The organism is Coprococcus sp. AF102-57, assembly GCF_027686195.1.
Lineage (GTDB): Bacteria > Bacillota > Clostridia > Lachnospirales > Lachnospiraceae > Allocoprococcus > Allocoprococcus comes.
In genome coordinates, this window is sequence record NZ_JAQCSY010000017.1 from 1 (window position 1) to 57,671 (window position 57,671).

Here is a 57,671-nt window from a genome sequence, read left to right on the forward strand (position 1 = left end):
TTTTGCGCAATTCAGAATATTCTGACATTAGTTCAGCCATCCATATAGTCAGACGGATTTCATGCTCGCATGAAAAGACGGCTGATTATACGGATGAGATGAGCGCCACTCTATGAGCAAAATAGCTGCGCAGCAGCGACAAGTGCCGCAGGCACGCTTTTGCGAATGGCGCGGCTGAACGTCCCTTATTCCATTTCAGAATATAGCCTCAGCAATCGTTCTCCAACTTTTCCAAGACTTTTATTACAAGCAATTTTCCGTTCTTCCTTTTTCATCAAACGAACATCCTGACTGAAAATCGCAGTTATCTTTTCCTGAAACTCTTTTATTGTCTCTGCTTTATATACCTGTTTTTCATCTTCAAGCCATCCTTCATACACAGGAATGTTTCTTACTATTGTCGGAATTTCACAGGCAAGAGCTTCTAAAACAACGATTCCTTCCGTTTCCTCATAACTCATAAACGAAAATACGTCTGCCCCACAATATGCATCACGCAGTTCATCAGACTTTACGAATCCTGCAAACAATACATTATCTGGTTTCTTTGATATCGCCTCTTTGATTTCTGCTGTCACCAGGCTTTCATTACCGCCTCCAAACCAGATAAACTGTACTTTCGGCATCATTCTGGCCAGTTCAAGAAAATCCAGAATTCCTTTTCTTCCAATCAAATGTCCCACAGATATCACAACCTTCTGCTCTTCCGTTAGCTGATATTTTGCACGGAAGCGTATTCTCCCCTCTGGATCAGGTTTGAAAAATTCTGTATCCACACCATTAGTAATCGAATAAATTTTTCGTTTCAGTCCATACCCTTCCAACAGTTTTCTGGAATACTCGGTTGGCGTCACAACAACATCCCCCAAATTATAACAAAAGCAGATCCATTTTTTAAAAATCGGCGCTGCAAGATTAGAACCAATAAAGGAATTTTTAAAATCTTCCATTGTAGAATGCCCATAATAAATCACTTTTTTCTTCTGCATTTTTGCTATAAAGGCCGCAATCACCGAATCTGGAAAAACTGTATTCATATGAACCACGGTTGCTTCTTTCCACCTGGCTGCACGCGGTGCCTCTACTGCATTCAGCATTTTCTCCTGATGCTCGATTGCTTTTCCGACACCACTTTTTTCTACAATCGGAAACCCACCTCTGTATATATATGTTTTCATAATCTTTACCCTATTCCTTTTATAATGAAAATAACATCTTAAATGCTGTCGTAAGTCCCAGACTGTAAAGTGCAATAGAAAATGGTTTTCCAAGTACAATAACTGCTGTAAACTGTTTCCACGTCATTTTTGTAGTTCCCGCAAGATAACACAAGAAATCATCCGGTGCCACCGGGAAAAAGATTGCCAGCGCAAATAATTTCAAAAACTTACCGTCCTTCTGGGTCCATCCATCATATTTTTCTATCATTTTTTCAGAAAACATTTTGTATAAAACCGGCCTTCCTATTGTCTTTGAAATTCCAAACACTGCAATTGATCCTATACAGATACCAATATAATTATAAAGAAATCCTAGCCACGGCCCAAAAAAGATCACACCACCCAAGCAACTGACTCCACCCGGTAGGATTGGAATAATAACCTGCACAACCTGGATCAGAATAAAAACGAGCATTCCAGTATAACCGAATTTCCAGATAAATGTCTGCAAAGAATCTACCGAATTTAAAATGCCGTTTTTATATGCCCAGATTGCAAGAAGCGTACATCCGGCTAGTCCGGCTATCGAAAGCAGATTGAAAAATCCAGTCAGATTTCTCTGTTTCTTAGGCTGCATTTTCATATCGGTATTTTCGTATTTGCTGTTCATAGATTTTTTCCACTCTTTCGGCAAAATTTTCGGAAGAAAATTTTTCTGCTGAAATAGCAGCCTTGTTTTGCATCCTGCCTCTTGCATTTTCACTCATCCCCTTCCATTCTTGGATTCTCATAAGATAATCTTCTTTTTTATCATACTGCCATCCATTTTCCCCATCTGTCACAACTTGTTCCAGACATCCGTCTCTTCTGCAAAGGAGCGGAATACCACTTGCAAGCGCTTCTGCATAAGTCATTCCCTGTGTCTCGCTGGTAGAAGCACTGACAAAGAGATCTCCTGCCTGATAATAGTGTCCCACTTCTTCCGGTATGATCATTCCCGTAAAAATCACATTTTTAGCAAGCTTTAGCTCTTCGACCTTTTTTTTCATCTCCGGAAGATATGGTCCATCCCCTACAAGGACTAAAATCACCCCGGATTTTCCTGCATCTTGCTGATATTCCAGAAGCTCTTCAATGTTTTTTTCCTTTGCCATTCTGCCTACATATACCAACACCAGTGCATCCTGTGATATACCAAGCTGCATACGGATTTTTTTACGCCAGTCTTCTTTTTTACATAGCTGATATTTTTCCAGATGGATTCCAGATGGAATAACTTCCACCGGACAAGACACCTGGTATCCTTCCAATATCTTACGGATCTTATCGCTGGGTGCAATTAGGGTTTCTACCGCATTTGCAAGTTTCTTTGTCATCAACTGCACAATATTTCTTCCCCATACTTTCTGCGGTGAAAAATAATGGGTATAGTCCTCGTAAACTGTATGGTACGTATGTACAATCGGAACATGAAGTTCAGATGCGATCCTTTTCGCTAAGAAAAATGTGGAAAATTCACACTGTGAATGCACAATATCCGGTTTCCACTCAAGCAACATTTCCATATAGTCACCTGCTGCCTTTGGAATTTTTAATCTTGCCTGCGGATAAATGCATCCAAGTCCAATTGATCCTGCATAAACCACATCGCCTTCTATATAAGAATGAAATGTTCTTGATAATGTAAGAATTTTTACTTCATGTCCTCTTTCTCTTAGCTGTCTGGAAAGATTCATAACTGAAGTAACAACACCGTTTATAACCGGTTCGTACCAGTCTGTTGTAATCAATACTCTCATTTATTAATTCCTCCCGTTATCTTTTTATGAGCATAGTTTAACAGGAGATTGTTAAGATATGGAAAGGGCATTTCTAAAGAATTTTTAAACAAATGCGAAATATTCATTCAAGACAATATTTCAAAAAAAGTGTATCACTTTTTAGAACTCTCTAAAAAATGATACACTTTCTATTTACTCACTTAATACATCCAATGCACTCATTGCCAAGAGCTGAACAGAAGCATGCAGATTTCTTTTTCCTTCTTCTCCGCCTGCTGCTACTGCAAACTCTTTTGTATGTGTCCCTACATGCTCTTTCAATTTCACATAAAACTGAATTGCCGGTATTTCATGGGTTACATTTCCAACATCAGTCGAACCGATTCCCTGAGTCAGGTCACGCTCTATATACTCTTCACCAATAAAGTCCATGTTCTTACGAACATACTGAACCAGTTTCTTATCATTACGCACATCTTTGATAACTTCATCCAACTGTCTTTCTTCAACTTCTGTCCTGGTTGCAATTGCCGCTCCTTTCGCACAATCACGAATAGCATCAACCATTTCCATCATATAATCATATTCCAGTGAACGAATATTAAATACTGCTTTCGCTTCATCTGTTATAGTATTATGAGCTACTCCGCCTTCTGTAATAATTCCGTGTACTCTGCTGTAATCTTTAAAATGTAAACGCATCATATCAACCGCATGGAACATTAACTGAACTCCACTTAGTGCATTTGCTCCCTTCCATGGGCAAGCTGCCGCATGAGCCGGTTTTCCTTTGAAGGTGAATTCCAATGTAATTGCTGCAAAAGAAATATCATCTGGCATAGATTCATCACACGGATGCATCAGAAGTGCAGCATCAATTCCTTCAAATACTCCATGGCGAACCATAATCGCTTTGCCACTGCCCTTTTCTTCGGCCGGAGTACCTAATACTTTTAACACGCCACCTATCTCATGCTTTTCCATAACTTCCTTTAATACAATTCCTGCACCGGCTGCTGATGTTCCGATCAGATTATGTCCACAACCATGTCCGATTTCTGGAAGACAATCATATTCTCCCATAAGTGCTACTGTTTTCCCTGGTTTTCCAGAATCAAAAACTGCTTCAAAAGACGTCGGCATTTCTGCAATTCCTCGTTTAACAACAAAGCCATGGCTTTCCAACAGTTTGCAAAGTGCTTCCTGTGATTTATATTCTTTAAATGCCAGTTCAGGGTTTGCAAAAATATAATCACTTACTTTTTCAAATTCTTCCTTTTTCTCTTTTGCAAGATTACTGATTTCCTGTTTCATTAATTCTAAATTATCCATATTCTTCACCTCTCATTTTATCTGTATGGTTTTAGATCATTCCTTTTAAAGATAAGATAATATTTGAAATTGCTGCTGATCCAAAATAAGTAGATGCCATAACCACAAAGGATACAATTACAATTTTCCAGCTGAGTTTTTTGAAAACCTCAAGCTGGTCTCCTACAGCAATTCCAGCAAAAGCAAGTAGCGGAAGTCCTACAAGTCCAAAACTATATGCACTCATTGCATTTACGATAAAATCTGCAATCGGAGATATCGGCAATGTCAAAACAAAGGATACCAGTGTAGCCCACGCAAATCCTGGAAGATTAGGTTTTTTCACAACATTTTTCAAGGTAATCGCAATCACTACCATTACAAAGCTTACCACTGTCGACTTTGCCAAATCCGGAAGTTTGCTTCCAATAGAAACCATATGTATAATTATGACAATTCCATAAATCACCAATACTATTTTAATTTGTTCTAAAATATTACTTAATGTCGATTTTTCTTGTGGAGTTTGTTTTGTATTTTCCATCTTATGCCTCCTCAGATGCTTTTTTAAATAATTTAGCCCTTAATTTTTCAATACCTGGATTAACACGATTATAATACCAGTTCGCTAATGGCAATGCCAAAAACATTTCCACATACACACCTGTTACTGCAGTTAAAAGTCCACTGGTTGCAGAATATGCAAGAATTTGTTCTGAATACATAGGTGCCGCTGCATTTGTCAACGCTGCAGTAGCCGCATTCATCATAGATGCACTTCCCATACCTGATGCCATCGCAAGTGCATAAGGATGAAATCCGATTGCTAACCCGATCGGTGCCAGGAAAGAATAGAAGAGAGTACCAAATACACTTCCGCTAATATAAGTTCCAAGTGTTCCCATTCCTTCTCTGGATTCCAGACCATATTTATCTCCGATAATACCAAGTGCCGTATCTCTGCAAAGAGAGAACGTTCCACCCACAGCACTTCTTCCTAATCCAAGGAGTAAGCCAAGTGGTAATGCAATCAGCATCGTCATCATATTTCCCGCTTCCTGAAACAGTAAAGCAGGACCTGCCTGTAAAACAATTCCAACCTTTGGACCTGCATTGATACCAAACATAATTCCAAGCGGATATAATGTAAGAGACAACAAAAACGGTGCCCGTTTAATTTCTGCGTTACTAATAAATTTCTTCAGTGGGGGAATCACTTTTCCTAATAATGTTGGAGATAAAAGAATTCCCATGATGATAACCCAAATCATCGTCAATATCTTCACGTCAATCCCCATCACCTTAAATTGAAGTGGACCAATCAGCTCCGCAATAATGCAAATAATAATAGTTGCGATCATGCAATTTACAGTCCCTGTTCTTTCTTTCACATTTCCTTCCTCCGTTTCTTCCGAATTCTTATTTGACTACAGTATAACATTGACTTCTTAAAGTGTCGACACTCTCCATGCACCATAATGTCCCTGTTTTTTATGCACTTTGCACATTTATTATTCTTTCAAAAATATAGCATGTGCATTTCGCCCAACTATTTTCTTTCTTTTTAGGCACGCACAATATCGACTTTCCTATTTAGTAATGCTAAACTTTGCTTGTCAATTAAAAAACTATTTTAGTTAGAAAGAGAGGATTTAAGATGTTATTCAAACAATTAATAGAAGCTTTCGACATTATAGACAGTAAGAACGTAAACGGCAACTCTGTCGCATCTTATTTAAAATCCATAAAACAAGATGCGGATATTCAGGTTTATCCTTTAGTTGGACCAAAAGGTTCTACAGATATGTTAAAAATTCGCATCCCGGGTCTTCACGGAAAGACTTCCGGAGGCGATGCTCCGACAATTGGACTTCTTGGGAGATTAGGCGGACTTGGTGCTCGTCCTGAGCGAATCGGGTATGTATCTGACGGTGATGGTGCCCTCGTTGCAATTGCTCTTGCTGCCAAATTATTAGATATGCAGAATAAAGGGGATTTTTTAGAAGGTGACGTATTCATTTCTACACATATTTGTCCGGATGCACCGACCGCGCCACATGTTCCGGTTCCATTTATGGGATCACCTGTAGAAATGGCACAGGTAAATGCAGAAGAGCTCACACCGGAACTTGACGCAGTTCTCTCTGTAGATACTACTAAAGGAAATCGCGTGATCAATCACAATGGATTTGCAATCTCACCTACAGTAAAAGAAGGCTACATCCTTCGTACTTCCGAAGATCTTCTTGATTTAATGCAGATTACTACGGGAAAACTTCCAAAAGTATTTCCATTAACACAGCAGGATATCACTCCTTATGGCAATGATCTTCATCATCTAAACAGTATTCTGCAACCGGCAACTGCTACTAATGCACCTGTAGTCGGGATTGCCATCACAACAGAAACAACTGTTCCCGGTTGTGCAACCGGAGCCAGTCATATGACTGATCTTGATGAAGCTGCACGCTTTATGTTAGAAGTTGCCAAATCCTTTGGCCGTCGTTCTCTTAAATTATACGACGAAGAAGAATTCAAAAAATTACAAAGTTTATACGGTTCAATGAATCATTTCCAAAAACTGAATCCTTTCTCGTAATAGATACATACTGTTTTGAAATAAAAGATGCCCTGAAAAGGCATCTTTTATTTCAAAAATTTCTTTATTCGAAGCGCAAGCGCTATCTCAAGAATACTATTCGGATCTGACAAATCATATCCTGTCTGATTTTCAATTTTTTTAATTCTGTATATCAAAGTATTTCGATGCAAATGAAGTGCATTTGCTGTTATATTTCTTGCCCCTAAATTATTCACGAGAACTTCCAGCGTTTCTAAAAGTTCACTTTCATTTTTTTGATCATATTCAATAAATGCATTCAACTTGTCCTCCATAAACTCCTGACACAGCTCATGCTTACTGATTTCTTTCATGATTCTCCAAAAGCCTGCATCTTCTATACAAAGTACTTTTGAATTGAATTCCTGGCACACTGCAATTTCTACTGTATCCCTTGCATCCTGATAAGCCTTTCCGAAACGTTGGTAGGAATTTTCTACTCTCGAAACACCTATCGCTGCAGTATATCCTGTCTTTTCCGAAATATTTTTCTGAATCTTCTCGAAATACTCTTTCGTTATAGTTTTCTCTTTTGTCCGTTTTAATATGCATTGAAAATTATCATTATTCGACAAAACAATTACTTTTTCCCCACCAAAAGATTCTTTTATCATATTTTCGATTTTCTCAATTTTTTCATGAACAATCTCTTCCTGTAGTTCATGTAATTTTTGTTTAATTCCATCAATTTCAATATAAACGATCTGGTACGGAGGTGATGGCCATTTTTGTTCTTTAATCCGATAGTTTCCTTCTTCATTACATGTGATATTTCCTGTCAAAAGATCAATAAACAATCTTTTATCCATTTCCCGACGGTTATATTTTTCAATTCGAGAATGAATGGTATCCATCAAATTGTTCTGTGATTTTATCAATGCCTCCATCACAAGATAATTCATTTCTATGAAAGGCAAATCTTCCGGCCACAAAATGATTGGGAACTGTAATTCATTAGCCAGTTTGATCGCATCATCCAAAAAACAACCAATATATCTATATTTTGTCGCGAGCGCAGCTGCCTTTGCTTCATACAAATTTCTTATCAGATTCATTATTTCTTCTTTTGTGTCACTATATGCATATCCAGTTGTAATATACAAAACATTTGGGCGCATCCATACTTTCATATCTGGTATTTCCATACAATCCACAAAGCGAACAATCCTATCAATTCCACCTTCTCCGGCTGCTAATGTACATCCTTTCGACTGTGCCAGCTCTAATACCTCTTTTACTTTTATTGACACTTTCTATTCCATCCCTTTTTATTTGTATTATAGATAAATATAGAATATCATAAAACACTGTTTTTTCAAATATCATCTTACGCTTAACTTTATCCAGATTGCGTTTCTGACCGAACGTCATTTTTTCTCATGGATTTTTTCCACACTTTTTGCTATACTATTCTCAATACTGGCACTATTAACGACATTACACAGGAGGTTCACATGAAGAAAGTGCTTCAAATATTTCAGAGAGATTTAAAGAGACTCTTACGTAGCCCTGCTGCTGCTCTCGTCATGGTGGGAGTCTGCATTCTCCCTTCTCTCTATGCATGGTTCAACATTGCCGCCAACATGGATCCCTACGGCAATACAAAAAATGTAAAAGTGGCAATTGCAAATTGTGACACCGGTGGACACACCGGTTCGATGGATCTGAATGCCGGAGGCACCATCGTACAAAATCTGAAAAAAAATCACCAGCTTGGCTGGACCTTTGTTGATGAAAAGAAAGCCAAAAGCGGTGTCCGTTCCGGCAAATACTACGCTGCCATTGTAATCCCGGAGGATTTCAGCGAGTCTCTCCTCAGCATCCTTTCCGGGGATTTAAAACAGCCGCAGCTCGACTATTATATTAATGAAAAGAAAAACGCGATCGCTCCGAAGATCACCGCCACCGGCGCAAGCACGATCCAGCAGCAGATCAATGACACCTTTTCGTCCGTTGCCGCTGACTCCATTGCGAAGATCGTGCAGAAATCGGCCGGTACACTGACCGGCAAGCTTGACGGAACAAATTCTACGCTGATGCAGGCGCTTACCGATACCCGTAAGAATCTTGCTGACTATCAGAACGCCCTGAAGGATTTCCAGGCTACGGTAAAAGATTCCGGTTCTTTGATCGATGACACTCTGAAAACACTGGACTCTGTAAATGCTGTTGCCTCTTCCGGTTCTGCTGCCCTTGCAGATACATCAGATCTGCTTGCCACCAGCCGGACAGCAATCGGAACCTTTTCCACAGAATTTTCTACCAGCCTGTCAGATGGCGAGACGCTTTTAACCAATGTCTACACCTCCGCAGCCTTAAAGCTCGGAACTTTTGAGACAAAAGCCACACAGGTCAACACTGCGATTGGAGACAGTATTTCTTCTGCCAGCTCTTTAAATAAGAAAAATGCAGAAATTCTGGAAAAGCTTGCCGCCCTTCAGCAGCAGATCGGAAGTGATTCTTCCCTGTCCGGTATCGTCAGCGAAAAAATTGCAGAACTCCAGGTACAGAATGATTCTCTTCAGGAACTCATTGATTCTCTTGGGAACAGCAATTCCAGCATAGGAAATGCACTGACTACAGCAAGTAATACCAGAAGTTCTCTTGAGACACTCACTGCCCAGAACCGACAGTCTCTGCAGAATTACAGAAGCAGTCTGAACCAGTCGCTTCTGCCACAGCTGAACCAGTCACTTGACAGGCTTGCCACATTGAGCGGAAGCCTTTCTTCTACTTTAACCGGGGTAAATCCGACGATCACACAGTTAAAGGTGATCCTTACCCAGTTAAAGAGCAGTTTAAACGAAAGTGCAGACGCACTTGGTCAGACCGGAGGAACTCTTGAAAGCGTAGATACTGCTCTGAAAAATATTACCGCTGACCTAAAAGCTCTGCAGAGCTCCGAAACCTACCAGCATCTAATCTCACTGGAAGGCATCGACTCAGATTCCATTTCTGATTTTATGTCCTCACCGGTTTCGATCAATTCAAAGGTACTTTATGATGTGGAAAATTACGGTTCCGGAATGACTCCGTTCTACACTAATCTGGCACTCTGGGTTGGTGGACTGATCCTGGTATCCATCCTGAAACAGGAAGTAGACAAAGACGAAACCATTTCCCGTTTTACTCCGACAACTGCTTATTTCGGACGTTGGATGCTCTTTGTCGTGGTCGGACTGATCCAGGGATTCATTGTGTGCGTAGGAGATTTGCTGCTTCTGAAAGTACAGTGTGTCCACCCGGTTGCATTTGTGTGCGCTGGTATGCTCTGCTCCTTTGTGTATGTCAATCTGATTTATGCAATGGCGCTGACCTTCAAGCACATTGGAAAAGCACTTGCCGTTGTCCTGGTCATCCTGCAGATCCCTGGTTCTTCCGGAACCTATCCGATCGAGATGACACCGGTCTTTTTCCAGAAACTGCATCCGCTTCTTCCGTTCTCTTACGGAATTGGCGCTATGCGTGAGTGTATTGCCGGATTTTACAAAAATAACTACGCAAAGAATCTGCTGACCCTGCTGCTTTTCCTTCTCCTTGCATTCTTCATCGGACTGCTACTGAGACCACTTCTGATGAATCTGAACCATCTGTTCGACAAACGTCTTGCCGAGACAGATCTGATGCTGGGAGAGACTGCAACCGGTGAGCTCTCTCGCCCACAGCTTACACTGATGATGAAAACCATGATGCAGGATGAAGACGGACGAGCTGATTTTATCCGACGTGCCAACCGCTTCGAAAAACGGTATCCAAAACTAATCCGTACCGGTTTTATCCTGATCCTTGTAATTCCACTGATCTTTCTTCTTCTGATGTTCAGTCTGGAATCCAAGATCATATACCTGACACTGTGGATCATTTCCCTGATCGTACTCGCCGTCTATCTGATCTGTGTGGAATATATTCACGACAAGACCTCCAGACAGCTTTCCTATATCCATCTGTCTGAGGAAGAATTTTTTAAAAAAGTAAAGGAGGGAAAAGACAAATGAGAAATATATGGACCATCTTCACAAGAGATATCCGGAAAATAAGAACAAATGTCATTGCACTGATCGTCGTTCTTGGCGTCACAGTGGTTCCCTGCCTTTATGCATGGTACAACATTGCGGCAAGCTGGGATCCCTATGGGAATACCGGGAATCTGAAGGTTGCCGTGGCAAGCGTAGATGAAGGCTATATCGGAAACCTGATCCCGCTCCAGCTGAATCTTGGCGATCAGGTATTGTCTGCTCTTCGGGAGAATACACAGCTCAACTGGGTATTTACAACCAAAAGTAAAGCAATGAAGGGTGTAAAATCCGGAGAATATTACGCAGCGATCGTAATCCCGGAAGATTTCAGTACGAACCTGATGAGTGTATTTTCCAGTGATATTAAGAAACCAGAAATTACCTATTACTCCAATGCAAAAGAAAATGCCATTGCACCGAAGGTAACAGACAAAGGAGCAACCGCAGTCCAGACACAGGTCAACGAAGTATTTATCGAAACCATTTCCGATACGGTGCTGACTGCACTTCAGACTGTTGCAAATACCGCAGACTCCAGGGATTCGGATGAGCTTGCAGGTACACTGATCACAAACCTGAATAAAATCGGTTCTGATCTGTCTGCTTCTTCGACGACTCTGCATTCCTTCTCACAGATGACCGATTCTGCGCAGCAGCTTCTGGACACAACTGCCGGGTTCTTAAAAGTAACGAAAGAACAGGCTTCTGCAAATGCAGATACTCTTTCCGGTACACAGCAGTCCTTCTCCGGGATTCAGGAGACTCTGGACGGAGCTACAGACGGAATCAATACTGCGCTGACCTCTACCAAAAGCTTTTACGAGCAGATGTCACAGACGATCGATCAGGCATTCCAGTCGCAGTCACAGGATGCTTCTTCTGTTGCCAGCACCCTTGACCTTCTTAGCGACCGTGTCAATGCGATCGTACAGTCTTACCAGGGAATCCGTGACAGCATTGCACAGATTGCAGATGCACACCCGGAGCTGTCTGATCTTACCGCACCAATCCTTGCAAAGTTGGATGACTCCATAGCTGTTCAGGGAGAACTTCGTGATAAACTCACAAACGCAGCATCTTCTCTTCGCGATACAGCCGGCAGCGTAACGACCTCCAAAAAAGAGCTGGATGATCTGATCAGTTCCAGCATTTCAGGAATTACTGCTGTCAAATCTGACTATGAAACCAATGTATCCGGTTCTCTAAAACAGCTGTCTGGCTCCCTTGGTTCTACCAAAAATGATCTGTCCGATCTGCTCTCCCAGCTTGGTGCAAGTGCAGATGGAATTTATACCCTTGCCTCCTCCGCAGGTTCTGATCTGTCACAAATCCAGAAGGCTCTGGAGACCTCTTCTGATCTGTTGGAGACAGCATCCAAAAAGATTACCGATACAACTTCCAGGTTAAGCCAGATGGAGGCAACCGGAGACTTTTCCGAACTGAAAGACCTGATTTCCGGCGATAAGAACAGCATCAGCTCCTTCCTCGCTGCACCGGTAGAGCTGAAAACCAACAAAGTGTACCCGATTGAAAATTACGGTTCTTCCATGGCCCCATTCTACTCTACACTTTCCATCTGGATCGGCGGAATTGTCCTGGTTGCCATGCTCAAGGTCACTGTATCCGAAAACGGCACCACCGGGCTTAAACATCTGAAGCTCCATCAGATTTATCTTGGAAGATACCTTATCTTCCTGATTCTCGGGTTTTTGCAGAGCACCCTGATCTGCCTCGGTGATCTGTTCTACCTTGGCATCCAGTGCAAGCACCCGTTCCTCTTCCTCCTTGCCGGATGGATATCCAGCATCGTATATGTCAACATCATTTACACGCTGACTGTCTCCTTCGGAGATATCGGAAAAGCGGTCAGTGTCGTACTTCTGATTATGCAGGTAGCCGGAACCGGCGGAACTTTCCCGATCGAAGTCGCACCGAGATTCTTCAAAGCGGTGTATTCACTGTTTCCATTTACCCACAGTATGGCAGCACTGCGCGAAGCAGTCGGTGGACTGTATGCTATGGATTACTGGATCGATCTTGGAAAGCTTTGTATCTTCCTTGTTGTATTCCTGATCATGGGACTGGTGCTTAGGAAGCCGATCATTAAGGTGAATGAGGCGTTCTCAGAGAAGCTGGAAGAGACGAAGATTATGTAAATATAGAAGTACTTGTCTTTTACATTTACATTAAAAAACTCTCTTATGAATGATTTAACGATCTTTCATAAGAGAGTTTTATTACCTATATGGTTCAAATATTTTACTCATAAAAATAGCATTGTTATCATCATATACTTCTATATCCTTTATACGATCTTTTTCAGACACCGTATCCTTTCCACCACAGGAAATAGTTCCTGCTACGATCAAAACAATCCAAAAAAATATAGCATATTTTTTATATTCCAAATCCACTCAGCAATACATAATATCCTGTCAAGATCACTACAAACACCACAATAACCGGGATTGTCTTCTTCATCAGCTGCCCCCAGGATACCCGGAAATATTCCGTAATGATTGCAAGACAGATATGTGTCGGTGAAATCTGCATTGCCGCATAAGAAAGTGCCATCAGGTACACCAGAAGTCCGGCTCCTGCATGCGGTATGCTTGCAAATGCCAGCGGAATCAATAGCACAATCATAGAATTTGCTCCACTGATAATCGTTCCGAGAAACATAATGATTCCAAATGCCGCAAACTGTGGAATTGCAGATCCTGCAAACAAATCCGGAAGTTTTCCGATTGCCCCTGTATAGGTAAGAATGTTCTTGAACATCATCAGAATGATCGTATTGAAGATGATTCTCCACTCTACCGATGTCTTTGCAAAATCCAGCACTTCCTTCAGACTTAACCGATATACAATAATCGAAAGCACAATAATAAACGGCAGTACCTTGATCACAGAAAGATTCAGTGCGATCACAAGCACAATACAAAGCACCAGTGGCCAGAAACAGTACAGAAGCTGTTTGAATTCTTCTTTTTTGTCTATCATTTCATCCTCACTTGCTTCATATCCTTTCGAAAGCTTCCGCAGATAAAATACATATCCCAGTACCAGAAGCACCACAACCATCGGCGCCATAAAAAGTACAAATTGCCCGGTTGATACCGCTGTAATGGAAAGTGCCAGCAGAATTGCATTATAAGTCGGCGAAAAGCTTTCTGAAATATGGCGGTAGTAACTGGTCACAAACGTCTTTTCTTCCACATCCAGATCTTTTCCTGTCGCCTTATCTACGATCGCCCCACAGATATTGACAGCTCCTGCAGACGGAAGGAATCCAATGATCACCGGCGCAATTACACACACCATACGCCTGTCTCCGCTAAGCCTCTGCAGTGCCATCTCCGCTCTTTCCAGAAGTTTCCGGTTCTCCATAATCCGCTGCAAAAAGGTTACAAGAATAAAGCTTCCGACCACCAGCAGCGTATCTTTTTCATAAACCGACTGTATCATCAATTTTGCTGCATCCCCAAGCGGAATTCCAAACAGGATCACAGTCAGCAAAATGGCAGCGATCATCGCATCACGCAGTTTTAATTTTGCCAGGACCATCACCATAATGACAATAAAAATCACTGCAAGCTTTATAAATTCGGTCTGCATCTCTTTACTCCAATTCTCTTTTTTCTAATTTCCCTTTTTTCATCCACAGACACCGATCCGCATAATTTGCAAATTCTCTGTCGTGGGTACTGACCAGGATTGTCGTTCCTTCTTTTGCCATTTTTTGAAAATATTTCATAATGATCTCTGAATTTTCCATATCCAGACTGCTTGTCGGTTCATCTGCAACTACCAGTTTCGGGTTCTGCGCAAATGTCCTTGCGATCGCCACACGTCTTTGCTCTCCGCCGGACAGATTTGCCGGATATTCGGAAAGCATATTCTGGATTCCAAGAAGCTCCGTCAGATACGTGATCCTTTCTTTATCCGGTTTCCGGTTTTTCCCCAGCGAAAGTGGCAGCAGGATATTTTCCATGACCGTCAGATTCTGGAGAAGATTTTGTCCCTGCATGATATACCCAAGGTCGCCTCCCCGCAGAACCGATAACTGTCTGTCATTCATTTTTTCAATCTCATGATCCAGTACTGTGATCTTTCCTTCTGTCGGTTTCAGGATCCCGGTCAGCATATGGAAGAGGGTGGATTTTCCACTTCCCGACTGTCCCATGATCGCAACCAGTTCTTTTTCTTCCACTTCCAGATTCACGTGGTCTACTGCGTAAAACTGATTCTTTCCACGTACAAATTCCCGACTCAGATTTTCTGTCTTTACAATCATGATTCCACCTCCTGAATCAGTTTATATAGTTCCATACGATTCGCTCTGACTGCCGCATATAAGGTGGCAAGAAGGCTGACACCAACCGCAAGCCCCAGGCTCTGCAATGCAAGAATCACATATTGGGAAACATTTACATTCAGATACGGCATATTCATACTTTCCATGATCACGTCTTTAAATAACAGGATTCCGCCTCCGGAGAACACCACTCCAAGAAATCCTCCAAGCACACCGATCATTCCTGCTTCCAGAAGAAGCATCTGGAAAATCTGGCTTTTTCGTGCACCAATAGAAAGTAGTACCCCAAACTCCTTCAAACGTTCATTCACAGTAATGTTAAAAATGCAGATCAGTGCCAGGACTGCCATTAAAAACAACAGTCCGATCAGAAGCGCGCTGTAAGACCGCATCTGTTCCAGTGTATCTGAAACTTTTCCGGACATTGCTTTTGCCGTATAAGCTTTCAGACCGGAATCTCTCATCTTTGTGTTGATCGTGTTCGCCACTTCTTTCGGATCTGCTCCGTCTTTCGTCCGGATCGTCAGAAGGGAAACATATTTCTGCGGTTCTGTAAGATCCGTCACATACTTGATCTGAAAACTGTCAAATAATGTATATGCCGTCTCAAAATTCATGAATGCGCAGTTATCATAACTGGTTCCTGTTTCTTCGAGTTTTCCTGCAACCTCGTATTCCTGTCCAAAGAAAGAAATTTTATCTCCCGCTTTTGCCGTAATCTTGCTTCCAACAACAGTCTGACCCTTTTTCAATTCACTCACATTGCTTCCAGACATCCACGGCTGTACAATAAAATCACTTTCCGGTTCAAAAGCAACAATCTGTACCGGAACTGAACAGCATGCCGCATCCAGTGATGCAATGTAGAGCTGCGGAGAAATTTTGTCAATTCCATCCGTCTTTTTCACCTGATCCACCAAAGACTTTTCAAAATAGAAACTGCACAACCCTCCCGAAAACAGAGAATCGCTTAAATCTGATTCATATTCTCCCGGTGCTACGATCACATCCGCCCCAATCCGATCTACTGTCTTATCAATACAAGTTTTCATACTTTCTGTCAATACTCTACTGGTAAACAGCGCTGCCGATAAAATCAGCACCAGTGCTGCCAGAAACATCGTCCTGACTCTTCGATGCCGCAGATTTCTGACTGCAAGTCCAGGTACAGTCAACATTTTCTGTTCCATTTTTCTTTCCTTCCTTTTTTAACATTTTGTTCGGAAAACCCCCGTAATTTTCCAATTAAAATAAGGAATGTGCCTTGGCACTTTCCTAATATATAAGACAAAAGAGGAGCTTCCACTCATCCCAGAGTTCAAAGCTCCTCCACCTCATTCATTTATGTGTCTGATTATTTTGTGCTTACTTTTTCAGCAAGTGGCTGCCATGCTGTCTCTACGACTTTATCTACAGTCCAGTCAGAGGTAATGATTCCTGCCTCAATGTAGTCCTTTGCAACAGCTTTAATTGTTTCCTTTGTATCTGCATTGGATACTGCCCAGTTCTGCTGATCAAGCATGTATTTTGTAAGCTCGATGTCACCAGATACCATACCCTCATCAAGCATGATCTGTGCAGCTTCGTCTTTGTTTTCTGCAATGTACATATATGCATCCATTACACATTTTGTAAGTACCTGAGAGATTACCGGATTTTCTTTTACGAATTTTCCGCTCATAGCCATTACGCAGCATGTTTCATCTTTGAAATCATCATCCCATGTGATAGAACGAAGAACTTTTAATGTTCCGTCATCTACGAATTTCTTTGCAAAACGGTCACTCAGAAGGCAAGCTTTGATGTCACCTGACTGAAGAGACTGGATTGCTGCACTTGATTCAACCTGTACACATGTTGCTGCATCCTGTTTCAATCCATCTGCAAGGAAGAAACGGATGATCATGTTGTGTGAAGATCCACCGATCGGGCTATCCATACCAACAGTTGTGCCTTCCAGGTCTTTTGTTGATTCGATTCCTGAATCAGCAAGTACATATAATGATTTGCATCCTGTCTGCGCACTTCCTGTAAATACGATGTCCATTCCGTTTGTGATCGGAACTAACATATGTGCAATATGGTGTACTCCAAACTGAGCTTTTCCAGTTCCAAGTGCTTCTGTGATTTCAGTACCAGCTGCGATCTGAACATCTAATCCCCAATTATCATAGTATCCGAGTGCTTTTGCCATGCTAGGTCCTGATGTACAGTCACCACCATCATATTCGGCTGTGATGGTTGTTCCCCATGCCGGCTCTTTTTTCATTGCTTCTTTAATTTCATCATCTGACATTTTTGTGATATCAGTCACTTCTTTCTCTGTAGAAGCTTCCTGTTTTTTGGAATCACTTGTGTCTTCCTTCTTTTCTGATGAGCTTGATGAACCGCCACATGCAACCAGTGATACGGTCATTGCGCATGCAAGTAACGTTGCAAACAATCTTTTTTTCATAATTCTTTTCTCCTCTTCGTGTTTTTACTTTGTTGCTTTTATATTTATCTTTCAATAAATATCCATTTAATGATCTGTATGATGCTTCAGATCAAGCATCTTCAGAATCCTGTTCCGATATGCCTGGAACTCTTCGCTGTCTCTCTGCTTTGGTTCAGCCAGTTCAATCGGTATATCTGCCTTTACACGTCCCGGTCTTGGCTCCATAACCAGCACTCTTGTTCCCATATAAATTGCTTCTTCTACATCATGTGTAACCATGACGACCGTCTGTTTCTGTTCTCTCCAAATATTCAGGATCTCATCCTGCATATTCATTCTGGTAAATGCGTCCAGCGCGCCAAGAGGCTCGTCCAGAAGCAGAATATCCGGATGATTGATCAGCGATCTTACCAGCGCCACTCTCTGCGCCATACCTCCGGAGAGCTGATGCGGATAGTCTTTTCGGAAATCTTCAAGTCCTACCATTTTCAGCATATGCTCTACCAGTTCTTTATCCTGCTTTTTCTGCATACGCAAGCTGAAGGATACATTCTTCTCTACCGTAAGCCACGGAAACAATGTTGCTTTCTGGAATACCATTCCACGATCCGGTCCGGCTCCAACAATCGGTTTTCCGCCAAGTCTGATCTCACCGGTAGTCGGTCTGATCAGTCCTGCGATCAATCGCAAAATTGTTGATTTTCCACATCCACTTGTTCCAACAATACTGACAAACTCACCCGGCTGGATCGTCAGATTCACCTCTGCCAACGCATGTGTGATCTCGTTACTGTCTGTCTTTGCAAAACTCTTTGTTACTTTGTCAAACTCCAGGACACGCCCGTGTCCCTGCTTCTCATCCACTGATGCCATCTTATTTCACAACTCCTTCCTGCCAGCGAAGCACTATTCTCTTGATCACATTCAGTATAAAGGTAACTGCTGTGAAAATAAGACAAATTAAAACGATAGCTGCATACATTTTAGAATAGATCGCCCATGATTTCTGCCACTGGATATACCATCCAAGACCTGCCTCGGCTCCCATCATCTCAGCAACCAGAAGTGCTGTACAGGCAGAACTCATTCCCTGTGTCATCCCCTGAAGAATGTTTGGCATTGCATGTGGGATTGCCACCCGGAATACCAGCTGGTGACCTTTGGCACCTAATGTTCTGGCCGCTTCCAGATATGCCTTGTCTACATTCTGGATACCGGTTGACGATGCGATCGTAAGTGCAAACCATACACCAAGAGCGATGATAAATACACTTCCTTTAAACAGTGAGGATACCAGAACCATGATGATCGGGATCCATGTTGTGGAAGGGATCGGTCCAAGCATCTTAATAATCGGTGAAACCCAGTAGTTAATCCTTTTGCTGTATCCACAGGCAACACCTGTGATCAGTCCAAGGATCGCTCCAATAAAATATCCCGTGAATAATAATCGCAGTGAGTACAATGTACTTTTCAATAACAGTGCCCGGTCATCAATGATCGCACACAAAATCGTATTCACACATGGGAAGAACGGCTGTTTTAAAATACCTGTCTTAACCGTCAGAAAATCATACAGCATAATTACCAGTATGATCACAGAATAAAGCGGTGCTTTATGACGTACTTTTGCAAAATAGCTTTTATTCAGTAATCCTCTCACTACCATGATCAGATATAATGCCAAAAAAAAGCAGACGACAATAGTAAACACATGCGGATTAAAATTCTGAACGGCATCCGGCATCAGATAATATACTAAAAACATAATTATCGCTGCAAAATACGGACAAAAACAAATTACCACATCCAACATATGTTGCATCTTCGTCTTCGGAGCACTTTCCATTTCTAGCAACTCTTCTCTCGTAAGCTGTCTTTTACTCTCCATTTTTCATTTGACTCCTTTGTAAATTTTTACCATTTCCTTTAAATGCTTTTTAACTATATCAGCATTTTGCACAAATGTAAAATTGTTATTTCTTATATACAATTTGATTTATTACAATTTTCTATAGTTTTTATCTGGTAAAAGTAAACTTATTAACCATAAGTATGTTATACTAAATACAATAAATTTTTAAAGGAGATATGAATTATGAATTCACAAAAATTATCCGGAGCAGTTTCCTGTCTTGCAGCAATTCTTATTCTTGCAGCAGATAAGATCTTTGCCCCGGTATGCAAAGGAACCATGGAACTTACAAACGGAGGAGAATGCATGATGCGGTGTCATTATTATGGAATTGCACTGTTTCTTTTCGGTCTGCTCCTGCTTGCAGAATCCGTTCTTCTTTTCTTCGGAACACACGATTTTAAATTACCGGTTGTCATCATTATCACTGCTGTTCTGATCCTGCTTCTTAGCAATACTTCAATTGGCATTGGTATTTGTGCCAAGGCAGGTATGATGTGCCACAAAACTGCTCTTTGGGGAAGAATTGGTGCTGTTCTGGCAATCATCGGTGCCGGAATCAATCTCTTTGTACATAAATCACAGATGCCACAGGCGAATTAGGATTCACGCAACAACATTTCAAACAGAATATCTGATTACCTTTCCTGTAATCTATAATCAGGAGTCAAAACTTTATGTGTACGCAAAGAAGCCGGAGTCTGACCGATAACACAACTGCCTATATTCAGGCTTTTCTGTTATCAGCCAGATCCCAGCTTCTTTTTTCGCTCTTTAAAGTGTTTCTGCCACTTTCATATTTGCAATCAGTCCCCGCAGCTGAATCAATGAAGAATATCCATCAGTACAGTCATCAATCTTTCCATTTGCCGCAGGATGGAAATAGCGTCCTTCCTTCTCCGCTCTCTTTCCCTCGGCAATTACTTCTCTCAAAATCTCCCTGTCTTCTATCCGCCTTTCTTCCGGGATTTCATTGATGATGAGCATTGGTGGCTTTACCGTTTCTGTACCGTTTTCTGCCTTTCCCTGCAGTTCAACTTTTTCTCCACAAAATACATAGCCGGTACAGTAATTTCTTTCTGTTCCGATCACCTTCACTCCGTGCGATATCAGCCAATCGATCGTTGCTTTCCGGTCCAGCATATCTTTTGGTCCTGCCGAGATCAGGATCACCGGAATCTGCTGAAGAGCCGGAAGATCCGGGCAGAGTTCTTCTCCTTTGATGTCCCCGATTCCACCCATTCCACAGGTAATTGCAACCGGAATTCCCATTTTCACACAGACCGCCATTGTCCCGGAAGCGGTAAGTGCGCCTGATTGCTTTTCCACTAATGCCTTTTCCAGCAGATCACAGTCAATTCTTGGATAAGCGGATGCCCGGCTTCTAAATTCAAGAAACTCATCGATATCCCCGATCCTAATTTCCCCATGATCAATCCAGGTGATCTTTTTTCCCGGATCTTGCCATTCTTTTTTTATTGTTTCATTTGATACCGATTTTAATCCATGTGTCAATAATGCTGATTCTACTAAATATTCCATCTGTTGTTATTCCACCTTTCTCCTTCTGGATATCAATCCCGTACTTTTTCTCATCATATCATACTTTTACAGCTCAAATTAAAAAACCGGATAAAAATTTGCATTTCTACCCGGTTCCTGTATTATTTCAACAATTGCATCAGCTCTTCAAAAAAGCTTTTTGAGGTTTCTTCTGAAATCGTATAATCTGACGTTATCTCTTTAATGATCTTTTTCAACCATTCGTCCCATTTCATAGTCCACCTTCTTTTCCGCCAAAGGCTTCTATTTTGTATTGTCTACCGCATCCTCCACCAAAGAGTAATCGGCATTATCGCCCACAACATCTGCGTACAGATCATCCAGTGTCGGGTATCCATAATATTTCCATACCATGCTGGAAATACCGTCTGTCTTTGCATCAGTCTTGATCTTAAAGAAATTGCCAGGTGTTCCATAGTCAGACAGGTCAATATCTGTATTTCCTTCCCCGTCTGCAAGAATCGTTCCATAATGCATATACCAGTAAACATCATTCACCTTGTCATAAGATCCATCATCATTACTGTACTGATCCCGTACTTTTACATGATAAATAAGATACAGTTCATTTCCATTGCCCACAACAGGCTCCAGCAGATAATCTCCCATATAAGTAAGGCTCTCCAGAGATTCGGAATCTACCCAGCTGCTCTCCACATGATCATTGTATTCCTGTTCCGCCCGGTCCTTCATTTGCTGCATTGTATCATCATCGATGTCACTGGCTGATGTGACATAATACCACAGTCCTTTTACGGTATATTCTTTTTCCCATTTTTCCGGCAGCTTTCCTATGTTGGCGGCATAGCTGTCTGCCATAGATTTATCCAGATATACTTTAATCTTGTCTCCGTTTGCCAATGTTCCATTTGATGCATCTGTCTGAAAATCGGCAGATGTAAGATCAGATTCTGTATAATCAAATGAAACGGCTCCTCCCGGACTTATTCCGTTAAATGATACCTGCAGGTCTTTGAATGCATCAAATGTCTTAACCTCTTCCAGCCCTTTGACTTTATAGGTTTTATTTTTATATTTCAGGTTGCATTTCACATATTTTGCATAATCTTTATTGACATTCCAGTTGTATTTGACTTTATCTTTGTTGGAAAGATTGCTGTCCGATTTCATTTCCACACTAACATAGGACTGCAGTACCGCTACCGGTGATATGGAATCTGTATTTTTTCCATACTGTTCTTCAAATTCTTTTGTAAACTTCAGTCTGGAATCATATTTTTTCTGAATCTTCTCCCAGTCGATCTGCGGATATACATTTCCATATCCGTTATATCCTGTTGTTTCAAAGGTGACATACTTGTTCAGATCGATTGTTCTTCTTGCACGCGATATCAAAAACCCTGCTGCGATCACTACAACGACAACCGCACATGCCAGACCGATCAGGAACTTGTTCAGTCCTCTTGATTTTTTATGTGTGAGTGATTTTGTTTCTGCTGTACTTGTTAGCGTCTCTTCTGTATTCCGGGCGACCTCTTCTTTCTGCTCTTCTGCATTCTGGACAGCCTCTTCTTTCTGTTCTGCTACATTTTTAGCAGGTTCTTCCTGTTCCAGTGGTTTTCCGCATGTTGCACAGAATCTTGAACCATCTGGATTCTCAGTTCCACAATTTTTGCACCTCATATCTCTTTTACATCCTTTCTGTATGCTATATTTTTCTCGTTTATATGATACCAGGGTCAAAAGGTCAGAAAGCCGATGCAAGCTTGCTTGCAAGAGGATTTTTGACCTTTTAACCACAACATCTTTATATTATTAAGACGAGTCAAAATCCGGTTTGGTTTTAAAAAAAAGAAAAAATTTTTATTTTTTTAATAATGACTGATCTGGTTGATGATCTCATGGTATGAAACAGCTTCATTGCCCAGTGCTTCTGGCTTTCTGTTTCCAAACAATTTCTTTAATTTCTTTTCATATTTCTTTTTTGTGACTTCTTTTTCAGCCAGTCTTTACATTTGTTTGCCACAATGCAGTTGAACCAGCTTTTCAACCGCTTTGGATCCTCAATCTGCTTCAGATTTCGGAATGCAGAAATATAGGTATCCTGCATTACATCCATTGCATCCTGCTCATTTTTCACCATCTGGAGTGCGATCGCAAACCCCTGCACATAAGTCAGATTGTAAATTTTCTCCAGAGCGTTCTCTTCTCCGGCGGCAGCTTTTTCTATCATTTCTTTCAGATCATTTTTTTCTTTATAATTGACATTCTTCGCTCCACAGTTTCCGCAGAACTTCTGGTCACTCCTGATTTCTTTCCCACATCTGGTGCAATACATGTTTTTCTGTCCTCCAACGCATCAACCGGTCGTTCCTGTATAAGCACAAATCTTTGACTGGCTTGTCATATACATAAAAGACCGGATAGAATAACTCCTATCCGGCTTTTTGCATATACTCTTTCATTTTTTCATATTCTGACCTGCATTTCATCACTCGATGCTTTGCCTTCTAGTTTTCCTCAGTTGCCTTATCATCTTCTATTTTTGTTCCACAGTTTGTACAGAATACAGCCCCCTCTTCCAGCGGCTTTCCACAGGACTTGCACACTTTCACTTCTGCCTTTTCCTCCGGTTGTTCTGTCGGTGCTTCCAGTGCCGCTCCACAGTAAATACAGAATTTACTTCCAGGGTTCACTTTCTTTCCACACTGCGGGCAGATTTCTTCTGTCGATAATTTTTCAATTATCTCTTTGTTGGCCGCGATCTCATCCTGCAGGGATTTGATCTGTGCGGCAAGCTCCGGCATCTTTTCCACGCATTCGTTCCGGTAATTGGCATAATATGTACTGCCTATCTGATAAATGACTTTTTCAATTTCTTTTTCTTTTGTCTTATTTAAATTTGTCAGGCGGAAAATCTCTGTCGCATCCTTTGCCTTCTGTGATAAATCCTGACCGGTTTCTGTCAGGCTGCTTTTCAGATTATCAAAAAATCCCATTTGTCTCATTCCTTTCTGTAAATTTTATCTTACCACTTTTCTTGCATTTATCAATAAGCAATTTATATAATTTACAGCTTCTTTACATTCTTTCAAAATCATGATTCAAAAAAAACAAACACTTTCTTCCAGTATTTTTCCGCAATCGTATTTTCCGCATTGAATATCTCATGCTTGGATTCCGGGAACTTCACAAGCTCGGCACTTTCCGGTCTGTTCTTGTTTAGTTTTCGCACAAAACGTTCCTGCGCTGCATTCGACACCAGATTATCCTTGCCTGCTGAAAAGAGCATGACAGGTGCTTCGATCTTCTTCCATCCGGTCTTTTCCAGATACCGGTTCAGACGCATTGCATTTCCGAGCCATCCATAAGACGGTGCGTTCAGATGATAATGGGCTTCCTTCGTCCTTTTTTCTTCATAATACTCAAATCTCGGACGGGAAAGGGAGCAGCTCTCTTCAAATTTTCCTGGCTCCTTGTATGGCTTCTGACCGACTACATATTTTTTGTTCCTTCCCACCTTGCAGGATGTCTTTGCGATCGCCTTTGCCACATGCCACGGCACCCCTCCGGTCAGTGGGCGGATCATCGGTGACGACAGAATTACCTTCTCAAACATTTCCGGTGCTCTTGCCGCAACTGCTGCCGCAATTCCACCTCCCATAGAATGTCCGTACAGATAAATCTTCATCCCCGGATTGTCCTCTTTTGCCTTCTTGGTTACAAAGATAAAGTCCTCTACATAACGTTCAAATCTGTCCAGATGCACCAGGGATTCATCTTCTGTCAGACGATAGCTGAAGCCATGTCCGCAGTGCTCCGGAAGATATACGCTAAAACCTTCTTTTGCAAAATAATAGGCGATCTCCTTATATTTTTCCGCGTTTTCAATAAATCCATGTGACAACATCACAACCGCATGTGGGTTCTCCGGAACATAATGCATACAGTGGATCTTCTGCCCTGCATGTCTTTCCAGATAGAATTCCGTTCCGATAGATACAAGATACGGTTCTACGATGGTCTGCATTTCTTCTTTGTAGTTACTTTCCTGTAAAATAGGTGTCTGCATGTGTGATAACCTCCCCGATAGATTTTGGTTCGTACTTTTTATTTTCTGATATGATTATAGCAGAGAGGGGAACTCTCTGCTATAGGATTTCTGTATACAGTTCTTTAAAGTTGTTTAAAATTATAAAGTTGCGCTTTTTCCACTTACATAATTCAGCAGTATGATCCAGAAAATGATTATTTCCTACAAGAAAGTAGTTATAAATCACTCCCGTTGTCTGATCATCCCATGTAGCATCCAGCCAGTAATACTTTCCGTCATCCATAACTGCATGACTTTCGAATATCCTTCACATACCGCTTTCTTTGTAGATGTCATTGCTCCCGCAATGGAATGTGCCGGTCCGATTTCATTCATATGATCATAATCGTAATCAATATCCTGTGCTAACGCATCATGAATTTTTTTACGATCGTATAAGTGTCATCTGTATCCAGAATTTTGGACAAATAGACATCTTCCCCTGTCTTCATAATCTCTTCCAATGTCTGAAACCTTTTACTCCAGGACACATATTCTTCCAATCCATTAAGCACAGTAACAATACTGCATTCCCGTTTTCCAGTTATTCTCCTGCTTTTTACATTATAATATCATGCTTTTCAACACTCATTGTCATTTTCTTATCGCTGAAAAAATAAATATCTTTCGCATTCAGAGGCGTACAGATTGCAGTGGTCGCCGTCTGCTGTCCATCATTAATAAAAAGTTCGATCGAATGATAATCCAGGATAAACCGCATCTTTTTAAGCCCTGCCGGATCCTCAATTCTGAATTTTCGTACACATACCACATCTTTTGTAACACCGCAGTATGTACGGTCGATTTCCAGAAGTCTAGTTTCCTTATTATAGGTATAACTCGTTTCATACTCACTATCTGCTGCCAGTTTGATAGAAAAGATTGTATTTTCTCCATCTTCCAGTGTCACCGTAAGATCAATTGTGCGTCCCTCTACTCCTGCAAGCACTGTCTCGCCTTCGATTTCTGCGTGTTCATAGCAACATGGATTCTGATGATAATTTTCCAGTTCTTTCACCGGATTCTGCCAGATACGGTTTTCTTTTATCTCCAATTCTCTCGGAAATGTCATCATTCCCTGCCAGTCCTGCGAATTCGGTATCACACAGGCATCCCATGATTTCATCCATGCGATCATGATCCGTCTGCCATCCGGAAGTTCTGTTGTCTGTGGAGCATAGAAGTCCATACCATAGTCAAGTGTATGCGGCTGTTCTTTGCTGAATCTGCATCTGTTTGCATCGTAGTCTCCCAAAAAATACACCGAATTATGTCCATTGTGAAACTCATATTTCCGCGCCTTCATATCCTGTGGCGAACAGATCAGCACATGTCTGTCTTTTAAAGCAAAGAAATCCGGGCATTCCCACATCGTTCCTATATCACCATTTTCATTTGATGCCAGAATTGTCTCAAATTTCCAGTCTGTCAGATTTTTGCTCGAACAAAGCACAACTTGCCCAACCTGATTATCATTCTTATTTCCAACGATCAGATAATAGGTATCGTTTTCTTTCCAGATCTTCGGGTCACGGAAATCAATCCGGCTGCATCCTTCTGGAAGCATCTCACCTGTCACAACCGGATTCTTTTCATACTTTACATAATCTTTTCCATCACCAAATGCGATACACTGATTCTGCCGTTCCTGCTCACTTCCATCTGCCTGCTTTACTCTGGTAACTCCGGTATATACAAGTACATGCTTTCCATCTGCTTCGATCGCACTTCCGGAAAAACATCCTGCCTTATCATATTCCTGATCCGGTGCAATCGCTGCCGGAAGCTGCTCCCAGCGGACCATATCATCAGTCACACTATGTCCCCAATGCATTGGTCCCCACTCTCTCTGATATGGATTGTACTGATAGAACAAATGTATTTTCCCATCATATACGGAAAAACCATTCGGATCATTGATCCATCCGGTCGGTGCCGTAACATGGAACAGTGGTTTGGTCGTTTTCTTTACATACACTTGTTTTTCTGTCTCATAATTTCTTGCTTTTTCTAACATCTCACTCATGCATTTTCTCCTGCTACTTATTCTCTTCTGAAAGCGATTTCTGGTACTGATCGAAATACTTCTGTTTAATAGCCAGATAATCGGAAAGTCCGTACTTTTCCATTTTATCAAGGTAAGAATCCCACTCTTTTTCGATTCCACCATTTAAGATCCAGTCGGCTTTCTTCTGCTCTGCATATTTTTTGATGTCGGTATCATACTGTGACACTTTATTGGTATCTTCGATACTCATGAATACATTTGGATATACATATTTGCTGTTCATATCTTTCAGAAAAGTGCATGTAGCCGTCAGGCCACATGCACTTTTGCATTTTCCTATCTTCTATTCCGCCAGCACTTCTTCCGCAATATTTCTGGCATGGTCGGAAATTCTTTCCAGGCATACCAGAGAATCAAGGAATACCACTCCGGCTTCTGTGTTACACTGCTGGTTGGTAAGACGCTTGATATGCTTTGCGCGGAGGGAAATCTCCAGCCCGTCTGCCTCTGTTTCTTTCTCGATGGTCTTTAACGCACTTTCGCGGTCATTGGACTCAAAGGCTTCCAACGCATACAGATAACTTGCAATGCAGACATCCAGCATCTTGTTCAGATGTTCCACTCCAACCTCAGAGAAATCCACCTGCTTTTCCAGCAGTGATTCCGCGAACTCAGAAATGTTTTCACAGTAATCACTGATACGTTCCATATCTGACACGATCTGGAGCATATGCGCCACCTCTTCATGCTCACGTTCATTGATCTGCAGAGTCGACAGCTTGATCGCATAAGATGTGATACCGGCACTTAACCGGTCTACCTTGCTTTCTTCTTCCTTCAGGAACGCAATCTGTTCTTCTTTTCGTTCGAACATAACTTTTCTTGCAACCTCCAGAGAATCCGCAACCACATGTCCCATTCGGACAAGCTCAGAAACGGTTGACTGAATCGCGATACCAGGGGTCTCCAGCATACGGTCATCCAGAAGGACTACACTTTCATCCTGTACCTCTTCTTCCACATGTCCGATCTTCTTGGCAAGCTTGATGATCCAGTCAGAAACCGGGAACAGCAGAACGGTTGTCACAATATTGAATACCGTATGCACCATACTGATCTGTGTCTGGGTGATATTTCCATGCGCCCATGCCGGATTCACAATACTCAGATATGCGATCGCAATAATACTGAAAATGATCGTTCCGATGATATTAAAGATCAGATGCATCAGCGCTGCGGTTTTCGCATTTTTCTTTGCACCCACACTGGACAGGATTGCAGTTACGCAGGTACCGATATTCTGTCCCATGATAATATAGATTGCTGCGCCAAACGGTACAAGACCTGCTGCTGCAAGGCTCTGCAGGATTCCGACCGATGCAGATGAGCTCTGGATGATCGCCGTAACTGCTGCACCCGCCACAATTCCAAGCAACGGATTGTGTCCCAGTGATACGAAAATATTGCAGAATGCTGCATTATCTTTCAGTGGTTCCACCGCTGAGGACATGGATGAAATCCCGACAAATAAAAGTCCGAAACCAACCACAATACTTGCGATATCTTTTGTCGAACGCCTCTTTCCGGTCAGCATAATGATCACACCGATCATGATCGCAACCGGTGCCAGATTGGACGGACTTAAAAATTTGGCCCATTCCACACTGGATACCAGCCATCCGGTAACTGTTGTACCGATGTTCGCACCCATGATAACTCCCATCGCCTGCTGAAGGTTCATGATACCGGCATTTACAAAACCAACTACCATGACGGTCGTCGCAGATGAGCTCTGGATCACTGCGGTAATGAACGCTCCAAGCAATACGCCGAAGAACTTATTCTTTGTAAGTGCTTCAAGCAATGACTTCATCCGGTTGCCGGCAGCATTCTCCAGCCCCTGTGCCATGATCTGCATTCCATAAATGAACATACCAAGGCCTCCGACAAACGGAATAATGATACTTGTGTACTTCATAGTCGTGTTATCTCCTCTTATGTACTTTTTCTTTTTCACTCTGATTCTTATTTTACAGGCCATTTACACAGCCACGATTTCATCTTAACATCATTTTTCTCTCTGTACAATAAATTTTCTTTCGTAGTTCTGACGAAAATTATTCTCATTACTCCTTCATCTTTGGTTCAAATATCCATGATGCAATGTAACCAAAAATCAATGCGCCGCTGATTCCTGCCGCACTTGCCTTGAATCCTCCCAGAAAAATTCCGATAAATCCTTCCTTATCGACTGCCTCTTTTACTCCGTTCCATAAAGTATTTCCAAAACCGAGCAGTGGCACGCTCACGCCTGCCCCCGCATACTCCTGCAATGGTTTAAATATCTGTACAAAGCCAAGAATGCAGCCAAGTACCACCAGGCTTACCATGACTCTTCCCGGCATCATTTTCGTCCGGTCAAGCAGGATCTGCGCCAGTGCACAGATGAGTCCTCCTACCCAGAATGCATTGATATAGTCCATTTTCTTTCCTCCTTTAACAATGTTCCAGCACAATTCCATGTGCAATTCCCGGAACACTTTCTCCTTCATTGAAGCTGACCGTCGACATCAGCGCCCCCGTTGGTACAAAAAGAATCCTTTTCCACTCCCCCGATATCAGCTGTGGCATAATATATGCTGCAAGAGTGATCGCCGCGCAGCCGCAGCCGCTTCCACCGGAATTTGTATGCTGTGTCTGCTGATCGAATATCGTCATTCCGCAGTCCATATGATTTTCTTTGATATCCAGCCCTTTCTTACGAAGCAGGTCAAATAAAATCGATTGCCCCACATAGCCCAGGTCTCCGGTAATGATCCGGTCGTAATCCTTTTCACCTCTTCCAAAATCCATAAGATTCTGCAGAATCGTATCACACGCTGCCGGTGCCATACACGCTCCCATGTTCTGTGAATCCTTCAGCCCATAATCCACAATTTTCCCAATCGTCACTCCACTGATCCGCACCCGGCTTTTCTTTTTTCCTACCAGAAAGGCTCCGCTTCCTGTCACTGTCCAGGTAGAAGAAAGTGGTCTCTGATTCGCATAGCCAAGTGGAAAACGGAATTCTTTTTCTGCACTTCCAAAATGACTCGATGTTGCAGCAAGCACCAGATCTCCATAGCCTGCCGCCACAGTCATTGCAGCAAGGGCAAGTGCCTCTCCGGATGTGGAACATGCGCCGAAAAGACCAAACACCGGGATCTGAAGTTCTTCCGCCCCCATCGATGTAGCAATTCCCTGTCTTAAAAGATCGCCGCCAAAGAGATAGCGTACCTCCTCCGGCTGTACTCCCGCATTTTTCAATGCCAGCTTACACGCAAGCTTCTGCATTGTTCCTTCTGCAAGCTCCCAGGTTTTCTCTCCGAAAAGGTCATCCTCCGATGCAATATCAAAATATTTTCCAAGTGGTCCTTCTCCTTCTTTTTTTCCGGCAACCGATCCGGCGCTTACCAGATACGGACTTTCCGAAAATGCAATACTCTGTGTTCCTTTCATCGCATTCATGTCCATCCCTCCTTGCTCACACAATTCCGATCAGCGTCCCAATCCAGTAGAGCAGTCCCAGAACCCAGCTGGTGAAAACTCCGTACAGGATCACAGGTCCTGCAATCGTAAATATCTTGCAGCCAATTCCGAAAACCTGCCCCTCTTTTTTGTATTCAATTGCCGGCGCCGCAACGGAATTGGCAAATCCGGTGATTGGCACCAGTGCTCCCGCTCCTCCCCAGTTCGCGATCTTCGGATAGATTCCAAATCCGGTCAGCACCACACTTGCCAGGATCAGGATCAGTGAACACCAGCTTGCAGAAATATCCTTTGACATTCCCGCCTTTTCGCACGCATTTAAGATCGTCTGTCCAATCGTACAGATGATCCCGCCGGTCACGAATGCTTTTGCCATCGCAGGTCCAGGCTTCCTGACCGGTGTTTTCTCTTTTACATATGTTTCATACTCTTTTTCTTTCTCTTGTTGCTTCATTTTCTCCTCCAGTTACCATCTTTTATAGAAAAACAGAAGTGCTCCAAGGCTTTTCCCAAGCGCCATCCCAAAAATCAGCCATGGCACACATTTCAGAATTTTGATCCTCCGGATAAAAATCGGAAAAATATTCAGAATTTCCGCAAGTGCCATTGACCAGCAACCAACAAAAATTCCGGAAAAAAGTCCAAACACCGGAACGATCCATTTGCCGCCAGGCATCGCGAGCCCGTATACCCAGAAAATATTTCCAAGGATCCCACCTGCCATAATGCAGTTTTCATACAGCATGACATGCTTCCCGGTATGTGTCCGGTCTGCAAAATCTGACACTACGCCAAGTCCGATAATAAATGAAAACAGTCCTGCCGCGACTGCAAATCCGGATGCAAGACCAACCACCGCCACCAGAATCTGCCTAATCCACATCGACTTCTTTTTCCTTTCTCGCATAAGCTTCGATCAAAGTTTCCTGAATATCATTTTCATACAAACGCATTTCCACTTCCATCGGCGTCGGATCTGCTGTAAATTTCTTTCTTCCTAAATGATTGAAGAAAATCAGGATCCCTACGATCAGCCCGATGCAGTAAGTCAGCTCTATCAGGGTAAATCCATTCGATTCTTCTCCGGTAAGAAGCAGATAAATCCGGGAAAACATCTTTGTCACCGACACATCATTGTTAAATGCCATGATGGAAAATGCTGCTCCGATAAATGTGATTCCCGCAACTACAACCACTTTAATTCCCTGCCAGATAGCATTTCGTTTTTTCTCCCCTTCATAGGTAATGATCAGGTCACTTTCTCCTTCGTTCTGAATCTGTAGTCCGGGAATTTCCCGATGGATACATTCTATGATTTTCAGAACAGACACCACATATCTGTGCTGTTCTTTTTTCGGGATTTTCAGGATCCGCAGTGGTTTAATCCTGTTCATGATGGAAGAATTGCTGCATTCCATTGTCAGGATATCTCCTAATGTCACATTTGGTTCTTTCACCTCGGTATTCTTTTCCCCTTTGATATAAAGTATTTCATTTCCCGAAGACATCTGTATCCGTCCTTTCTTTTACCGGTAGTGCCTGCCAGATCAGCGTTCCTTCACTTACCTGGTCTGTCCCCCGGACGTCATTATAATAGTAGATCATTCCGATCAGAACAGCTGTCAGCAGGGCACAAAGAACACAGCCCCATATATATTTTTTTCTTCTTTCCAATCGCATCCGCCTCCTTTGTGATCTGTTTCAGATAGGAAATAGTATCCCTGTTTTTCCAGAAAACATACATCCTTTTATTCTTTTGCGTGTTCCCGCATGGTTTTCAGGATCTTTTTCTCCATCCGCGATACCTGCACCTGTGAAATTCCAAGCTCTTCGCCGATTTCTGTCTGCGTCTTATCTGCAAAATAGCGCAGATACAGAAGCTTTCTCTCGTCTTTTTTTAATTCTTTTATCAGCTCTGTAAGCAGAAAATGATCCAGGATCTTTTCTTCTGCACCGCCTGTATCTGCAATCTTTTCCAGCAGCATTACTTCATTTCCATCTTTCATACCGACCGGTCTGTGAAGCGATTCCACTTCTCCTGCTGCCTCCATCGCCATCACCAGCTCCTCTTTTTCCACACCCGTTTCTTCCGCAATTTCTTCCAGCAGCGGTTCTCTTCCAAGCTTTTCCGTGAGCGCCTCCTTTGCCTGATATGCTTTATATGCAATCTCTTTTAAGGAACGACTGACCTTCAACATCCCATCATCACGCAGGAAACGCTTTATTTCTCCCGTGATCATCGGAACTGCATAGGTTGAAAATTTCACATCATAGCCCAGATCAAACTTATCGATCGCTTTTAAAAGCCCGATGCTTCCGATCTGAAATAAATCCTCTGCCTCTGTGCCCCGTCCGTAAAATCTTTTCACCACACACCAGATCAGACCGGTGTTTTCCTCCACAAGCTGTGCCCTCGCATTTTCATCCCCTTCGTGAGCCCGTCTGATCAATGCGATTGTGTGGTCCATACAGCTTCCTTCTTTTCCTCTCCTGTCGTTTTCTTCATCCAAACCGTAGTCCCTTTTCCAGGCACAGATTCCACCTGTACTTCATCCATAAATGCCTCCATAAATGCAAATCCCATCCCGGACCGATCCATATCCGGTCTGGTCGTATAGAGCGGCTCCATCGCCTGCTCCACGTTTTTGATACCAACGCCCTGATCCTTCACTGTGACCGCAATGGTCTTCTTATCTTTTTCAATCCCGCACCAGACCGTGATCTTTCCGGACGTCCGTCCCTCATATCCATGGATGATGCTGTTCGTCACTGCCTCGGAGACCGCCGTCTTCACGTCTGCCACTTCCTCCAGAACCGGATCCATCTGCGTCATAAACGCAGCCACTGCCACCCTTGCAAATCCCTCATTCTCCGATCTGCTGTCAAAAACTACTTCCATCTCGTTAAAATATTCCATTACATCATTCCCTCCTCATAAATCTGTATGATCTTCGTCACGCCGGACATATTCAGAATCTGCCGCATCCGTTCACTTGTATGTATCGCCCATACTTCCCCGCCAAGAAGAAAGATATGCCGGTACCGTCCCATGATCACTCCAATCCCGGAACTGTCCATAAAATTCGTCCTTCCAAAATCAAAGATCACATATTTGATATGTTGCTCCTCGATCACTTTATCCGCCTCCCGTTTGATCTCCTCCGCATTGTGATGATCCACCTCCGCCGGAAGAAAAATCGTAAGACAATTTTCTTTGATCTGATACTGCATTTTTGCTTAAACCCCTTTCTGTCTTTTTTATTTATACAAATACGCCAATAGCCTTGATGGATTTATAAAAAGAGTGCGCATTTACGGTACATAGTGCCTTTTGTTTTATAGGAAGTTCCTTCGGAATTTCCTATAAAACAAAAGAGAAAGTAACGCCTTTTTTCGCTACTTTCTCTTTTGTGCCTTTTATATTTTATTGTCCCTGGGTGCCTGTTCCACCGGAAGTATTCTCCGAAGTTCCATCTGATCCCATTGCATCCAGTGCGCTCTGTGCCGAATATGCTGCCTGTGTTCCCGGATAATCGGTCGCTGCTTTTTCGTAATTGCTCTTTGCATTGTCCTTATCACCTTTACCGGCATACGCGTCTCCAAGAAGCTTGTACACACCACCATCACTATAAGAGTCATCCATCTTCTGGATCTTTTCAAGATCCGAAATGGCATCATCATAATTTCCACTCTGCACTTCATACTGCGCGGTCGAATACAGGCTCACACATACTCGCGGGAACACGGAACCGGAGATCGAATCGTAGATTTTCTGTCCCTCTTCTCCCAACGAATCCCTGTTCAGTCCAAGCAACGTATCTGCCATATCCGCATTGCTCGTTGTTCCGCCATAATACTGCTGATATACCTTGATCAGGGCATCATAGCTGTCCTGTGTGGATGCGGCGGTCTGCTTTGCCGATTCTACCTCATCACTGCTGTTACGGTATCCCTCCAGTTCATCCTTAAGCGTCTGGATCTGTGTCTTCTGTGAAGCTATCTGCTCGCTTAGTGCAATGACATTCCGGTTTTTTGTAGACGACTTTGTCTGGTTTACCGCCGGAGCGATCAGGAACCACACCACTGCCGCTCCAACCACCATACCGATCAGAATATTGACAACTGTCATCACTGCCGCATTGTCTCGCAGTGTTGCTGCAGGCTGGATGATCGTCTCATTTCCCAGATTGTATGTGACAACCGACTGTCTGCCATGCTTTTCCTCTTTAATATGTGCAACCTGCCGATTCCGCTGACGGTTCAGCTCATGCATATACCGGAGCGTAATATCATTCGTCACATCCAGCTTGAGTGCCGTCTTCAGGCTCTGTCTTGCTTTGGAATACTGTCCGGAATGCATATAAAGAAGTGCCAGAAGCTGATATGCCTTCAGGAAAGACGGATGTGCCACAACCACCTTTTTCAGCTGGATGATCGCAAGATCTTCTCCATTCTGTCTACAGTATCCAAGACACTGGTTGTATTTGTGAACTGCCTGATTCACCTTCTCCAGCTCACTTGGATTATCCTGAACCTTACTGATATAGTAGCTGGCAATATTCTCTGAAGCCCTGAAGTTTTTACTGATGATCCACTCTACAAGAGCCTCCGCTACTTCTCCACGTCCATAATAGACAAGTCCGAGAAGATTCCTCGCTGTGATATTTTCTCTGTTAAACTGCAAACTTCTTTTTAACGACACAATTGCCCCGGACAGATCCCGGATCTGCGCTTTCTTCAGTCCATCATTGTACCAGTAGTTCGACTGGTACTCGAGTTTCTGCTTATAGTCCATCAAAATCTCCCCTATTTTTTCTGATCCATCATCTCTCTTAAGATATCTGTCATATCAGACAGATCCTCCTGATATACTGCATTCTCGATATCTTCTACTTCCAGACTTGGTTTGAACTTCTTAAGTTCTTCTTCAAAATTAAGCATCTTCTCCTCCTATCAGTTCTTTTAACTCCCCTACCAGATAGAGCGACCCCAGACAGTAAAGTTTCCCTTCGCTGCCCTTTTCATTCAGTGCACGTGTAAATGCATCAGCAAGCGTGTCCTCCCGATAGACCGGTCTGTCTGTATACTTCCGGAACAACGCGGCAAGTGTATCTGCCTGCGCTCCCCTTTTATTGTCTACTTTGGCAATGACATAAGCATCTGCTTTCAATTCTCTGCATAAAAGCTCGATCATATGACTATAATCCTTATCTGCAACGGCTGAAAAAAGGATTATCAGTGGATGGATTTCCCCTTCCACCTCTCTTTGCATCCGGATACTCTTTGTAAATTCACGGATTGCCGCAAGATTATGCGCCCCGTCAAAGATAACTCCGGGAAGAACCTCTTCCATTCTTCCCTGCCATTTAACAGATGCAACCACCTTCTGCCATTTGCAGATTTCTGCCTTGTCACCAAATGTATATCTCATCGCCCGGATTGCAAGTGCTGCGTTCATCACCTGATAGATTCCGGTGCTAGCCACCTGCCATACGGTATTATTATCATACTCATCCAAAATAGAAAAAGCAATATGTTTGTCTGTAATTTCTTGAATTTTCAACGCATCTTTTTCCATTTTATACCACGGTGCTTCTACATTTTCGGCAGTTTCTTCTATAACCCGACTACTTCTTTCATCAGAGCCGTCAAAAAATACCGGTACGCCTTTTTTGATGATTCCGGCTTTTTCTCCCGCGATCTTTTCAATCGTATCTCCAAGGATCTCTGTGTGATCCAGTCCGATCGATGTGATCACGCTCAGGAACGGATGCTCGAAGGAATTAGTCGCATCCAGCCTTCCTCCAAGTCCTGTCTCCAGTACAATATACTCTGCATCATTCTCTTCAAATGCAAGCATACCCATTCCATACAGGAATTCAAAATAAGAAGGATGTTCCAGCCCTTCCTTTTCCAGTTCTTCTGCCACCTGCCGCACCTTTGCAAAAATCCGGCAGAAGGTATCATCGTCAATATCTTTTCCATTGATCCGGATCCGCTCGTTGAGCTTCACCAGATGTGGTGATGTAAAAAATCCAACACGCTTTCCCTCAAAAAGAAGAATCGCCTGCATATATGCGCAGACGCTTCCCTTTCCGTTCGTCCCTGCCACATGAAGAACCTTTCTTCCCTGGCAGGGATTCCCCAATCTTCTCATAAATTCACGGGTATGCAAAAGCGTATGCTTCTTTGTAAATTTTGGTATGTCCTCTATATATCGGACTACTTCTTCATACTTCACAATCTTTCCCGTCTTTCTTAAGCGGAACTCTACTGCTGCCCGCTCTTTTCTTCTTTATTATTCTGATCCTGCTGTTCTCCGGACTGTCCGGCATTTTCTGTCTTCTGCTGATCGCCGTCCGTCTTTACAGAATTCTTCTGTTCTTTTTCTTTCTTTAGCTGTTCTTTTACTTCATCTGTATATTCCAGGATTTTTCCATCCATGTAAATATATTCGCTTGAAGTCCTGAAGATGGTATTGCTTGATCCGACCTGGCTGACCGTAATGATGTCTCCATCCTTCAACTTACTGTCCGGAAGTTCGATCCTTGTATTATTGAGGAAAGTAGATTCCTGCTTTTCATCATTGATGTAAACCTTGCTCCATTTAGTAAAGTTTGTTCCGTAGAGGCTATAGGTCTCATCCAGATTTTCTACAAGATCCGTGAGCGTAACCTCCTTGATCCCCATCTGCATATGGCCTTCTGTGATCGGCGGCTTACCATTGTATACATACTGGTCTCCATACAGAATATCATACTGTAACAGCTCCAGATCCTTCAGATAATCCTTTGTCTGGCGTCTCTGCTGGTGATAGTTGAATACCGTACCGGAATGTAATCCCAGGCGGTCCATCACATCCGCCATGATCTGGTAGGACGGAATGTTCCGGTCCTCTTTCTGAAGTCCAAGATTGTCCCAGATCACATAATTTGTATTGTACAGATAACGGTTCTTCATATCCTTTGCTTCCAGTCCCATTGTCGGCAGATGGTCACCATAGAATACGATCACAGTCGGCTCACCGCGTTCTTCCATCATTTTTACCAGATTACCGGCAAACTGATCCATCTCATATACCTGGTTCACATAGTATTCCCAGGCATTGTTCTTCTCTTCTGTCGGTGCTCCTGTTACGGTGATCTTCGGGTTCTCAATCACCTTTTCTGTCGGATAATTTCCATGTCCCTGTACACTGACTGTAAATACAAAATCCTCCTGCTCGGTAGAGTCCAGAGCGTCTTTGATGTGCGTCAGAAGAATATCATCCTTCGACCATCCATTCTCTGTTGTCTGGAGAATATTCATAAACTCTTTACTTGTAAAGCTGTCAAAACCAATATTGTTAAATACCTTCGCACGGCTGTAGAAATTACCACCGTTGTTGTGAATCGCATGGGTTCCGTAACCGAATGCAGAAAATGCAGTTGCTGCACTTTCACATACCTGATTCTTAAGCTTTGTCTTATAAGGATACTCGCCCGGTCCGAAATAACGCAGGTTCATACCTGTCAGCACTTCAAATTCTGTATTGGCTGTTCCGGCTCCTACGGAAGGAACCTTAAAATATCCGGAAGAATAATTTTCAAACATCTTGCGCAGATTCGGAATCGGATCCTCTGACATCTGCAGATCTTCATATTCAATAGGATCAAAGAAAGATTCCAGCTGTACAAACAAGACATTCGGTCTCACACCATTGTCGGATGTGCTCTCTGTCATCTCTCCATTATCCGTGATCTTCTCGATCGTGTCTTTGTTATAATCATTCGGTTCTGAAATACCTGTATTAAAAAGGCTGGCTGAGAAACAATACGGAAGTCCGTAATCCTGATAAGCAAATGCGATATTTCCAAAGTAAGTAGAAATAATCCTCTTATCTACAGCAACATTTGTCAGTACAGAATATCCAAAAAACGCTGCAACAACAATAATCAGCATCGGGATCCTGTGCATCTTTCCTTCATACTGTCCGGCACGTCTCCACATGGCAACCAGCCAGATGAGCAGTGCCGGAACACCAATTCCCATCATCACAAGCTCTGCCACCGAGAAATAGTTTGTAAACAGTGACAGTCCTTCTGTAAATGTCTTTAGATCCTGTGCATTAAACGGCGTAACACGCTTTGCCAGCATCACTCCGTTGACAACACCCAGAAAGAGCCACAATGCACTGATGATCAGCCGTGTAAACACCCGGCGCCGCACCAGATAAGCGATTAAAAGTGTAACGAAAATCATTCCGGCATTGTACAAAAATACCAGCGGTGTTCCTGTCATATACTGCCAAGCTGCAATTGCAGAATGTCTGGACAGTGCTTCAATGATAAAGTTAATGATACAAGCCCACAGTGCCTGAAGCGGCAAAGAGAACCGGTTCATTATCTTATAGTACGGTGCCATCTTTTTTGCGAATTTGCTGTTTCGCCGCTTTTCAAGAATCTGCTGTCTTCGCTCATGCTGCTTTTTTAAATGCGCCTTTATATCTCCTGGCTTCATATTCTTCAGCTTCTGCCATTTTCCTTTCAGATCCGGTTTTTTCCACTGAATCTTTTTAAAATGAATTTCCTTCATCGTCTTTTAACCCCTTACGTGTTTCTGTACCGGCAGGCGCAGTTTATGCTGCATCTGCCGGTATATCCGGCTAAAAAAGAATATGCCTTAGTACTTTCCTGCAGTGATTATCTTCCTGCTTTTAAAGCCTCCAGACGTTCTTTCACCTGTTCCATCATCTGTGTATACTTTTCAAGCTTTGCTTTTTCTTCATCAACCTTTGCCTGTGGTGCTTTGCTGACGAATTTTTCATTTGAAAGCATTCCCTTTGCACGGTTGATTTCTTTTGTAAGCTTTTCTTCTTCTTTTGTCAGACGCTCGATTTCCTGTTCGAAGTCAATCAGCTCTTCCAGTGGTACATATACAGAAGCATCCGGTACTACGATCGATACGGCATCATCCGCAATACCTGCCTTATCAGCCTGGACAGCAAGTTCAGAAGCACTCATAAGCGGGCATGCGCATGTTGTCAGCTCTTCGAATCCTTCACAGAGCTTCTCATCTTCGCATACTACATAAACCTTTGCTTTACGGCTCGGCGGTACATTCATTTCTGCCCGCGCATTTCTGACACCACGGATAACTTCTTTCATATGATCTGTTATATTTTCAGCGTCTGCATAGCACCAGTCTTCGCTAAACTGCGGCCAGTCTGACATCATCAAAGATTTTTCCTCCGGTACCAGTGCGCTGTAGATTTCTTCTGTTACAAATGGCATAAATGGATGTAACATCTTCAGTGCATTACCAAGAACCGTCTTCAGTGTCCAAAGTGCTGCATTGGCGCTCTTATAATTTTCATCAGAATGGTAGATCCTGTATTTTACAAGCTCGATGTACCAGTCACAGAATTCATCCCAGATAAAGTCATATACTTTCTGTACTGCAATACCCAGTTCAAATTTATCCATGTTCTCAGTTACATCTTTTGCAAGTGTATTTACCTTGGATAAAATCCATTTATCGGTTACTTCAAAGTCTGCCTCATCCGGTTTGGAAATTACCTTATCTTCCATGTTCATCATGATAAATCTGGATGCATTCCATACCTTATTGGCAAAGTTACGGCTGGATTCTACACGTTCGTTGTAGAAACGCATATCATTTCCGGGTGCATTTCCTGTGATCAGAGTCAGACGGAGTGCATCTGCACCGTACTCATCAATGACCTCCAGTGGATCGATACCATTTCCAAGAGATTTACTCATCTTACGTCCCTGGGAATCCCTTACCAGTCCATGGATCAGAACAGTATGGAACGGTGCTTTTCCAGTATGTGCATATCCGGAGAATACCATACGTATTACCCAGAAGAAAATAATATCATAACCGGTTACCAGTACATCTGTCGGATAGAAATACTTGAAGTCCTCTGTCTCTTCCGGCCATCCAAGTGTTGAGAACGGCCACAGTGCTGAACTGAACCAGGTATCCAGTGTATCTTCATCCTGTGTCAGATGTGTGCATCCGCAATGCGGGCATTTTTCCGGCATCTCACGTGCAACAACCACTTCTCCACATTCATCACAATAGTAGGCCGGAATTCTGTGTCCCCACCAGATCTGACGTGAAATACACCAATCACGGATATTTTCCAGCCAGTTCAGGTAGATCTTACCAAAACGTTCCGGTACGAATTTTAATTCGCCGGTCTTGATCGCATTGATCGCCGGTTTGGCAAGCTCATCCATCTTAACAAACCACTGTGGTTTGATCATCGGTTCAACGGTTGTCTTACATCTGTCATGTGTTCCAACGTTGTGTACATGTTCTTCGATGCTTACAAGGTATCCTTCTTTTTCCAGATCTTCTACGATTGCTTTTCTTGCTTCATAGCGATCCATTCCGGAATATCTTCCGTATCCTTCTACTATGGTAGCATCATCATTCAGGATGTTGATTTCCGGAAGATTATGTCTCTTTCCTACTTCAAAGTCATTCGGGTCATGTGCCGGTGTGATCTTAACCGCACCTGTTCCGAATTCTTTATCAACGTAAGCGTCTGCCACAATCGGGATTTCTCTTCCAACTAACGGAAGGATGACATTCTTTCCTACAATATCTTTGTACCTGTCATCGTCCGGGTGTACGGCGATCGCTGTATCTCCAAGCAGAGTTTCCGGACGTGTAGTTGCGATCTCAAGGAAACGTTCTGTTCCTACGATCGGGTACTTGATGTGCCAGAAATGTCCTGCCTGTTCCTCATGCTCAACTTCTGCGTCAGAAAGGGAAGTCTTACATACCGGACACCAGTTGATGATTCTGGAACCTTTGTAGATAAATCCTTTTTCGTGAAGACGAAGGAATACTTCTTTGACCGCATTCGAGCATCCTTCATCCATGGTGAAACGTTCTCTGTCCCAGTCACAGGATACACCAAGCTTTTTCAGCTGACCTTCGATGGTTCCTGCGTACTCTTCTTTCCACTGCCAGGTTCTCTTAAGGAATCCTTCTCTTCCGAGTTCTTTCTTATCAATTCCCTCTGCCTTTAACTGGTTTGTAACCTTTACTTCTGTTGAAATTGCAGCGTGGTCTGTTCCCGGGATCCACAGTGCATTATATCCCTGCATTCTCTTGTAACGGATCAGGATATCCTGAAGTGTATTATCGAGAGCATGTCCCATATGCAGCTTACCGGTGATATTCGGTGGCGGCATTACCGTTGTAAATGGTTTCTTACTTCTGTCAACTTCAGCGTGAAAATACTTTTCTTCACACCATTTTTCATAAAGTTTCGCTTCAATCTCTTTCGGATTGTAGGTCTTTTCAAGATTCTTACTCATTGTTTCCTCCTCTTATAAGTCCACCGCGCACTTTTGCTCTCTCTCTAAAGAATAAAAAAAGCCCTTTACAATATGTAAAGGGCGTGTATAAACGCGGTACCACCTTTGTTCCACGAAATAAATCCATCTCGTATCTCTCACAGTTCTATAACGGAAACCACCCCGTGATATCCTACTCGCCCTTTTTCAGATACCCGGCTCCAAAGCTACCTTCTGCAACCACTTCCCGTAAACCGTCTCTCAGCCTGTGAACGGTTCTCTCTTCTTCGGACCAGTCTGCATACTCCTCTTTCTCATTGCCTTTTCCCATAACTATTGATAATCATAGTATTCAAAGTCCGATTTGTCAAGAAGTTCATGAAATCTTTAGAACTTCTTAAAGATTAAATTTTTCACTTAACTCAAAAAAGGCGAAATCCCTCTGAATAAGAAAGATCCCGCCCTAAATTCCTAAGCCTCGTCAATCGCTTTTCCGATATCGTGGCGCATATATTTGTTATCAAATTTAACCCATTCGGTTGCTTTGTAAGCATTGGCACGGGCCTCTTTGAGCGTTGCTCCTTTGGCTGTCACACCGAGGACACGTCCTCCGTTTGTCACGATCTGGTCTCCGTCGAATTTGGTTCCGGCATGGAAGCAATAGTATCCTTCATGCTTCTTGAACTCGTCAAGACCTGTGATCGGAAGTCCTTTTTCATAAGCGACCGGATAACCGTCAGATGCAAGTACCACACAGACTGCTGCATTGTCTTCAAACTGAAGATCTACCTGATCCAGTGTTCCGTCGATACAGGCTTCGATCACATCGATCAGATCATTCTTCATACGCGGAAGAACAACCTGTGCCTCAGGATCTCCGAATCTGGCATTGTATTCCAGAACCTTCGGTCCGTCTTCGGTAAGCATCAGTCCGAAGAAGATGATCCCCTTGAACTCTCTTCCCTCTGCTGCCATTGCATCTACCGTCTTCTGGTACACATATTTCCGGCAGAATTCGTCAACTTCTTTTGTATAGAAAGGACTCGGTGAGAAAGTTCCCATACCACCGGTATTCAATCCCTGATCTCCGTCTTTGGCTCTCTTGTGATCCTGCGCGCTTGTCATAGTCTTGATGGTCTTTCCATCTACAAAGGAAAGAACAGAAACCTCACGTCCTGTCATGAATTCTTCTACAACCATGGTATTACCGGATGCACCAAATTTCTTGTCCAGCATGATCTCTTTCACGCCGGCTTTTGCTTCTTCCAACGTATTACAGATCAGTACACCTTTTCCAAGTGCCAGACCATCTGCCTTCAGAACGATCGGAAATTTGGCTGTCTCCAGATAAGCCAGCGCTTCGTCTGCATTGTCAAAATTCTCATATGCTGCGGTCGGGATGTCATATTTTTTCATCAGATCTTTTGAAAATGCCTTGCTTCCCTCCAGGATTGCTGCATTTTTTCTTGGTCCGAATGCGCGGATCCCGGCTTTTTCAAATTCATCTATAAGGCCGCCAACCAACGGATCATCCATTCCTACGATTGCCAGATCGATCTCTTTTTCCTTTGCAAATGTAACCAGCTTGTCAAATTCCATCGCACCAATCGGTACGCATTCTGCAAGCTCTGCAATCCCGGCATTTCCCGGTGCACAGTACATCTTCTCTACCTTGCTGCTCTTTGCTACACAATATGCAATTGCGTGTTCTCTTCCGCCACCGCCTACGATCAATACTTTCATTGGTGCTCCTCCTTCTCTAACGGGCAATTGACACTCTGCCATCTTTTACTGTTACTTTTCCATTTGCGATCAGGTCGATCGCATGTGGAAGGATCTTCCACTCCGCCTGCTCCATCACACGTCTCTGCAGAACCTCCGGTGTATCGCCTTCTTCTACTTCGACAGCCTTCTGGAGAATGATCGGACCGGTATCCGTTCCTTCGTCTACAAAATGTACGGTTGCTCCAACCACCTTTACCCCTCTGGCAAGTGCTGCCTCATGAACCTTCAGTCCATAATATCCCGTTCCGCAGAACGACGGAATCAGAGATGGATGGATATTGATGATCTTATTCCGGTATCTGCTGATCATTTCTTCCGGGATCACAACCAAAAATCCCGCCAGAACGATCAGATCCGGTTTCAGTTCGTCTACCTTTTCAAGAAAAACTTTGTTAAACTCTTCTCTTGTCTCAAAATCCTTCGGCGAAACGCACTGTGCCGGGATCTGATGATTCCCGGCTCTTGTGAGTGCATATGCGTTCTTATTATTGCTGATGACACCGACCAGCTCTGTATTGGTGATCGTGCCATTTTCCACTGCATCAATGATTGCCTGCAGATTGGTTCCGCCTCCGGATACAAGTACAGCAACTCTTAACATAAAGTAACTCCTTTTTCTCCTGCTTCTACATAACCAACCACAAATGCTTCATCTCCAGCTTCTTTCATTGCCTTAATTGTAGCATCTACATCCTTTTCATCGACAGCGACAACCATACCGATACCCATATTGAAGGTATTGTACATCATCTCTTCGGCAATGTTGCCAGTCTTTGCGATCAGGTTGAAGATTGCAGGGATTTCATAGCTGTCCTTCTTTACCACTGCACGGATTCCTTCCGGAAGCATTCTCGGAATATTTTCATAGAATCCACCGCCTGTGATATGGCTGCATCCTTTGACTCTTACACCGGCTTCTTTTACGTTCTTCAGTGCTTTTACATAAATTCTGGTCGGAGCAAGAAGTGCTTCGCCAAGTGTCTTTCCTAATTCATCATAGTATGTATTTAAGGATTCTTCTGTAATGTCGAATACCTTACGAACCAGTGAAAATCCATTGCTGTGAACCCCTGTAGACGGCATTGCAACAAGTACATCACCTGGCTTAATATCAGAACCGTCGATAATGTCTTTCTTATCTACAACTCCGACTGCAAAACCTGCAAGGTCGTAATCATTCTCCGGCATCAGTCCCGGATGTTCTGCTGTCTCTCCACCTACAAGTGCACATCCTGACTGCTTACAGCCCTCTGCCACACCGCTTACGATCGTAGCGATCTTTTCCGGGTAATTCTTGCCACAGGCAATATAATCCAGGAAGAATAACGGTTCTCCACCAGAGCATGCGATATCATTCACACACATGGCAACGGCATCAATACCGATCGTATCATGCTTGTCCATTACAAATGCAAGCTTCACCTTTGTTCCACATCCATCTGTTCCGGAAAGAAGTACTGGTTCTTCCATATTCTTGATTCCACTTAAATCAAATGCACCTGCAAAACCACCAAGCCCTCCTAACACTTCCGGTCTCATGGTTTCTTTTACATGCTTTTTCATAAGTTCTACTGATTTATATCCTGCCTCGATATCTACGCCGGCTGTCTTATAATCCAACATTTTCTATATCCTCCTGGTATTTTCACTGACATCTGTATGCCTACATCTGCTTGATATATTCTTTGTGTCCGATTTTTTCAAGCTTTTCTGCTTTTTTCTGGACGGTTTCTTTCATTTCTGCAGTGTAATCCTTCAATTTCTGAAGAAGCTCAGGATCTGAGGTTGCAAGAATCTTTGCAGCCAGAATAGCTGCGTTTGCTCCGCCATCGATCGCAACTGTGGCAACCGGGATTCCGGGCGGCATCTGAACGATTGAATAGAGTGCGTCGACACCCTCCAGATTCTTCCCTGACATTGGGATTCCGATAACCGGCATCGGGAAAATTGCTGCACACATTCCTGGAAGATGTGCTGCCATACCTGCACCTGCAATAATTACTTTGAAGTCTTTTGCTTCTGCAGACTTCGCATATTCATAGAATACATCAGGCTCACGGTGTGCCGAGATGATCGTCATCTCATAATCGATTCCAAACTTTTCCAGCATGTCGGCAGCTTTTCCCATTACTTTCATATCTGAGTCGCTGCCCATTACGATTCCAACTTTTGGCATAATGATCTCCTTTTCTTTTATCTATAAGTATTTTAATAAATAGCTAACCACTTATAAGTTATTTTACTAAGTCTGTTGCGGTATGTCAACCGTTACTTATCTGACCATTATTTAATTTTACTTATTGGTATTATTGAAAATCCATAACTAATACTAATTCAGAGGTTCATTGAGGATCTCTGTTCCCGGAAGAACAAACCGTCCATCACGGATAATTTCTGTCTCTGTTCCGTCTTTCGCCACTACAACAATGCTTCCCAGCTCATCATAAGGGATGGTGATATCGGTATGGCACTGGAAATATGCTTTCGACGGATCCTCTTTTCTCAAGATCGATATGCTGTTGTCTCTTGCAATAATCTCTTTTCCATCCGGATTGTAAACCTTTACATCCTCTGCCCAGCTATAGCAGGTATCCCCTACTGCAAAATGCGGTCCCGTCTTTTCAGCGATCAGAATCGTATATTTATCTGCAATATCATATTTCTTCGCAACCGCATAAGCTGTGGTATTGGTTCCGATCGCAAACTCGCCAATCGGAAGTGTCTGATGATTGTGCAGAATGTTATCGAAAATATATTTTTTATTTTCTTCTTCTGAATCAAAATTGGTGCAGGTATACTCTGTGATCTTTCCTTCTTTAAAACTGATCTTCAGATTGTAATACGGAAGTCCGTGAAGGAATACCTTGCTCACAAAAAGGGTACCTTCTGTTCCTTCCAGTACCGGGGAAGTGAACACCTCACCTACTGGGATATTGACATCGGCAACACAGTTTTCAAAGATCGTCTCTTTTGCCGGATCGGCAAGCGGATGAAGCATCACTTTCAGATCCGTCTGGTTTTCGCCTGAGCCTGTTACTTTTACATACTCTCCTTTATCCAGTGCATCGATCATTGTCTGCTGCACCTTCTGGTAAAGCTTGTAATCCAGAGTATTGATCTTGATCGTTTCATCAAAGATCTCATGATACTGCTCTCCGATTTCCGGAACCGGCCAGGAAATGATCGTAAAACTTCTCTCATCTCCCGGAAGATATTCATTGGTCAGACGTCCGGCCCTTCCATTCATCGCAACCAGAAGTTCTTCCTGCTTTTCGCTTAATTTAACTGCCTCTGGTTTAGCCTGCGGAACAAAAGTCTTTTCTCCGAAAATGTCGATCACTGCCGGTCCTGCATAGCCTGCTGCAATCTCTTTATTCTGCTCGTAAGTGGTACGCATCACTTCCAACTTTCGCTCTACATACTGTTTATCCATCACAAGCCCGATATCATCTCTGTGGTCATAGACATACTGCTTGTTGCCGGAAATATTGAAAAATCCGATCTGGCTGTTGCGTCCTCTTGTGATCACGCTGTGACTTGTCCGGAAAATACTCGGCTTTAATCCCATTTTGGCAAAATTCTCAATGGCTTTTTTTACGATCCGTTCAAATCCCATTGCATAATAAATGTTGACTACAGATTTTTTTGACAGGTCTTTTCCGGTATTTACAAAACCAATCCTGTATCCTTCACTGAAGGTATCTGCCATCTTATCAATCTTCTCCTGTGAAAGTGAATTTAAGTATGCGGCTGTCTCTCTTTCATTTACCCCCACATATTCTCCCATACGGTAGAGATAACGCAGATCGGAAAGATCTTCATTCATGATCATATTCACAATGAAGCATCCTCTTTCCGGATCGATCTGGTCTTTGATGCGGTCTGCCGCAAATACATCGCAGTAATCACTTGCATACCAGTAAAAGATTTCCTTCAGGCTTTCCGGCTGCGGCTGCTTTTCTTCTTCAAATTTGTTGTAAATTTCAATCAAAAGCTCTGCTCCGATCACAACATACTCCATACGCTGTTCCTGAACATAAGAAATGCCTCCGCGGATCTCGGTGTAAACCGCAGACAAAAAGCTTCCCAGTTCTCCTCCCAGTACCAAAACCGCATAAGCCGGATTTGCATAAGATTTCTCATAGTTTGCTTCCAGTTCGTCTGCATAAAGATCCTTCATCTCTTCCTGCAGCTCTTCTTCTGACATCTCTTTCTGCTTTCCACTTTCCACATTCTGTTTCAGCTCATCAAGCTTTAAAATAAACCGAGCCACATGCTGGAAATACTCCCGATATGGCTCTGCTACTGTTTTTTCTTCTATTATTGCTTTCATTCTGTCAATTGCCAGATTATATCTTTCTTCCATTTATACACATCCTCTTATAAATACTAAGATCAGGGCAAGTAAAATAAGTCCGTTTACAACAATTCCGATCTTGCAGGTCAGATAATTTTTATCTCTTTCTTTAAATCCTTTTACACCCGTTACAATACCGATGCAGGCAAGAATCATATCGAAAACCCCAAAGCTTCCTACCATTGCTGCTGATTTTCCTTTATTCATAAATGCCATTACAATCAATCCCGCTATCACTGCCGTAACAAGTACTGCCATCACACAGGACCAGATTCCCTTGCGGGAATGCTTTCTTTTTATCTGACCATACTTCCGGTTTCTTTTATTTCTATCTCTTTCACGTGCTCTTTTTTTATCTCTCCTGCTTCGCATCGTGCCATCTCCTTATCATATTACAAATCGCGAAGACGATATACCCGATCACACCGCCAAGGGTGTTGAGCAGCATATCATCCACATCAAAACTCCCCACTCTTGTTACCAGCTGAAAGCACTCCACAAAGAAGCTCACTCCAAAACTGTAGAAAAGGGTAAGAAAAAAGCTGCGATACCGGCTTGCCATCGGCATAAAAAATCCAAATGGTATGAAAATCAGGACATTTCCGAACAGATTTGCATAAGATACCCATCCCAAAACATCTCGATACAACCAAAATCTTTTTATTTCACAGAAAAGAACCAGGTTATAATGATATTCCCCGGTTCCTTCCCGTCCATACCAGTCAGAAAAAATCAGAAAGTAAAATAAAAATCCAATATACAGGACAAATAAAATCTTCCCAAGAACCCGAAGTCTTTTTCTGTTCTTTGCTTTCAACTTAAAGCGCCCTTCCTAAAATGTCAGTCCCTTTTTCGCACCAAGCAGCTTTCCACCGCTGACAAGCAAAATGATCCCGGTTGTCACACCAACAACAATAGAAATAATTCCGATCGCAATATTGGCACCGCCGGCAAGTCCCATCACCTTATATGTCTTTTCTGTCACTGTAACTCCTCCTTATTTTGCACCATACTGCTCATAGTATGCGTCGATTGCAGCCTTGATCTTGTCATCGATAACAATTTCACCATTGCATGGTTTGTTGTACAGATGCTCTACTACATCCTTCATGGTTACGATTGCATTAGTTTCAAATCCGTAAAGATCCTTTACTTCATCGAGTGCGCATTTCACACCGCCTTTTCCTACTTCCATACGGTCAAGGGATACCATCAGTCCAACAATTGTTACATCAGCGGCTCCTCTTACCTTCGGTACAGTCTCTTCCATGGATTTGCCGGATGTGGTAACATCTTCGATCATAACCACGCGGTCTCCGTCCTGAAGCTTGCTTCCGAGGAAGCTTCCCTTATCTGCTCCGTGATCTTTTTCTTCTTTACGGTCTGAGCAGTAACGGATCTCTTTTCCGTATAATTCACTGTAAGCAATCGCGGTTACAACTCCAAGCGGGATTCCTTTGTAAGCAGGTCCGAATAATACATCAAAATCATCCCCGTATTTGTCATGGATTGCTTTTGCGTAATATTCACCGAGTCTTTTGAGCTGTGATCCTGTCACATAAGCTCCTGCATTCATGAAGAACGGGGACTTTCTTCCGCTTTTCAGTGTAAATTCTCCAAATTTAAGCACGTGGCTTTCTACCATAAAATCAATAAATTCCTGTTTGTAGCTTTCCATTTTATTTATCCTCCATCTCTTATATGTTCTTTATTTTACAATTCCAACCATATCTTTCACAGACTCAAAGCCATTCTTCTTCATGTAGGCTTCAATTCCATCGATCACTTCCATCGTCACTGCCGGATTGTGAAAGTTGGCTGTTCCTACGGATACGGCACTTGCTCCTGCAAGAAGGAACTCGATCGCATCTTCTGCGCAGGAAATACCGCCCATCCCGATGATTGGGATGTTCACTGCCTGTGCTACCTGATATACCATGCGGACAGCGATCGGTTTGACGATCGGTCCTGATACACCTCCGGTCTTATTTGCCACTGCAAATGTCTTGCGATTGATATCAATCTTCATACCGGTCAGTGTATTGATCAGGGAAACTGCGTCCGCACCGCCTGCTTCTGCCGCTTTTGCTATCTCAGTAATATCGGTTACATTCGGTGTCAGCTTCATGATGATCGGCTGCTTTGCGATCTTCTTGATCTGTCCGGTCAGCTCTTCTACATGCTTTGCATCCTGTCCGAAAGCAAGGAATCCTGCATTGACATTCGGGCAGGAAATGTTGATCTCCATCATATCGATCGGTTCATCCGCAAGGCGTTCTACCACTTCAAGATACTCTTCCGGTGCATGTCCGCAGACATTCACAATGATCTTGGTATCATAGTTTTTCAGATACGGAATATCTCTTTTACAGAACAGATCGATTCCCGGATTCTGAAGTCCTATGGCGTTCATCATTCCGCCGTAAACCTCGGCTACACGCGGAGTCGGATTGCCCGGCCACGGTACATTTGCCACACCTTTTGTTGTCACAGCTCCAAGCTTGTTCAGATCTACAAATTCAGAAAACTCTTCTCCTGATCCGAAGGTTCCTGATGCCACTGTTACCGGATTCTTCCATTCTACTCCGGCAATATTTACACGCATATCCATTAAATTTCCACCTCCGTAGAAAGAAATACCGGTCCGTCTTTACAGATACGTTTGTTGTGCACATTGCTGTGCGCATCCTTTTCCTTTGACTTGCACACGCACGCAAGACAGGCACCGATTCCACATGCCATTCTCTCTTCCAGAGAAATGTAGCATTCGATTCCGTTTGTTTCTGCATACTGTTTGATCGCACGGAGCATCGGAGTTGGTCCACAGGCATAGATCATATCTGCTTCCAGCGCATTCTCACGGATTGCATCCATGACATTTCCTTTTGTTCCGACACTGCCATCTTCGGTTGAAATATAAAGCTCTCCTGCCTGTTCAAATTCTTCTTTCAGGAAGGTATGTGCATCACGGTATCCAACCACAATCTGCTTTTTCTCACATTCCATCTGTTTTGCAAGCTCCAGGATCGGCGGCACACCGATTCCTCCTCCCATCAGAAATACCTTCTTTCCTTCGGCCTTCTCAAATGGGAATCCATTACCAAGTGGTCCGATCACCGGAATGGTATCTCCTGCCTTCATCTGTGAAAATTCTTCTGTTCCGGTTTTTTCCCCTGTCACACGGTAAACCACACGAAGTTTTCCACCTTCTTTATCGATCTCACAGATACTGATCGGGCGTGGAAGAAGCTTGCTTCCATCATTGGTATACATGGAAATAAACTGCCCCGGTCTTGCACTCCCTGCTGCTTCTGTCTGGATCCACATACTGAAGATTCCATCTGCAAGCTGCTCCTGCGATACAACCTTTGCCTGTTCTTTTTTCTTTGTAGTCATCTTCTATTCTCCTATAATCCGGATTTGCCGGTATGTCAGAAGCTTCTGTCACACCGGCTCATTCTTTTCTCTTATCTGTTCTCAAGCGCGCCTTTGATATCTGCTACCATGGCTTCTACTGCGGCACGGGATGCATCTCCAAAGTTCTCTGCACCGTATTTTGCATAAGCTTCCTGCTTATATGCTGCAATGATTCCTCTGGATGAGTTTACGATTGCTCCAAGTCCATCTTCATTGAAGAAATGAACCAGATCTTTTCCTTTTCCACCTTGTGCACCGTATCCCGGAACCAGAATGTAGGATTTCGGCATTACTTTACGAAGGACTTTTCCCATCTCCGGATAAGTAGCTCCCACAACTGCTCCGATGTAGCTATAATCATCACCCATGCAGTCTGCTCCCCACTCGGCAACCTTTTCTCCGACCAGTTCGTAAAGCGGACGACCATCGATCAGCCGATCCTGGAATTCTCCACTGGATGGATTGGATGTCTTAACAAGGATAAAAAGACCTTTCTTCTCTTCTTTACATACTTCGATAAATGGCTTTACTCCGTCAGATCCAAGATACGGATTCACAGTAGCGAAATCTTCATCGAACGGTACATAGGATTTGCTTCCTACCTGAACTTTTCCAAGATGTCCAACAGCATATGCTGCTGAAGTAGAACCGATATCACCTCTCTTGATATCTCCGATGACAACAAGTCCTTTTTCTTTACAGTAGTCTACCGTCTTCTTGAATGCCTGAAGTCCCGGAATTCCGAACTGTTCGTACATAGCGATCTGCGGTTTAACTGCCGGTATCAGATCATAAGTCTTATCCACGATCTCTTTGTTGAACTGCCATATAGCTTCTGCTGCTCCTTCCAAAGTCTCGCCATACTCTGCAAATGCCTTTTTCTGTACCTGCTCTGGTACATAGGAAAGCATCGGATCCAGTCCGACAACGATAGGTGCTCCTGTTTTTTTAATGTTAGCGACTAATTTGTTAATCATCTTATTCCCTCCAGTTTTCTATTTATATTTTTGCTGTAACAGAAAGTATTGTCCTTTTGTTACCTGAAAAAAAATATTCTTTACTTATGATATCATATTAAAAACTAAAAGGGAATGCCGTTTTCGGCATTCCCTCCGGATTTCTGTTATTGATTGATTTTATTTCTCACTTGTTCCAATGCTGCATCAAGCTGATTATCTGCATTCGGATTATTCTCATCCTGCTGATATTCAACTTCTACGTCCGGCGTAATTCCTTTTTTGTGAATATTTCTTCCATTCGGAGTATAGTACTCAGCCATTGTCAGCTTCACACAGGTTCCGTCTCCAAGATCAAAAATCTGCTGAACAATTCCTTTTCCGTAAGTTGTTGTTCCGACGATCGATCCAAGTCCGTAGTCCTGGATCGCTCCGGCAAAAATCTCGGAAGCACTTGCACTGTTGCCGTCCACAACAACCGACATCGGCTTTGTAAACTGGTGTTCATCATCCGATGAAATCACCTCTTCGTGACCACTCTTGTCTTTTGTTGACACGATCGTACCTTTTGGCAGTAACAGATCCAGCATCTGTGTGACTGTCGCAAGATTGCCTCCCGGATTCGCCCGAAGATCAACCACAAGTCCTTTCATCCCCTGGTCCTCCAGACTGCCGAGTGCACTCTTGAACTGGTCATAGGTCACACTGTCAAATTCCGTAACCCGAATATAACCGATCTGGTCATCCTTCATTTCAGACTTGACTGTCTCTACCTGGATTTTTCTCCGGGTAACCGTCATTGTCACTTCCTTCGCATCATCCCCACGCAGGACTGTGATATCAACAGTCGTATTCTCTACACCGCGGATCAGCTGTACAACATCGGAAAGATCCGTTCCACTTACGTCCTTATCTCCAACCTTATACAGAATATCATTTACCTGAATACCTGCTTCATTCGCCGGGCTGTTCTCATAAACCTGAACTGCAGTGATCACCTTAGTTTCCTGATTCTGCGAAAAAACAACTCCGATTCCCGAATACTCTCCCGAAGTTGATTCCTGCAGGGATCTGGTCTGTTCTTCATCATAATATACAGAATACGGATCTCCCAGTGCATTAATGTATCCACTGTAAAGTCCGTTCTCCAGATCTTCTTCTTTCAAATCATCTGTATAAAGATAATTTTCATCAATCAGCTTTTTCAGTTTATTCAGTTTTTTCTCTTCCTGCGCATTTACGACCTTTTCCTGACTGGTCCCAAGGTCTACACCTGCGACATTCATAATTCCAAGTGCCGCAGCACCTACCATAAACATGGCGAGGGCGCCTGCAAGCGCCCCCTTCCAAAAATTCTTTTTATTATTTTCCATCATTTACTCTTTCATACCTGTTATGTATTATCTTACAGATAGTTCAGTGGATTGACCGGTACACCACCTACATGAACTTCAAAGTGAAGATGTGGTCCTGTGGAAATTCCGGTCGTACCGACATTTCCGATCACCTGACCTCTTGCCACCGTCTGTCCCACGCTAACATTCATCGAACTCAGATGCTGATACCATGTCTGCATTCCATTACCGTGATTGATTACGATGTAATTTCCACGTGCACTATTGTACTGTGCGGTAATAACAGTTCCAGAATCAGCCGCATAAACCGCAGCTCCATATCCTGCACCATAATCGATTCCGTCATGACCGGTTGTTGCACCTGCAGTCGGTGCCACACGTCCGCCAAAGCCACTGGTAATCGCTGCTCCCGGTACCGGATGTGTAAGTGATCCTGTTCCCGTTGCACTTGCATTGCTGCTCGTATTGCCTGAACTACTTGTGCCTGACGAAGCTGATGCCTGAGCTGCCGCCGCTGCCTGTGCTGCCTGAGCGGCTGCCGTTGCTTCTGCTTCTTTTCTGCGGGCTTCTGCCGCCTCTGCTTCTGCAATCAGCTGCTTCAGCTTGTCAGCATTACTGCTGATCTCAGATGTCAGGTTATTGATCTGAATGTTCTTATCAGCAAGAAGCTTTTCTACATTTGCCTGTTCTCCCGCAAGTTCATCCTGCAGGCTTTCCAGCTCTGCATACTCTTTTTTAAGTGCATTTTCTCTGTTCTCAACATCTTTTCTTGTATCTTCGTATTCTACAAGAAGTTCACGGTCACATTTGGAAATCTTGTTGATGTATTCTGCTTTGTTCAGCAGATCTGCAATACTGTTAGCTTCCATCAAGATCTCCAGGAATTCATTGCTCCCGTTCTCATACATATACTTGATACGTAGCTTCATCGTCTGGTACTGGTCATCTTCGTTGGCTTTCGCAGTTACCAGCTCTGTCTCTGCATCATTGATCTCCGTCTCTTTTGCAGTCAGATCTGACTGTGTCTTTTCCATCTTTGATACAATGGAATCCAGTTCAGAAGAAAGTTCCGACTTCTCCGCCTCAGCCGTATTCTTCTGCTGTTCCAGCTCCTGCTGCTTCTTTTTCGCATCCGAAATATCATCAGCCTGTGCCGGAATTACCATACTGAAGCAAAGCGTAAACGTCAGTAACGCCCCAAGTATCTTTTTCCCTCTTATCATATTCGTCTCCCTTAAATATTATGCGACTAGACTCTTAAGTGCTTTCTAATCGTAAAGAAACTTCCCACAAAACCAATTCCGATTCCCAGTAAAAGTCCGACCGGAAGCAGTGTCTTGTATACCTGCCCCACCGGAAGGAAATCCAGAATATTATTCAGCAGACTGAATTTTGTAAGAATATAAGTAATTGCTTTATTATAAAGTACATAAAGGATACCAAGCGGAATCGCCGCACCGACAAGACCGATCAGGATACCTTCAATGATGAACGGTGCCCGTACAAAACCATCCTTCGCACCGATATATTTCATAATTGCAATCTCTTCCCTTCGGACAGTAATACCCATTGTGACCGTATTGCTGATCAGGAAAATGGATACTGCCAGAAGAATCGCGATGATAACAACCGATACATACCATACCAGCTTGTTCACGCTGTTCAGTGTATTGGCTACGGTATCTGATTTGTTAACCTTGCGAACCCCGTCAAGGCTTTCCGCAAAAGAAACCAGCTTCTTCTGTGAAGCCACATCTGTCATATATACTTCATAGTTGTCAGATCCTGCCAGAGGGTTATCATTTTTAAATCCTTCTGCAAGATCACTTGATTCGCCAAAATACTGATCTTTAAATGTCTCCCATGCTTCGTCCGCAGACACATACTTGATCTCTTTTACACCATCCTGCTTTTTAAGCTGTGCGCCAATATTATCAATCTGCTCCTGCGTTGCATCATCATTAAAAAATACAGTGATTGCCACGCCTTCTTCTGCTTTGTGTACAATATACTGGAAGTTCATAATAATTGAGAAAAACAGTCCGAACACAAAGATACATGCAGCCATAGTTGCAACAGATGCCAGTGAAAACATCTTATTTCTTCCAATATTCTTAACTCCCTGTTTCACGGAGTATCCAACTGTACTAATCCTCATGCTTATACCCACCTTCTTGTTCGTCGCTGACAATGACACCCTTCTTCATCGTAATAACGCGCTTTTTCATCTCGTTTACAATTTCCTGGTTGTGAGTAACTACCAGAACTGTAGTTCCTCTCTCGTTCGCTTCTTCAAGAAGTTTCATGATCTCCCATGAGTTGGTTGGATCCAGGTTTCCTGTCGGTTCGTCAGCCAGCAAAATGGCAGGCTCATTTACAACAGCTCTGGCAATTGCAACTCTCTGCTGTTCCCCACCGGACAATTCCTTCGGGAACGCTTTGTACTTCTGTGCCAGTCCGACAAGTGACAGAGCCGCCGGCACTTTCTTTTTGATGACACGGGTTGATTTTTCTGTAACCCGCTGTGCAAATGCAATATTCTCATAAATATTGCGGTCTTTCAGAAGTCTGAAATCCTGGAATACAACGCCGATTCCTCTTCTGTACTGCGGAATCTGGCGATGTTTCATACGATTCAGATTCTGACCGTTGACAATAATCGTACCTGACGTTGGTTCGATCTCCTTCATCAGAAGACGTATCAACGTGGACTTTCCGGAACCGCTGTCTCCAACTACGAATACGAACTCTCCCTGTTCGATCCGAAGGTTGATACCATTGAGTGCAGCAATACCCTTCGAGTATTCCTTGGTAACTTCTTTAAGTTCTATCATATGCTCCTCCTAATTATCCATACTCCGATATAACTTAATACTCCAGTGTTTCCATGTATTTCATATATTTGACTACCATCAGCGCGATCTTAAATGTGATTGCGTCCTCAAATACGCGCAGATCCAGTCCTGTGCTCTTCTGCAGTTTGTCAAGACGGTACACCAGTGTATTTCTGTGAATATACAGCTGTCTTGATGTCTCGGAAACATTCAGGCTATTCTCAAAGAACTTATTGATGGTCGTGAGCGTCTCTTCATCAAATTCGTCCGGAGATTTCCCCTCAAAAATTTCGCGGATAAACATCTTGCAGAGCGGAATTGGGAGCTGATAGATCAGTCGTCCGATTCCAAGCGCACTATATGCAATAACTTCCTTCTCGTCGAAGAAGATCTTTCCTACATCGAGCGCAAGCTTCGCTTCTTTGTAAGACTTGGATACTTCTTTGATGTCATTGACGATCGTACCATATGCGATACGGATATTCTCTTCTCCTTCTGCTTTCAGAAGATCAAGAATCTCATGCGCAGTCTTGTCCATCTCCGGATATCCATCGCCAGGACCTAATTCTTTTACTACGATGATGTTCTTCTCATCAACAGCTGTAATAAAGTCCTTGCCCTTTCCACCCAGAACAGAACGGAGACTGTCAAGCGCACTGACATCTCTCTCCCGAGAAGTCTCAACTATAAAGATATCACGTTTTACCTCTGTGTCAATATGTAATTTTTTGGCGCGATTATAAATATCCACCAGAAGAAGGTTGTCAAGAAGGAGGTTTTTGATGAAATTATCCTTGTCAAAACGCTCCTTATATGCTACCAGAAGATTCTGGATCTGGAAGGCTGCAATCTTGCCAACCATATAAACATCTTCACTGCCGCCATTGGCGATCAGAATGTACTCCAGCTGGTGTTCATCATAAATTTTGAAAAACTGATAC

At 43.0% G+C, this 57,671-nt stretch carries 56 protein-coding genes, 1 pseudogene and 1 other annotated feature (1 of these 58 running past the window's edge); of the genes and pseudogenes, 4 read left to right on the forward strand and 53 right to left on the reverse strand.

The features are described 5' to 3' along the window. Positions 1-185 precede the first annotated feature (185 nt). The 6 genes from PGZ10_RS11215 to PGZ10_RS11240 all read right to left on the reverse strand — a co-directional run bounded on the left by PGZ10_RS11215 (position 186) and on the right by PGZ10_RS11240 (position 5,643). The gene (locus tag PGZ10_RS11215; RefSeq protein WP_118217709.1) at positions 186-1,178 is read right to left on the reverse strand and encodes a glycosyltransferase; all 993 of its coding nucleotides are present in this window, start codon (positions 1,176-1,178) and stop codon (positions 186-188) included. A 19-nt stretch (positions 1,179-1,197) separates the two neighbouring features. Beyond that, the gene (locus PGZ10_RS11220; RefSeq protein WP_117557850.1) at positions 1,198-1,803 is read right to left on the reverse strand and encodes a TVP38/TMEM64 family protein; all 606 of its coding nucleotides are present in this window, start codon (positions 1,801-1,803) and stop codon (positions 1,198-1,200) included. Continuing rightward, entirely contained in the window at positions 1,787-2,959 is a 1,173-nt protein-coding gene (locus PGZ10_RS11225; RefSeq protein WP_270541469.1) for a glycosyltransferase family 4 protein, read from the reverse strand. The genes PGZ10_RS11220 and PGZ10_RS11225 overlap by 17 nt, the downstream gene beginning before the upstream one ends. A gap of 174 nt (positions 2,960-3,133) precedes the next feature. Next, a complete protein-coding gene (locus tag PGZ10_RS11230; protein ID WP_117557830.1) occupies positions 3,134-4,273 on the reverse strand; it encodes a M20 family metallopeptidase in 1,140 nt (379 codons plus the stop codon). A 31-nt stretch (positions 4,274-4,304) separates the two neighbouring features. Then, complete coding sequence (locus PGZ10_RS11235; RefSeq protein ID WP_117823568.1) at positions 4,305-4,796, reverse strand: hypothetical protein; 492 nt, start codon at positions 4,794-4,796, stop codon at positions 4,305-4,307. Between the two features lies 1 nt (position 4,797). Next, positions 4,798-5,643, reverse strand: a complete 846-nt coding sequence (locus PGZ10_RS11240; RefSeq protein WP_270247220.1) for a DUF3100 domain-containing protein — start codon at positions 5,641-5,643, stop codon at positions 4,798-4,800. A 266-nt stretch (positions 5,644-5,909) separates the two neighbouring features. On the opposite strand from PGZ10_RS11240, the gene PGZ10_RS11245 reads away from it, so the two are divergent. Continuing rightward, entirely contained in the window at positions 5,910-6,851 is a 942-nt protein-coding gene (locus PGZ10_RS11245) for a DUF1177 domain-containing protein (RefSeq protein WP_270247221.1), read from the forward strand. 47 nt (positions 6,852-6,898) lie between these two features. Here the strand turns inward: PGZ10_RS11245 and PGZ10_RS11250 are convergent, their stop codons facing one another. Continuing rightward, the gene (locus tag PGZ10_RS11250) at positions 6,899-8,122 is read right to left on the reverse strand and encodes a PucR family transcriptional regulator (RefSeq protein ID WP_270541470.1); all 1,224 of its coding nucleotides are present in this window, start codon (positions 8,120-8,122) and stop codon (positions 6,899-6,901) included. Positions 8,123-8,326: 204 nt separating this feature from the next. Here PGZ10_RS11250 and PGZ10_RS11255 point away from each other — a divergent pair, with 204 nt between their 5' ends. Together PGZ10_RS11255 and PGZ10_RS11260 are read left to right on the forward strand one after the other, a co-directional pair. Continuing rightward, positions 8,327-10,867 carry a YhgE/Pip domain-containing protein gene (locus PGZ10_RS11255; RefSeq protein WP_270541471.1) on the forward strand — a complete coding sequence of 847 codons (2,541 nt, stop codon included), beginning with the start codon at positions 8,327-8,329 and terminating at the stop codon, positions 10,865-10,867. Further along, the gene (locus PGZ10_RS11260) at positions 10,864-13,044 is read left to right on the forward strand and encodes a YhgE/Pip domain-containing protein (protein ID WP_270541473.1); all 2,181 of its coding nucleotides are present in this window, start codon (positions 10,864-10,866) and stop codon (positions 13,042-13,044) included. The genes PGZ10_RS11255 and PGZ10_RS11260 overlap by 4 nt, the downstream gene beginning before the upstream one ends. A 241-nt stretch (positions 13,045-13,285) precedes the next feature. Here PGZ10_RS11260 and PGZ10_RS11265 read toward each other — a convergent pair whose 3' ends face one another. The 6 genes from PGZ10_RS11265 to PGZ10_RS11290 form a co-directional block, all read right to left on the reverse strand. After that, complete coding sequence (locus PGZ10_RS11265) at positions 13,286-14,506, reverse strand: DUF401 family protein (RefSeq protein ID WP_195250977.1); 1,221 nt, start codon at positions 14,504-14,506, stop codon at positions 13,286-13,288. Between the two features lie 4 nt (positions 14,507-14,510). Continuing rightward, complete coding sequence (locus PGZ10_RS11270; protein WP_118199285.1) at positions 14,511-15,185, reverse strand: ABC transporter ATP-binding protein; 675 nt, start codon at positions 15,183-15,185, stop codon at positions 14,511-14,513. Continuing rightward, positions 15,182-16,396, reverse strand: a complete 1,215-nt coding sequence (locus tag PGZ10_RS11275) for an ABC transporter permease (RefSeq protein ID WP_117557803.1) — start codon at positions 16,394-16,396, stop codon at positions 15,182-15,184. Before PGZ10_RS11275 ends, PGZ10_RS11270 begins: the two co-directional genes overlap by 4 nt. 164 nt (positions 16,397-16,560) lie before the next feature. Beyond that, positions 16,561-17,661 (reverse strand): ABC transporter substrate-binding protein, encoded by a 1,101-nt coding sequence (locus tag PGZ10_RS11280; RefSeq protein WP_243006403.1) that lies wholly within the window; start codon positions 17,659-17,661, stop codon positions 16,561-16,563. Positions 17,662-17,727: 66 nt separating this feature from the next. Further along, positions 17,728-18,516 carry an ABC transporter ATP-binding protein gene (locus PGZ10_RS11285; RefSeq protein WP_117823543.1) on the reverse strand — a complete coding sequence of 263 codons (789 nt, stop codon included), beginning with the start codon at positions 18,514-18,516 and terminating at the stop codon, positions 17,728-17,730. Position 18,517: 1 nt separating this feature from the next. Further along, positions 18,518-19,534 carry an ABC transporter permease gene (locus PGZ10_RS11290; RefSeq protein ID WP_022220966.1) on the reverse strand — a complete coding sequence of 339 codons (1,017 nt, stop codon included), beginning with the start codon at positions 19,532-19,534 and terminating at the stop codon, positions 18,518-18,520. Between the two features lie 207 nt (positions 19,535-19,741). On the opposite strand from PGZ10_RS11290, the gene PGZ10_RS11295 reads away from it, so the two are divergent. Continuing rightward, complete coding sequence (locus PGZ10_RS11295) at positions 19,742-20,161, forward strand: DUF4418 family protein (protein ID WP_270541474.1); 420 nt, start codon at positions 19,742-19,744, stop codon at positions 20,159-20,161. A gap of 171 nt (positions 20,162-20,332) precedes the next feature. On the opposite strand, the gene PGZ10_RS11300 is transcribed toward PGZ10_RS11295, so the two are convergent. The 40 genes and pseudogenes from PGZ10_RS11300 to PGZ10_RS11495 form a co-directional block, all read right to left on the reverse strand. Continuing rightward, positions 20,333-21,100: a pseudouridine-5'-phosphate glycosidase gene (locus PGZ10_RS11300; protein ID WP_270541475.1), complete on the reverse strand. Its 768-nt coding sequence runs from the start codon at positions 21,098-21,100 to the stop codon at positions 20,333-20,335. A 264-nt stretch (positions 21,101-21,364) separates the two neighbouring features. Further along, complete coding sequence (locus PGZ10_RS11305; RefSeq protein WP_270541477.1) at positions 21,365-22,765, reverse strand: zinc ribbon domain-containing protein; 1,401 nt, start codon at positions 22,763-22,765, stop codon at positions 21,365-21,367. A gap of 277 nt (positions 22,766-23,042) precedes the next feature. Then, positions 23,043-23,420: a sigma factor gene (locus PGZ10_RS11310; protein ID WP_270541478.1), complete on the reverse strand. Its 378-nt coding sequence runs from the start codon at positions 23,418-23,420 to the stop codon at positions 23,043-23,045. A gap of 172 nt (positions 23,421-23,592) precedes the next feature. Next, complete coding sequence (locus tag PGZ10_RS11315; RefSeq protein ID WP_270541479.1) at positions 23,593-24,081, reverse strand: zinc ribbon domain-containing protein; 489 nt, start codon at positions 24,079-24,081, stop codon at positions 23,593-23,595. 98 nt (positions 24,082-24,179) lie between these two features. Beyond that, a complete protein-coding gene (locus PGZ10_RS11320) occupies positions 24,180-25,154 on the reverse strand; it encodes an alpha/beta fold hydrolase (protein WP_270541480.1) in 975 nt (324 codons plus the stop codon). 204 nt (positions 25,155-25,358) lie between these two features. Continuing rightward, entirely contained in the window at positions 25,359-25,511 is a 153-nt protein-coding gene (locus PGZ10_RS11325; protein WP_270541481.1) for a hypothetical protein, read from the reverse strand. 223 nt (positions 25,512-25,734) lie between these two features. Then, positions 25,735-27,201, reverse strand: a complete 1,467-nt coding sequence (locus PGZ10_RS11330) for a glycoside hydrolase family 32 protein (RefSeq protein WP_270205890.1) — start codon at positions 27,199-27,201, stop codon at positions 25,735-25,737. Positions 27,202-27,214: 13 nt separating this feature from the next. Further along, positions 27,215-27,478: pseudogene (locus tag PGZ10_RS11335) on the reverse strand (ABC transporter substrate-binding protein); the annotation flags it as partial. A gap of 48 nt (positions 27,479-27,526) precedes the next feature. Further along, positions 27,527-29,161 (reverse strand): Na/Pi cotransporter family protein, encoded by a 1,635-nt coding sequence (locus PGZ10_RS11340; RefSeq protein ID WP_044999060.1) that lies wholly within the window; start codon positions 29,159-29,161, stop codon positions 27,527-27,529. A gap of 148 nt (positions 29,162-29,309) precedes the next feature. Next, positions 29,310-29,666: a SpoVA/SpoVAEb family sporulation membrane protein gene (locus PGZ10_RS11345; RefSeq protein ID WP_270541482.1), complete on the reverse strand. Its 357-nt coding sequence runs from the start codon at positions 29,664-29,666 to the stop codon at positions 29,310-29,312. A 13-nt stretch (positions 29,667-29,679) separates the two neighbouring features. After that, positions 29,680-30,690 (reverse strand): stage V sporulation protein AD, encoded by a 1,011-nt coding sequence (gene spoVAD / locus PGZ10_RS11350; protein WP_022220979.1) that lies wholly within the window; start codon positions 30,688-30,690, stop codon positions 29,680-29,682. A gap of 16 nt (positions 30,691-30,706) precedes the next feature. After that, the gene (locus tag PGZ10_RS11355) at positions 30,707-31,165 is read right to left on the reverse strand and encodes a SpoVA/SpoVAEb family sporulation membrane protein (RefSeq protein ID WP_008372960.1); all 459 of its coding nucleotides are present in this window, start codon (positions 31,163-31,165) and stop codon (positions 30,707-30,709) included. A 12-nt stretch (positions 31,166-31,177) separates the two neighbouring features. Next, positions 31,178-31,594 carry a stage V sporulation protein AB gene (locus PGZ10_RS11360; protein WP_022220980.1) on the reverse strand — a complete coding sequence of 139 codons (417 nt, stop codon included), beginning with the start codon at positions 31,592-31,594 and terminating at the stop codon, positions 31,178-31,180. Continuing rightward, positions 31,584-32,219 carry a stage V sporulation protein AA gene (locus PGZ10_RS11365; protein WP_022220981.1) on the reverse strand — a complete coding sequence of 212 codons (636 nt, stop codon included), beginning with the start codon at positions 32,217-32,219 and terminating at the stop codon, positions 31,584-31,586. Before PGZ10_RS11365 ends, PGZ10_RS11360 begins: the two co-directional genes overlap by 11 nt. Beyond that, a complete protein-coding gene (locus tag PGZ10_RS11370) occupies positions 32,203-32,385 on the reverse strand; it encodes a hypothetical protein (protein WP_044999057.1) in 183 nt (60 codons plus the stop codon). The genes PGZ10_RS11365 and PGZ10_RS11370 overlap by 17 nt, the downstream gene beginning before the upstream one ends. A gap of 74 nt (positions 32,386-32,459) precedes the next feature. Then, positions 32,460-33,179, reverse strand: coding sequence for an RNA polymerase sporulation sigma factor SigF (sigF, locus tag PGZ10_RS11375; protein WP_270541483.1), 720 nt, complete (start codon positions 33,177-33,179; stop codon positions 32,460-32,462). After that, entirely contained in the window at positions 33,158-33,628 is a 471-nt protein-coding gene (spoIIAB, locus tag PGZ10_RS11380) for an anti-sigma F factor (protein WP_270541485.1), read from the reverse strand. Before spoIIAB ends, sigF begins: the two co-directional genes overlap by 22 nt. Next, entirely contained in the window at positions 33,628-33,942 is a 315-nt protein-coding gene (locus PGZ10_RS11385; RefSeq protein ID WP_008372950.1) for an STAS domain-containing protein, read from the reverse strand. The genes spoIIAB and PGZ10_RS11385 overlap by 1 nt, the downstream gene beginning before the upstream one ends. Before the next feature lie 193 nt (positions 33,943-34,135). Continuing rightward, positions 34,136-35,506 (reverse strand): tetratricopeptide repeat protein, encoded by a 1,371-nt coding sequence (locus tag PGZ10_RS11390; protein ID WP_008372948.1) that lies wholly within the window; start codon positions 35,504-35,506, stop codon positions 34,136-34,138. Between the two features lie 11 nt (positions 35,507-35,517). Next, a complete protein-coding gene (locus PGZ10_RS11395; protein ID WP_022220983.1) occupies positions 35,518-35,652 on the reverse strand; it encodes a hypothetical protein in 135 nt (44 codons plus the stop codon). Further along, complete coding sequence (locus PGZ10_RS11400; RefSeq protein ID WP_270541486.1) at positions 35,645-36,952, reverse strand: bifunctional folylpolyglutamate synthase/dihydrofolate synthase; 1,308 nt, start codon at positions 36,950-36,952, stop codon at positions 35,645-35,647. The genes PGZ10_RS11395 and PGZ10_RS11400 overlap by 8 nt, the downstream gene beginning before the upstream one ends. Positions 36,953-36,981: 29 nt before the next feature. Further along, complete coding sequence (locus PGZ10_RS11405) at positions 36,982-39,210, reverse strand: LTA synthase family protein (protein ID WP_117823585.1); 2,229 nt, start codon at positions 39,208-39,210, stop codon at positions 36,982-36,984. 182 nt (positions 39,211-39,392) lie between these two features. Next, a complete protein-coding gene (locus tag PGZ10_RS11410; protein WP_055156372.1) occupies positions 39,393-42,047 on the reverse strand; it encodes a valine--tRNA ligase in 2,655 nt (884 codons plus the stop codon). Positions 42,048-42,121: 74 nt separating this feature from the next. Continuing rightward, positions 42,122-42,353, reverse strand: a binding site (T-box leader). A 144-nt stretch (positions 42,354-42,497) separates the two neighbouring features. Then, on the reverse strand, positions 42,498-43,769 hold the full coding sequence (gene purD, locus PGZ10_RS11415; RefSeq protein ID WP_022220987.1) for a phosphoribosylamine--glycine ligase: 1,272 nt from the start codon (positions 43,767-43,769) through the stop codon (positions 42,498-42,500). A 16-nt stretch (positions 43,770-43,785) separates the two neighbouring features. Next, a complete protein-coding gene (purN, locus tag PGZ10_RS11420; protein WP_022220988.1) occupies positions 43,786-44,412 on the reverse strand; it encodes a phosphoribosylglycinamide formyltransferase in 627 nt (208 codons plus the stop codon). Beyond that, positions 44,406-45,431 (reverse strand): phosphoribosylformylglycinamidine cyclo-ligase, encoded by a 1,026-nt coding sequence (gene purM / locus PGZ10_RS11425; RefSeq protein WP_055156423.1) that lies wholly within the window; start codon positions 45,429-45,431, stop codon positions 44,406-44,408. Before purM ends, purN begins: the two co-directional genes overlap by 7 nt. Positions 45,432-45,474: 43 nt before the next feature. Further along, positions 45,475-45,987 carry a 5-(carboxyamino)imidazole ribonucleotide mutase gene (gene purE / locus PGZ10_RS11430; protein WP_008372927.1) on the reverse strand — a complete coding sequence of 171 codons (513 nt, stop codon included), beginning with the start codon at positions 45,985-45,987 and terminating at the stop codon, positions 45,475-45,477. A 153-nt stretch (positions 45,988-46,140) separates the two neighbouring features. Beyond that, positions 46,141-48,177 (reverse strand): aminopeptidase, encoded by a 2,037-nt coding sequence (locus PGZ10_RS11435; protein ID WP_055261105.1) that lies wholly within the window; start codon positions 48,175-48,177, stop codon positions 46,141-46,143. Next, on the reverse strand, positions 48,178-48,540 hold the full coding sequence (locus PGZ10_RS11440) for a DUF6142 family protein (RefSeq protein ID WP_117834971.1): 363 nt from the start codon (positions 48,538-48,540) through the stop codon (positions 48,178-48,180). Then, complete coding sequence (locus PGZ10_RS11445; protein WP_008372920.1) at positions 48,521-48,985, reverse strand: VanZ family protein; 465 nt, start codon at positions 48,983-48,985, stop codon at positions 48,521-48,523. The genes PGZ10_RS11440 and PGZ10_RS11445 overlap by 20 nt, the downstream gene beginning before the upstream one ends. A 15-nt stretch (positions 48,986-49,000) precedes the next feature. Continuing rightward, positions 49,001-49,153, reverse strand: coding sequence for a hypothetical protein (locus PGZ10_RS11450; RefSeq protein ID WP_008372918.1), 153 nt, complete (start codon positions 49,151-49,153; stop codon positions 49,001-49,003). A gap of 12 nt (positions 49,154-49,165) precedes the next feature. Beyond that, on the reverse strand, positions 49,166-49,846 hold the full coding sequence (pyrE, locus tag PGZ10_RS11455) for an orotate phosphoribosyltransferase (protein ID WP_008372917.1): 681 nt from the start codon (positions 49,844-49,846) through the stop codon (positions 49,166-49,168). A 30-nt stretch (positions 49,847-49,876) separates the two neighbouring features. After that, on the reverse strand, positions 49,877-50,779 hold the full coding sequence (locus PGZ10_RS11460) for a dihydroorotate dehydrogenase (protein WP_008372915.1): 903 nt from the start codon (positions 50,777-50,779) through the stop codon (positions 49,877-49,879). After that, a complete protein-coding gene (locus PGZ10_RS11465; protein ID WP_022220989.1) occupies positions 50,779-51,564 on the reverse strand; it encodes a dihydroorotate dehydrogenase electron transfer subunit in 786 nt (261 codons plus the stop codon). Before PGZ10_RS11465 ends, PGZ10_RS11460 begins: the two co-directional genes overlap by 1 nt. Before the next feature lie 71 nt (positions 51,565-51,635). Next, complete coding sequence (gene pyrF, locus PGZ10_RS11470; RefSeq protein ID WP_117557768.1) at positions 51,636-52,562, reverse strand: orotidine-5'-phosphate decarboxylase; 927 nt, start codon at positions 52,560-52,562, stop codon at positions 51,636-51,638. Between the two features lie 146 nt (positions 52,563-52,708). Next, positions 52,709-53,917, reverse strand: a complete 1,209-nt coding sequence (locus tag PGZ10_RS11475) for a S41 family peptidase (RefSeq protein WP_330610291.1) — start codon at positions 53,915-53,917, stop codon at positions 52,709-52,711. Between the two features lie 29 nt (positions 53,918-53,946). Continuing rightward, positions 53,947-55,119, reverse strand: coding sequence for a murein hydrolase activator EnvC family protein (locus PGZ10_RS11480; protein WP_270247242.1), 1,173 nt, complete (start codon positions 55,117-55,119; stop codon positions 53,947-53,949). Positions 55,120-55,145: 26 nt separating this feature from the next. After that, positions 55,146-56,054 carry a permease-like cell division protein FtsX gene (gene ftsX / locus PGZ10_RS11485; RefSeq protein ID WP_118199623.1) on the reverse strand — a complete coding sequence of 303 codons (909 nt, stop codon included), beginning with the start codon at positions 56,052-56,054 and terminating at the stop codon, positions 55,146-55,148. After that, positions 56,044-56,730, reverse strand: coding sequence for a cell division ATP-binding protein FtsE (gene ftsE, locus PGZ10_RS11490; RefSeq protein WP_008372900.1), 687 nt, complete (start codon positions 56,728-56,730; stop codon positions 56,044-56,046). Before ftsE ends, ftsX begins: the two co-directional genes overlap by 11 nt. A 34-nt stretch (positions 56,731-56,764) precedes the next feature. Next, positions 56,765-57,671, reverse strand: the 3' portion of a protein-coding gene (locus PGZ10_RS11495) for a PucR family transcriptional regulator (protein WP_008372899.1). It continues 182 nt past the right edge of the window; only the last 907 of its 1,089 coding nucleotides appear in the window; its start codon lies off the right edge, out of view — the gene reads right to left on this strand; its stop codon occupies positions 56,765-56,767.

Bases quoted from the DNA above. Each gene is read 5' to 3' on its own strand.
- PGZ10_RS11405 (WP_117823585.1), bottom strand. From the start codon at position 39,210: ATGAAGCCAGGAGATATAAAGGCGCATTTAAAAAAGCAGCATGAGCGA.
- PGZ10_RS11310 (WP_270541478.1), bottom strand. From the start codon at position 23,420: ATGTATTGCACCAGATGTGGGAAAGAAATCAGGAGTGACCAGAAGTTC.
- PGZ10_RS11280 (WP_243006403.1), bottom strand. From the start codon at position 17,661: ATGAAAAAAAGATTGTTTGCAACGTTACTTGCATGCGCAATGACCGTA.
- PGZ10_RS11480 (WP_270247242.1), bottom strand. From the start codon at position 55,119: ATGATAAGAGGGAAAAAGATACTTGGGGCGTTACTGACGTTTACGCTT.
- pyrE (WP_008372917.1), bottom strand. From the start codon at position 49,846: ATGGAAAGCTACAAACAGGAATTTATTGATTTTATGGTAGAAAGCCAC.
- purD (WP_022220987.1), bottom strand. From the start codon at position 43,769: ATGAAAGTATTGATCGTAGGCGGTGGCGGAAGAGAACACGCAATTGCA.
- PGZ10_RS11295 (WP_270541474.1), top strand. From the start codon at position 19,742: ATGAATTCACAAAAATTATCCGGAGCAGTTTCCTGTCTTGCAGCAATT.
- PGZ10_RS11255 (WP_270541471.1), top strand. From the start codon at position 8,327: ATGAAGAAAGTGCTTCAAATATTTCAGAGAGATTTAAAGAGACTCTTA.
- PGZ10_RS11290 (WP_022220966.1), bottom strand. From the start codon at position 19,534: ATGGAGAGTAAAAGACAGCTTACGAGAGAAGAGTTGCTAGAAATGGAA.
- PGZ10_RS11260 (WP_270541473.1), top strand. From the start codon at position 10,864: ATGAGAAATATATGGACCATCTTCACAAGAGATATCCGGAAAATAAGA.
- PGZ10_RS11315 (WP_270541479.1), bottom strand. From the start codon at position 24,081: ATGGGATTTTTTGATAATCTGAAAAGCAGCCTGACAGAAACCGGTCAG.
- spoVAD (WP_022220979.1), bottom strand. From the start codon at position 30,690: ATGAATGCGATGAAAGGAACACAGAGTATTGCATTTTCGGAAAGTCCG.
- PGZ10_RS11285 (WP_117823543.1), bottom strand. From the start codon at position 18,516: ATGGCATCAGTGGATGAGAAGCAGGGACACGGGCGTGTCCTGGAGTTT.
- spoIIAB (WP_270541485.1), bottom strand. From the start codon at position 33,628: ATGGAATATTTTAACGAGATGGAAGTAGTTTTTGACAGCAGATCGGAG.
- PGZ10_RS11245 (WP_270247221.1), top strand. From the start codon at position 5,910: ATGTTATTCAAACAATTAATAGAAGCTTTCGACATTATAGACAGTAAG.
- PGZ10_RS11460 (WP_008372915.1), bottom strand. From the start codon at position 50,779: ATGGATATGCGTGTAAATATTGCCGGAGTAGAATGGAAGAATCCGGTA.
- PGZ10_RS11395 (WP_022220983.1), bottom strand. From the start codon at position 35,652: ATGCTTAATTTTGAAGAAGAACTTAAGAAGTTCAAACCAAGTCTGGAA.
- PGZ10_RS11410 (WP_055156372.1), bottom strand. From the start codon at position 42,047: ATGAGTAAGAATCTTGAAAAGACCTACAATCCGAAAGAGATTGAAGCG.
- PGZ10_RS11345 (WP_270541482.1), bottom strand. From the start codon at position 29,666: ATGGACTATATCAATGCATTCTGGGTAGGAGGACTCATCTGTGCACTG.
- sigF (WP_270541483.1), bottom strand. From the start codon at position 33,179: ATGGACCACACAATCGCATTGATCAGACGGGCTCACGAAGGGGATGAA.
- PGZ10_RS11305 (WP_270541477.1), bottom strand. From the start codon at position 22,765: ATGAGGTGCAAAAATTGTGGAACTGAGAATCCAGATGGTTCAAGATTC.
- PGZ10_RS11465 (WP_022220989.1), bottom strand. From the start codon at position 51,564: ATGACTACAAAGAAAAAAGAACAGGCAAAGGTTGTATCGCAGGAGCAG.
- PGZ10_RS11220 (WP_117557850.1), bottom strand. From the start codon at position 1,803: ATGAAAATGCAGCCTAAGAAACAGAGAAATCTGACTGGATTTTTCAAT.
- PGZ10_RS11435 (WP_055261105.1), bottom strand. From the start codon at position 48,177: ATGGAAGAAAGATATAATCTGGCAATTGACAGAATGAAAGCAATAATA.
- PGZ10_RS11340 (WP_044999060.1), bottom strand. From the start codon at position 29,161: ATGAAGTACACAAGTATCATTATTCCGTTTGTCGGAGGCCTTGGTATG.
- PGZ10_RS11355 (WP_008372960.1), bottom strand. From the start codon at position 31,165: ATGAAGCAACAAGAGAAAGAAAAAGAGTATGAAACATATGTAAAAGAG.
- pyrF (WP_117557768.1), bottom strand. From the start codon at position 52,562: ATGATTAACAAATTAGTCGCTAACATTAAAAAAACAGGAGCACCTATC.
- ftsX (WP_118199623.1), bottom strand. From the start codon at position 56,054: ATGAGGATTAGTACAGTTGGATACTCCGTGAAACAGGGAGTTAAGAAT.
- PGZ10_RS11365 (WP_022220981.1), bottom strand. From the start codon at position 32,219: ATGTCTTCGGGAAATGAAATACTTTATATCAAAGGGGAAAAGAATACC.
- PGZ10_RS11275 (WP_117557803.1), bottom strand. From the start codon at position 16,396: ATGGAACAGAAAATGTTGACTGTACCTGGACTTGCAGTCAGAAATCTG.
- PGZ10_RS11215 (WP_118217709.1), bottom strand. From the start codon at position 1,178: ATGAAAACATATATATACAGAGGTGGGTTTCCGATTGTAGAAAAAAGT.
- PGZ10_RS11325 (WP_270541481.1), bottom strand. From the start codon at position 25,511: ATGAATGAAATCGGACCGGCACATTCCATTGCGGGAGCAATGACATCT.
- PGZ10_RS11235 (WP_117823568.1), bottom strand. From the start codon at position 4,796: ATGGAAAATACAAAACAAACTCCACAAGAAAAATCGACATTAAGTAAT.
- PGZ10_RS11360 (WP_022220980.1), bottom strand. From the start codon at position 31,594: ATGTGGATTAGGCAGATTCTGGTGGCGGTGGTTGGTCTTGCATCCGGA.
- PGZ10_RS11230 (WP_117557830.1), bottom strand. From the start codon at position 4,273: ATGGATAATTTAGAATTAATGAAACAGGAAATCAGTAATCTTGCAAAA.
- PGZ10_RS11440 (WP_117834971.1), bottom strand. From the start codon at position 48,540: ATGCGAAGCAGGAGAGATAAAAAAAGAGCACGTGAAAGAGATAGAAAT.
- purN (WP_022220988.1), bottom strand. From the start codon at position 44,412: ATGTTAAGAGTTGCTGTACTTGTATCCGGAGGCGGAACCAATCTGCAG.
- PGZ10_RS11225 (WP_270541469.1), bottom strand. From the start codon at position 2,959: ATGAGAGTATTGATTACAACAGACTGGTACGAACCGGTTATAAACGGT.
- PGZ10_RS11270 (WP_118199285.1), bottom strand. From the start codon at position 15,185: ATGATTGTAAAGACAGAAAATCTGAGTCGGGAATTTGTACGTGGAAAG.
- PGZ10_RS11475 (WP_330610291.1), bottom strand. From the start codon at position 53,917: ATGATGGAAAATAATAAAAAGAATTTTTGGAAGGGGGCGCTTGCAGGC.
- PGZ10_RS11320 (WP_270541480.1), bottom strand. From the start codon at position 25,154: ATGCAGACACCTATTTTACAGGAAAGTAACTACAAAGAAGAAATGCAG.
- purE (WP_008372927.1), bottom strand. From the start codon at position 45,987: ATGCCAAAAGTTGGAATCGTAATGGGCAGCGACTCAGATATGAAAGTA.
- PGZ10_RS11390 (WP_008372948.1), bottom strand. From the start codon at position 35,506: ATGGACTATAAGCAGAAACTCGAGTACCAGTCGAACTACTGGTACAAT.
- ftsE (WP_008372900.1), bottom strand. From the start codon at position 56,730: ATGATAGAACTTAAAGAAGTTACCAAGGAATACTCGAAGGGTATTGCT.
- PGZ10_RS11265 (WP_195250977.1), bottom strand. From the start codon at position 14,506: ATGCAGACCGAATTTATAAAGCTTGCAGTGATTTTTATTGTCATTATG.
- PGZ10_RS11385 (WP_008372950.1), bottom strand. From the start codon at position 33,942: ATGCAGTATCAGATCAAAGAAAATTGTCTTACGATTTTTCTTCCGGCG.
- PGZ10_RS11300 (WP_270541475.1), bottom strand. From the start codon at position 21,100: ATGGAATATTTAGTAGAATCAGCATTATTGACACATGGATTAAAATCG.
- PGZ10_RS11330 (WP_270205890.1), bottom strand. From the start codon at position 27,201: ATGAGTGAGATGTTAGAAAAAGCAAGAAATTATGAGACAGAAAAACAA.